General features: G+C 75.0%; 55 protein-coding genes, 2 tRNA genes and 2 pseudogenes (2 of these 59 running past the window's edge). 24 read left to right on the plus strand and 35 right to left on the minus strand.

Annotated elements, in window-relative coordinates; translation table 11 throughout:
• A protein-coding gene (zwf, locus tag AC0GKK_RS11515) for a glucose-6-phosphate dehydrogenase (RefSeq protein WP_489883788.1) crosses the window boundary here: on the minus strand, positions 1–992 show its 5' portion. The gene continues 418 nt to the left of window position 1, outside the view; only the first 992 of its 1,410 coding nucleotides appear in the window; it begins with the start codon at positions 990–992; its stop codon lies off the left edge, out of view.
• A 95-nt stretch (positions 993–1,087) separates the two neighbouring features.
• Here zwf and AC0GKK_RS11520 point away from each other — a divergent pair, with 95 nt between their 5' ends.
• Positions 1,088–1,570, plus strand: coding sequence for a cation:proton antiporter regulatory subunit (locus tag AC0GKK_RS11520; RefSeq protein WP_073577611.1), 483 nt, complete (start codon positions 1,088–1,090; stop codon positions 1,568–1,570).
• A 16-nt stretch (positions 1,571–1,586) separates the two neighbouring features.
• Positions 1,587–2,762: a cation:proton antiporter gene (locus AC0GKK_RS11525; RefSeq protein ID WP_405419431.1), complete on the plus strand. Its 1,176-nt coding sequence runs from the start codon at positions 1,587–1,589 to the stop codon at positions 2,760–2,762.
• A gap of 94 nt (positions 2,763–2,856) precedes the next feature.
• Here the strand turns inward: AC0GKK_RS11525 and rsmI are convergent, their stop codons facing one another.
• A complete protein-coding gene (gene rsmI / locus AC0GKK_RS11530; protein ID WP_405419434.1) occupies positions 2,857–3,732 on the minus strand; it encodes a 16S rRNA (cytidine(1402)-2'-O)-methyltransferase in 876 nt (291 codons plus the stop codon).
• Between the two features lie 25 nt (positions 3,733–3,757).
• Between rsmI and AC0GKK_RS11535 the strand changes: the two genes are divergently transcribed.
• Genes AC0GKK_RS11535 through AC0GKK_RS11545 form a run of 3 tightly spaced genes read left to right on the plus strand, consistent with a single transcriptional unit; the run spans position 3,758 to position 6,952 of the window.
• Complete coding sequence (locus AC0GKK_RS11535) at positions 3,758–5,353, plus strand: dolichyl-phosphate-mannose--protein mannosyltransferase (RefSeq protein WP_465878560.1); 1,596 nt, start codon at positions 3,758–3,760, stop codon at positions 5,351–5,353.
• Positions 5,354–5,411: 58 nt separating this feature from the next.
• Positions 5,412–5,978: a copper resistance CopC family protein gene (locus tag AC0GKK_RS11540; RefSeq protein ID WP_251787055.1), complete on the plus strand. Its 567-nt coding sequence runs from the start codon at positions 5,412–5,414 to the stop codon at positions 5,976–5,978.
• Positions 5,909–6,952: a CopD family protein gene (locus AC0GKK_RS11545; protein WP_489883789.1), complete on the plus strand. Its 1,044-nt coding sequence runs from the start codon at positions 5,909–5,911 to the stop codon at positions 6,950–6,952. Before AC0GKK_RS11540 ends, AC0GKK_RS11545 begins: the two co-directional genes overlap by 70 nt.
• A gap of 4 nt (positions 6,953–6,956) precedes the next feature.
• Here the strand turns inward: AC0GKK_RS11545 and AC0GKK_RS11550 are convergent, their stop codons facing one another.
• The 7 genes from AC0GKK_RS11550 to AC0GKK_RS11580 all read right to left on the minus strand — a co-directional run bounded on the left by AC0GKK_RS11550 (position 6,957) and on the right by AC0GKK_RS11580 (position 13,045).
• The gene (locus tag AC0GKK_RS11550; RefSeq protein WP_405419444.1) at positions 6,957–7,625 is read right to left on the minus strand and encodes an ABC transporter substrate-binding protein; all 669 of its coding nucleotides are present in this window, start codon (positions 7,623–7,625) and stop codon (positions 6,957–6,959) included.
• Positions 7,626–7,665: 40 nt separating this feature from the next.
• Positions 7,666–8,112: a hypothetical protein gene (locus AC0GKK_RS11555; RefSeq protein ID WP_405419447.1), complete on the minus strand. Its 447-nt coding sequence runs from the start codon at positions 8,110–8,112 to the stop codon at positions 7,666–7,668.
• A gap of 632 nt (positions 8,113–8,744) precedes the next feature.
• A tRNA-Ala gene (locus tag AC0GKK_RS11560) sits at positions 8,745–8,820 on the minus strand.
• A gap of 52 nt (positions 8,821–8,872) precedes the next feature.
• Positions 8,873–10,045, minus strand: a complete 1,173-nt coding sequence (gene sepX / locus AC0GKK_RS11565; protein ID WP_489883790.1) for a divisome protein SepX/GlpR — start codon at positions 10,043–10,045, stop codon at positions 8,873–8,875.
• Positions 10,046–10,248: 203 nt separating this feature from the next.
• Positions 10,249–10,914 carry a GNAT family N-acetyltransferase gene (locus AC0GKK_RS11570; RefSeq protein WP_301549105.1) on the minus strand — a complete coding sequence of 222 codons (666 nt, stop codon included), beginning with the start codon at positions 10,912–10,914 and terminating at the stop codon, positions 10,249–10,251.
• Positions 10,915–10,919: 5 nt separating this feature from the next.
• Entirely contained in the window at positions 10,920–12,140 is a 1,221-nt protein-coding gene (gene glp / locus AC0GKK_RS11575; protein ID WP_100879581.1) for a molybdotransferase-like divisome protein Glp, read from the minus strand.
• 2 nt (positions 12,141–12,142) lie between these two features.
• Positions 12,143–13,045, minus strand: coding sequence for a UTP--glucose-1-phosphate uridylyltransferase (locus AC0GKK_RS11580; RefSeq protein WP_489883791.1), 903 nt, complete (start codon positions 13,043–13,045; stop codon positions 12,143–12,145).
• Between the two features lie 36 nt (positions 13,046–13,081).
• Between AC0GKK_RS11580 and AC0GKK_RS11585 the strand changes: the two genes are divergently transcribed.
• The 3 genes and pseudogenes from AC0GKK_RS11585 to AC0GKK_RS11595 all read left to right on the plus strand — a co-directional run.
• Entirely contained in the window at positions 13,082–13,729 is a 648-nt protein-coding gene (locus AC0GKK_RS11585; protein WP_489883792.1) for a 5-formyltetrahydrofolate cyclo-ligase, read from the plus strand.
• A 107-nt stretch (positions 13,730–13,836) separates the two neighbouring features.
• Positions 13,837–14,199 carry an FmdB family zinc ribbon protein gene (locus tag AC0GKK_RS11590; protein ID WP_251787048.1) on the plus strand — a complete coding sequence of 121 codons (363 nt, stop codon included), beginning with the start codon at positions 13,837–13,839 and terminating at the stop codon, positions 14,197–14,199.
• Between the two features lie 100 nt (positions 14,200–14,299).
• Positions 14,300–14,569 (plus strand): annotated as a pseudogene (locus AC0GKK_RS11595) (SAF domain-containing protein); the annotation flags it as partial.
• A 438-nt stretch (positions 14,570–15,007) separates the two neighbouring features.
• On the opposite strand, the gene AC0GKK_RS11600 reads toward AC0GKK_RS11595, so the two are convergent.
• Positions 15,008–15,175 (minus strand): hypothetical protein, encoded by a 168-nt coding sequence (locus AC0GKK_RS11600; RefSeq protein WP_167379102.1) that lies wholly within the window; start codon positions 15,173–15,175, stop codon positions 15,008–15,010.
• Between the two features lie 166 nt (positions 15,176–15,341).
• Here AC0GKK_RS11600 and AC0GKK_RS11605 point away from each other — a divergent pair, with 166 nt between their 5' ends.
• Positions 15,342–15,761 (plus strand): antitoxin, encoded by a 420-nt coding sequence (locus AC0GKK_RS11605; RefSeq protein ID WP_208823188.1) that lies wholly within the window; start codon positions 15,342–15,344, stop codon positions 15,759–15,761.
• A gap of 57 nt (positions 15,762–15,818) precedes the next feature.
• Here AC0GKK_RS11605 and AC0GKK_RS11610 read toward each other — a convergent pair whose 3' ends face one another.
• The 5 genes from AC0GKK_RS11610 to AC0GKK_RS11630 form a co-directional block, all read right to left on the minus strand.
• Positions 15,819–16,310 carry a MogA/MoaB family molybdenum cofactor biosynthesis protein gene (locus AC0GKK_RS11610; protein WP_373324192.1) on the minus strand — a complete coding sequence of 164 codons (492 nt, stop codon included), beginning with the start codon at positions 16,308–16,310 and terminating at the stop codon, positions 15,819–15,821.
• Between the two features lie 225 nt (positions 16,311–16,535).
• Positions 16,536–18,296: a S1C family serine protease gene (locus AC0GKK_RS11615; protein ID WP_489883793.1), complete on the minus strand. Its 1,761-nt coding sequence runs from the start codon at positions 18,294–18,296 to the stop codon at positions 16,536–16,538.
• Positions 18,297–18,359: 63 nt separating this feature from the next.
• On the minus strand, positions 18,360–19,808 hold the full coding sequence (locus AC0GKK_RS11620; RefSeq protein WP_235975300.1) for a sensor histidine kinase: 1,449 nt from the start codon (positions 19,806–19,808) through the stop codon (positions 18,360–18,362).
• A gap of 5 nt (positions 19,809–19,813) precedes the next feature.
• Positions 19,814–20,509 (minus strand): response regulator transcription factor, encoded by a 696-nt coding sequence (locus AC0GKK_RS11625; protein ID WP_062400160.1) that lies wholly within the window; start codon positions 20,507–20,509, stop codon positions 19,814–19,816.
• Positions 20,510–20,586: 77 nt separating this feature from the next.
• Positions 20,587–21,444, minus strand: a complete 858-nt coding sequence (locus tag AC0GKK_RS11630; RefSeq protein WP_226364516.1) for an NAD(P)-dependent oxidoreductase — start codon at positions 21,442–21,444, stop codon at positions 20,587–20,589.
• 133 nt (positions 21,445–21,577) lie between these two features.
• On the opposite strand from AC0GKK_RS11630, the gene AC0GKK_RS11635 reads away from it, so the two are divergent.
• Both AC0GKK_RS11635 and AC0GKK_RS11640 read left to right on the plus strand, forming a co-directional pair.
• Positions 21,578–22,282 (plus strand): mycothiol-dependent nitroreductase Rv2466c family protein, encoded by a 705-nt coding sequence (locus AC0GKK_RS11635; RefSeq protein WP_489883794.1) that lies wholly within the window; start codon positions 21,578–21,580, stop codon positions 22,280–22,282.
• Between the two features lie 22 nt (positions 22,283–22,304).
• Positions 22,305–22,991, plus strand: a complete 687-nt coding sequence (locus AC0GKK_RS11640) for an SGNH/GDSL hydrolase family protein (protein WP_253068904.1) — start codon at positions 22,305–22,307, stop codon at positions 22,989–22,991.
• Positions 22,992–22,997: 6 nt separating this feature from the next.
• Here the strand turns inward: AC0GKK_RS11640 and AC0GKK_RS11645 are convergent, their stop codons facing one another.
• A complete protein-coding gene (locus AC0GKK_RS11645; protein ID WP_489883795.1) occupies positions 22,998–24,194 on the minus strand; it encodes an MFS transporter in 1,197 nt (398 codons plus the stop codon).
• Between the two features lie 139 nt (positions 24,195–24,333).
• Between AC0GKK_RS11645 and ppk2 the strand changes: the two genes are divergently transcribed.
• The 5 genes from ppk2 (at position 24,334) to AC0GKK_RS11670 (ending at position 30,086) form a co-directional block, all read left to right on the plus strand.
• Positions 24,334–25,131 (plus strand): polyphosphate kinase 2, encoded by a 798-nt coding sequence (gene ppk2, locus AC0GKK_RS11650; protein ID WP_253068906.1) that lies wholly within the window; start codon positions 24,334–24,336, stop codon positions 25,129–25,131.
• A gap of 91 nt (positions 25,132–25,222) precedes the next feature.
• Complete coding sequence (locus AC0GKK_RS11655) at positions 25,223–26,317, plus strand: SDR family oxidoreductase (protein WP_489883796.1); 1,095 nt, start codon at positions 25,223–25,225, stop codon at positions 26,315–26,317.
• Positions 26,318–26,342: 25 nt separating this feature from the next.
• Positions 26,343–26,900 (plus strand): TetR/AcrR family transcriptional regulator, encoded by a 558-nt coding sequence (locus tag AC0GKK_RS11660; protein WP_179761107.1) that lies wholly within the window; start codon positions 26,343–26,345, stop codon positions 26,898–26,900.
• Between the two features lie 44 nt (positions 26,901–26,944).
• Positions 26,945–27,697, plus strand: coding sequence for an FkbM family methyltransferase (locus AC0GKK_RS11665; RefSeq protein WP_161151229.1), 753 nt, complete (start codon positions 26,945–26,947; stop codon positions 27,695–27,697).
• Positions 27,698–27,746: 49 nt separating this feature from the next.
• Positions 27,747–30,086, plus strand: a complete 2,340-nt coding sequence (locus AC0GKK_RS11670; RefSeq protein WP_489883797.1) for a CDP-alcohol phosphatidyltransferase family protein — start codon at positions 27,747–27,749, stop codon at positions 30,084–30,086.
• Positions 30,087–30,094: 8 nt separating this feature from the next.
• On the opposite strand, the gene AC0GKK_RS11675 is transcribed toward AC0GKK_RS11670, so the two are convergent.
• Positions 30,095–30,763, minus strand: coding sequence for a RibD family protein (locus tag AC0GKK_RS11675; RefSeq protein ID WP_489883798.1), 669 nt, complete (start codon positions 30,761–30,763; stop codon positions 30,095–30,097).
• Positions 30,764–30,855: 92 nt separating this feature from the next.
• On the opposite strand from AC0GKK_RS11675, the gene AC0GKK_RS11680 reads away from it, so the two are divergent.
• Positions 30,856–31,836, plus strand: coding sequence for a zinc-dependent alcohol dehydrogenase (locus AC0GKK_RS11680; protein ID WP_489883799.1), 981 nt, complete (start codon positions 30,856–30,858; stop codon positions 31,834–31,836).
• Here AC0GKK_RS11680 and AC0GKK_RS11685 read toward each other — a convergent pair.
• A complete protein-coding gene (locus AC0GKK_RS11685; RefSeq protein ID WP_253069563.1) occupies positions 31,830–32,480 on the minus strand; it encodes a GTP cyclohydrolase II in 651 nt (216 codons plus the stop codon). The genes AC0GKK_RS11680 and AC0GKK_RS11685 overlap by 7 nt on opposite strands.
• Positions 32,481–32,492: 12 nt before the next feature.
• Here AC0GKK_RS11685 and AC0GKK_RS11690 point away from each other — a divergent pair, with 12 nt between their 5' ends.
• Positions 32,493–33,236, plus strand: coding sequence for a creatininase family protein (locus AC0GKK_RS11690; protein WP_253069564.1), 744 nt, complete (start codon positions 32,493–32,495; stop codon positions 33,234–33,236).
• A 111-nt stretch (positions 33,237–33,347) separates the two neighbouring features.
• On the opposite strand, the pseudogene AC0GKK_RS11695 reads toward AC0GKK_RS11690, so the two are convergent.
• The 3 genes and pseudogenes from AC0GKK_RS11695 to AC0GKK_RS11705 form a co-directional block, all read right to left on the minus strand.
• A pseudogene (locus AC0GKK_RS11695) lies at positions 33,348–34,229 on the minus strand (lysylphosphatidylglycerol synthase domain-containing protein); the annotation flags it as partial.
• A 774-nt stretch (positions 34,230–35,003) separates the two neighbouring features.
• Positions 35,004–36,068 carry a glycosyltransferase family 4 protein gene (locus tag AC0GKK_RS11700; protein WP_489883800.1) on the minus strand — a complete coding sequence of 355 codons (1,065 nt, stop codon included), beginning with the start codon at positions 36,066–36,068 and terminating at the stop codon, positions 35,004–35,006.
• Positions 36,065–36,463, minus strand: coding sequence for a 6-pyruvoyl trahydropterin synthase family protein (locus AC0GKK_RS11705; protein WP_073577581.1), 399 nt, complete (start codon positions 36,461–36,463; stop codon positions 36,065–36,067). The genes AC0GKK_RS11700 and AC0GKK_RS11705 overlap by 4 nt, the downstream gene beginning before the upstream one ends.
• A gap of 288 nt (positions 36,464–36,751) precedes the next feature.
• Here AC0GKK_RS11705 and AC0GKK_RS11710 point away from each other — a divergent pair, with 288 nt between their 5' ends.
• Positions 36,752–36,898 carry a hypothetical protein gene (locus AC0GKK_RS11710; RefSeq protein WP_157818460.1) on the plus strand — a complete coding sequence of 49 codons (147 nt, stop codon included), beginning with the start codon at positions 36,752–36,754 and terminating at the stop codon, positions 36,896–36,898.
• Here AC0GKK_RS11710 and AC0GKK_RS11715 read toward each other — a convergent pair.
• Complete coding sequence (locus AC0GKK_RS11715; RefSeq protein ID WP_489883801.1) at positions 36,867–38,114, minus strand: YbfB/YjiJ family MFS transporter; 1,248 nt, start codon at positions 38,112–38,114, stop codon at positions 36,867–36,869. The two genes, AC0GKK_RS11710 and AC0GKK_RS11715, sit on opposite strands and share 32 nt — an antisense overlap.
• Positions 38,115–38,230: 116 nt before the next feature.
• On the opposite strand from AC0GKK_RS11715, the gene AC0GKK_RS11720 reads away from it, so the two are divergent.
• On the plus strand, positions 38,231–38,800 hold the full coding sequence (locus AC0GKK_RS11720) for a TetR/AcrR family transcriptional regulator (RefSeq protein WP_489883802.1): 570 nt from the start codon (positions 38,231–38,233) through the stop codon (positions 38,798–38,800).
• Between the two features lie 4 nt (positions 38,801–38,804).
• Here the strand turns inward: AC0GKK_RS11720 and AC0GKK_RS11725 are convergent, their stop codons facing one another.
• On the minus strand, positions 38,805–40,097 hold the full coding sequence (locus AC0GKK_RS11725; protein ID WP_405419512.1) for an MFS transporter: 1,293 nt from the start codon (positions 40,095–40,097) through the stop codon (positions 38,805–38,807).
• A 375-nt stretch (positions 40,098–40,472) separates the two neighbouring features.
• On the opposite strand from AC0GKK_RS11725, the gene AC0GKK_RS11730 reads away from it, so the two are divergent.
• The 3 genes from AC0GKK_RS11730 (at position 40,473) to AC0GKK_RS11740 (ending at position 42,875) form a co-directional block, all read left to right on the plus strand.
• Positions 40,473–40,545 (plus strand) — tRNA-Arg (locus AC0GKK_RS11730).
• Positions 40,546–40,638: 93 nt separating this feature from the next.
• Positions 40,639–42,087 (plus strand): tyrosine-type recombinase/integrase, encoded by a 1,449-nt coding sequence (locus tag AC0GKK_RS11735; protein ID WP_489883803.1) that lies wholly within the window; start codon positions 40,639–40,641, stop codon positions 42,085–42,087.
• A gap of 152 nt (positions 42,088–42,239) precedes the next feature.
• Positions 42,240–42,875 carry a hypothetical protein gene (locus AC0GKK_RS11740; protein ID WP_489883804.1) on the plus strand — a complete coding sequence of 212 codons (636 nt, stop codon included), beginning with the start codon at positions 42,240–42,242 and terminating at the stop codon, positions 42,873–42,875.
• Positions 42,876–43,412: 537 nt separating this feature from the next.
• Here the strand turns inward: AC0GKK_RS11740 and mobF are convergent.
• The 12 genes from mobF to AC0GKK_RS11800 form a co-directional block, all read right to left on the minus strand.
• On the minus strand, positions 43,413–47,813 hold the full coding sequence (gene mobF, locus AC0GKK_RS11745; RefSeq protein ID WP_489883805.1) for a MobF family relaxase: 4,401 nt from the start codon (positions 47,811–47,813) through the stop codon (positions 43,413–43,415).
• The gene (locus tag AC0GKK_RS11750) at positions 47,798–48,070 is read right to left on the minus strand and encodes a hypothetical protein (RefSeq protein ID WP_489883806.1); all 273 of its coding nucleotides are present in this window, start codon (positions 48,068–48,070) and stop codon (positions 47,798–47,800) included. Before AC0GKK_RS11750 ends, mobF begins: the two co-directional genes overlap by 16 nt.
• On the minus strand, positions 48,067–48,954 hold the full coding sequence (locus tag AC0GKK_RS11755) for a hypothetical protein (protein ID WP_489883807.1): 888 nt from the start codon (positions 48,952–48,954) through the stop codon (positions 48,067–48,069). Before AC0GKK_RS11755 ends, AC0GKK_RS11750 begins: the two co-directional genes overlap by 4 nt.
• On the minus strand, positions 48,951–49,610 hold the full coding sequence (locus tag AC0GKK_RS11760; RefSeq protein WP_489883808.1) for a hypothetical protein: 660 nt from the start codon (positions 49,608–49,610) through the stop codon (positions 48,951–48,953). Before AC0GKK_RS11760 ends, AC0GKK_RS11755 begins: the two co-directional genes overlap by 4 nt.
• Entirely contained in the window at positions 49,610–50,491 is an 882-nt protein-coding gene (locus tag AC0GKK_RS11765; protein ID WP_489883809.1) for a hypothetical protein, read from the minus strand. Before AC0GKK_RS11765 ends, AC0GKK_RS11760 begins: the two co-directional genes overlap by 1 nt.
• On the minus strand, positions 50,479–52,422 hold the full coding sequence (locus AC0GKK_RS11770) for a type IV secretory system conjugative DNA transfer family protein (RefSeq protein WP_489883810.1): 1,944 nt from the start codon (positions 52,420–52,422) through the stop codon (positions 50,479–50,481). Before AC0GKK_RS11770 ends, AC0GKK_RS11765 begins: the two co-directional genes overlap by 13 nt.
• Entirely contained in the window at positions 52,422–52,958 is a 537-nt protein-coding gene (locus AC0GKK_RS11775) for a hypothetical protein (RefSeq protein ID WP_489883811.1), read from the minus strand. The genes AC0GKK_RS11770 and AC0GKK_RS11775 overlap by 1 nt, the downstream gene beginning before the upstream one ends.
• Complete coding sequence (locus tag AC0GKK_RS11780) at positions 52,958–53,428, minus strand: WhiB family transcriptional regulator (protein ID WP_489883812.1); 471 nt, start codon at positions 53,426–53,428, stop codon at positions 52,958–52,960. The genes AC0GKK_RS11775 and AC0GKK_RS11780 overlap by 1 nt, the downstream gene beginning before the upstream one ends.
• A 95-nt stretch (positions 53,429–53,523) precedes the next feature.
• Positions 53,524–53,907 carry a hypothetical protein gene (locus AC0GKK_RS11785; RefSeq protein ID WP_489883813.1) on the minus strand — a complete coding sequence of 128 codons (384 nt, stop codon included), beginning with the start codon at positions 53,905–53,907 and terminating at the stop codon, positions 53,524–53,526.
• Entirely contained in the window at positions 53,904–54,200 is a 297-nt protein-coding gene (locus tag AC0GKK_RS11790) for a hypothetical protein (protein ID WP_489883814.1), read from the minus strand. The genes AC0GKK_RS11785 and AC0GKK_RS11790 overlap by 4 nt, the downstream gene beginning before the upstream one ends.
• A gap of 293 nt (positions 54,201–54,493) precedes the next feature.
• Positions 54,494–54,724, minus strand: coding sequence for a hypothetical protein (locus AC0GKK_RS11795; protein ID WP_489883815.1), 231 nt, complete (start codon positions 54,722–54,724; stop codon positions 54,494–54,496).
• Positions 54,724–54,996, minus strand: coding sequence for a helix-turn-helix domain-containing protein (locus AC0GKK_RS11800; RefSeq protein WP_489883816.1), 273 nt, complete (start codon positions 54,994–54,996; stop codon positions 54,724–54,726). Before AC0GKK_RS11800 ends, AC0GKK_RS11795 begins: the two co-directional genes overlap by 1 nt.
• A gap of 145 nt (positions 54,997–55,141) precedes the next feature.
• Here AC0GKK_RS11800 and AC0GKK_RS11805 point away from each other — a divergent pair, with 145 nt between their 5' ends.
• Positions 55,142–55,931 carry the 5' portion of a helix-turn-helix domain-containing protein gene (locus tag AC0GKK_RS11805; protein ID WP_489883817.1) on the plus strand. The gene runs 419 nt beyond the window's last position, so 790 of the gene's 1,209 nt are visible here — the first part of the coding sequence; its start codon is at positions 55,142–55,144; its stop codon lies beyond the right edge, outside the window.

Consider the following 55,931-nt stretch of genomic DNA (forward strand, 5'->3'; position numbering starts at 1 on the left):
ATCGTCACGGTGCGCCGGGTCGCGCCCATCGCCTTGCCGGTGCGCAGGAAGAACGGGACGCCGAACCAGCGCCAGTTGTCGACGTAGGTCTCCAGCGCGACGAACGTCTCGGACTCCGAGTCGTCGGCGACGCCCTCCTCGTCGCGGTAGGAGGCGTACTGGCCGAACACCACCCGCGACGGGTCGAGCGGCCGGATCGATCCGAACACCTTCGCCTTCTCCGCGTGCAGCGCGTCCGGCGCGATCTCGTGCGGCGGCTCCAGCGCGACGAACCCGAGGATCTGGAACAGGTGCGTGGAGATCATGTCGCGGAACGTGCCGGTGGACTCCATGAACGACGCCCGGCCCTCGATCCCGATCTCCTCGGGGACGTCGATCTGCACGTAGCGGATGTTCTGGCGGTTCCACACCGGCTCGAACAGACCGTTGGCGAAGCGCAGCGCGAGGATGTTCTGCACCGACTCCTTGCCGAGGAAATGGTCGATGCGGAAGATGTCGGCCTCGTCGTAGACGTCCTTCAGGCCCGCGTTCAGCTCCTTCGCGGACTCCAGGTCGGTGCCGAACGGCTTCTCCAGCACCAGCCGGGAACGCTCGGCGATGCCGGTCTCCCCCAGCATCGCGACCATCGGGGTCATCGCGGTCGGCGGCACGGAGAGATAGACGAGCCGGCGCACGTCGTCGGAGCCGAGGTCCTTCTCCGCGCGCTGCACCGCGTCGGCGAGGTCGGCGCCGTCGTCGGCGTCGGAGACGACGAAGCTCAGCCGCGGCGCGAAGTCGTCCCAGCCGGTGTCGTCGGACAGGGCACCGCGGATGCGGTCGCGGAACTCGTCGTCGGAGCCGGGCGAGTGCCGGCCGGACCCGATGACCCGGAAGTCCTCGGGGAGCAGCCCCTCGTTCTGCAGGTGGAGCAGACCCGGGAAGAGCTTGCGCTTCGCCAGGTCGCCGGTGGCGCCGAACAGCACGATCACGTGCGGGGGCAGGTCCGAAGGCATGACCCTCGGCTACCCCCGGGCGGGCCCGGTCATTCGGCGGCGCCGGTCACGAGCGTGTTTCCGACGGCCGGCGTGCGCGGCGTACCGTTGCGGGGGTGAACGTCGACGTGACGCCGCTGCCCGGGATCGGGGTGCGGAAGGAGATCGAGCTGCGCAGCGGCCGCCGGGTCGGGGTCATCGCGCACCGCGACGGGAAGATCGACCTGATCCTCTCCCGTGCCGACGACCCGGACGCCTGCGTCGCGGAGCTGCCGCTGACCACCGAGGAGGCGGGCGCCCTGGCGAACCTGCTCGGCGCCCCGCAGCTGGTCAACCAGCTGAAGGACGAGCACGCGGACCTCCCGGGCATCACCACCCGCAAGATGCCGATCAAGCTCAACAGCCCGTTCGACGGCCGCCCGCTCGGCGACACCGCGCTGCGCACCCGCACCCAGGTGTCGGTGGTCGCGATCATGCGCGCGGGCCAGGTGATCCCGTCGCCGACGCCGGACCACGTGCTGGCGGCCGGGGACATCGTGATCGCCGTCGGGACGGCCGAGAAGCTGGAGCAGGCCGCCGACATCCTCGCGCGCGGCTGAGGCCGCCCCGGTAGTCGTGGACCACACCGCACTCGAACTGCTCGAACTCGGCGCCGTCTTCTTCGGGCTCGGCCTGCTCGGCAGGCTCGCCCAGCGGATCGGCCTGTCCCCCATCCCGCTCTACCTGCTCGGCGGCCTCGCGTTCGGGGCGGGCGGCGTCATCCCGCTGGGCGACATCGGCGACTTCACCTCGCTGGCCGGCGAGGTCGGCGTCGTCCTGCTGCTCCTGCTGCTCGGGCTCGAGTACTCCGCGGTCGAGCTGGTCACGGGGCTGCGCCGGTCCTGGGCGGCCGGGATCGTGGACATCGTGCTCAACGCCGCGCCCGGCGTCGCCGTCGCGCTGGTCCTGGGCTGGGGCGCGGTCGGGGCGATGGTGCTGGGCGGGGTCACCTACATCTCCTCCTCCGGGATCGTCGCGAAGGTGCTGTCGGACCTGGGCCGGCTCGGCAACCGGGAGACGCCGGTGGTGCTGTCGGTGCTGGTCTTCGAGGACCTGGTGATGGCGCTCTACCTGCCGATCCTCACGGCGCTGCTGCTCGGCGTGACGCTGTGGGGCGGGATCAGTGCGGTCGCGGTGTCGCTCGCGGTCATCTCGGTGGTGCTGGTCGTGGCCCTGCGCTACGGCCGCTACGTCTCGGCCGTCGTCGACTCCGACGACCGCGAGGTGTTCCTGCTCAAGGTGCTCGGCGCCGCGCTGCTGGTCGCCGGGTTCGCCCAGGCCATGCAGGTGTCCGCCGCGGTGGGCGCGTTCCTGCTGGGCATCGCGATCTCCGGCTCGACCGCGGAGAACGCGACGAAGCTGCTGGAGCCGCTGCGGGACCTGTTCGCCGCGGTGTTCTTCGTGGTGTTCGGGCTGTCGACCGACCCGCGGGCCATCCCGCCGGTGCTCGGCTGGGCGCTCGTGCTCGCCGTGTCGACGGCCGCGACCAAGTACGCGACGGGCTGGTGGGCGGCGAAGCGCGCACGGATCGGGCGGATGGGCCGGGCCCGCGCCGGGGCCGCGCTGATCGCCCGCGGGGAGTTCTCGATCGTCATCGCCGGGCTGGCCGTCGGCTACGCCGCCGTGCCCGCCGAGCTGTCCGCGCTGGCCACGGCGTACGTGCTGATCATGGCGGTGCTCGGCCCGATCGCCGCCCGCTACGTCGAGCCCGTCATGCGGGCGATCCCGACGCGCACCCCTGCGACGGCCTGACCGCTCGCTCGCCCCGCCCTGCCCGCCGTCGCACCCCACCGGGGGCCGTCGCCCCCGCAGCGACGGGTGCGGCGACAGCGCGCGGGGTGCGGTGTCAGTCCCGGGCGGCGAGGGTCGCGTTGTAGAGGTCCCGCTTCGGCACGCCCGCGGCCTCGGCGACGGCGGCGACGGCGTCCTTGAGACGCTCGCCGTCGTCGGTGCGTTCCCGGACGGCGTCGACCAGCGACTCGACCGGCGGTGCCTCCCGGGCCTCGGCGCCGGCCAGCACCACGGTCACCTCCCCGAGCACGTCGCCGGAGGTGGCCCAGGAGTGCAGCTCGGCCAGGGTGCCGCGCACGACCTGCTCGTGGGTCTTGGTCAGCTCCCGGCACACCGCGGCACGCCGGGTCTCGCCCAGTACCGCGACGGCGTCGGCGAGGGTGTCCGCGGTCCGCCGCGGCGACTCGAAGAACACCACGGCGCGGCGCTCGTCGCGCAGGGTCTCCAGCCACCGGCTGCGCTCGCCGGAGCGGCGCGGCGGGAAGCCGTCGAAGCAGAACCGCTCGCACGGCAGCCCGGACAGGACCAGTGCCGTGGTCACCGCGGACGGGCCGGGCGCGCAGGTGACCGGGAGGTCCTCCGCGGCGGCCGCGGCGACGAGCCGGTAGCCCGGGTCGGAGACGGCGGGCATGCCGGCGTCGGACACGACCAGCACGGTCGCGCCGTCGCGGACCGCGGACAGCAGGCCGGGCAGCCGCTCGGCCTCGACGGCGTCGTAGTGGCTGACGATGCGGCCGGTGTAGGTGACCGGCAGCGCCGCGGCGAGGGTCCGGAACCGGCGGGTGTCCTCGGCGGCGATGACGTCGGCGGTGGCGATCAGCTCCCGCAGCCGCGGCGACGCGTCCCGCGGGTCGCCCAGCGGGGTCGCGGCCAGGACCAGGCGACCGGTCGTCGTCGCCGTGTCGGGCGTGGAGTCGGGGGCGGGAGTCACGTCGGCCAGCCTACGATCGGACGCGATGGCCACCACGAGCGCCGATGCCGGGAGCCGGGTCGCCGGAGCGGCACCCGAGCCCGGTCTGACCCCGCGGGGCACCCCGCCACCGCTGCGTCGCGCCGATCCCGGCCCGGCCGCGCGGCTCGGCGCGCCGCCACCGTCGGACCGGCTGACGGGCTGGCTGGTCACCGCGGGCGTGGTGCTGGTCGCGGCGCTGCTGCGGTTCTACGACCTGGGCGAGCCCACCGACCGCGGCACCCCCGTGTTCGACGAGAAGCACTACGTCCCGCAGGCCTGGGACATGGTCCGCAACGGCGGGGTGGAGAGCAACCCCGGTTACGAGAAGATCGTCCACCCGCCGCTGGCGAAACAGCTGATCGCGCTGGGCCAGATGGTCTTCGGCTACGACGGCGTCGGCTGGCGGGTCTCGGCCGCGCTGGCCGGGGTGCTCACCGTGCTGCTCGTCGTCCGGGCCGGACGGCGCCTGACCCGCTCGACGGCGCTGGGCGGGCTCGCCGGGCTGCTGCTGTGCGCCGACGGGCTGTCGCACGTGCAGTCGCGGATGGGGATGCTCGACGTCTTCTCCGCGCTGTTCGTGGTGGCCGCGTTCGCCGCGCTGCTCGCCGACCGCGACGACGTCCGCGCCCGGATGGCACGCGTCGTCGCCCAGGGGCGGGTCGGCGACACCGTGTGGGGCCCGCGCTGGGGGGTGCGCTGGTGGCGGCTGACCGCGGGCGTCTCGCTCGGACTGGCGTGTGCGGTGAAGTGGAACGGCGTCTACTACATCGCCGCGTTCGGACTGCTGTGCGTGCTGTGGGACGTCTCGGTGCGCCGCCGCGCCGGGGTCGTCCGGCCGTGGGTGGGGACGATGGTGCGCGACGTCGCCCCCGCGCTGTGGGCGCTCGTCCTGATCCCGGCGCTGACCTACGTCGGGTCCTGGTGGGCGTGGTTCGGCAGCGAGACCGGCATCGACCGCCACGAGGTGGGCCGGGAGATCGGCACCGGCGGGGCGTTCGCCTGGGTGCCCGACGCGCTGCGGTCGCTCTGGTACTACCACGGCCAGGTCCTCGCCTTCCACGAGAACCTGACGACCCAGTCCGCCGGGGCGCACCCGTGGGAGTCCAAGCCCTGGACCTGGCCGATGGGGCTGCGGCCGATGCTCTACCGCTACGCCGACGACGCGACCGGCTGCGGGGAGACCGACTGCGTCTCCGCGGTGATGCTGATCGGCACCCCGGCGCTGTGGTGGCCGGCGATCCCGGTGCTGCTCTGGGGGCTGTGGCGGGCGGTGACCCGGGTCGACTGGCGGTGGACGGCGGTGCTCGTCGGCTACGCGGCCGGGTTCGTCCCGTGGTTCTTCAACATCGACCGGCAGATGTACTTCTTCTACATGATGCCGGTGGTGCCCTTCCTGGTCCTGGGCGTCGTGCTGGCGATGGGGCAGATGCTGGGCCACTCGCGGATGAGCGCGCGCCGTCGCCGCAACGGGCTGCTCGTCGTCGCGACGTGGGTGGCGCTGATCGGGGTCAACTTCGTGTGGCTGTGGCCGATCCTGGTCGGCGACCCGATCACCGCGGCGCACTGGCAGGCCGAGCTGTGGCTGCCGTCCTGGCGCTGATCTGCTCCGTCCGGGTGACGCCCGGAACTCCGGCGGGCGGTGCGACGACCAACCCGGCGTGAGCCCCGTTCTCCGCCGCCTCGCGGTCGCCCTCCCCGCCGTGCTCCTCGCCCTCGTCGCCGGGGCCGCACCGGCCTGGGCGCACACCGAGCTCGAGTCCAGCAGCCCCGCCGCGAACGCGCAGGTCGGCACCGCGCCGACATCGGTGTCGCTGACGTTCTCCGAGGACATCGCGGCCGCCGACGCCACCGTCTCGGTGGCCGGCCCCGGCGGCACCGACTACGCGGCGGGCCCCGCCACCGGCGACGGCGACACCCTCACCGTGCCGCTGCGCCCGCTCGGTGCGGCCGGCGCCTACACGGTCACCTACCGGGTGGTCTCCGACGACGGCCACCCCGTCTCGGGCACGGTGCCGTTCACCCTGACCTCCCCCGGGCCGGGTGCGGCCGCCACCACCCCGGCGCCCGCCTCCGGGGCCCCGACGGCCGCCGCACCGGAGACCGCGCCCCGGACCGTCCCCACCGCGGCCGACGACGGCGGCGCCCCGGTCTGGCCGTGGGTGGTGCTCGCCGTCGTCGTGATCGGGGCCGGGGCCGTGTTCGCGCTGCGCCGGTCGCGGGCCTGACCATCGACGGGACCTTCCCCGGCGGCGGCGTCCTGGGCGACCCGGTCCGCGAGCCCGCGCCTGCGGTCGCCGGGTGGGTCGCGGTGCTGGTGGGGGCCGCGGTCGTCGTCGCCGGGGTCACCGGTGGCATCGGGCCGGACGGCGTCGCGCTCGACCTGGCCCAGACCGTCGCACGGCCCGCGGCGGACCTGGCCGCGGTGGTCGCGGCGGGTGCGGCGCTGGTCGCGCTGCTCGCCCCCGACCGGGTTCCCGGCGCCGACCGGGTCCTGACGACCGTCGCGCCGCTCTGGCTCGGGGTGCTGCTGGTCGAGACGTTCGTCCGGGGCGCGGTCGTGTCCGGGCGCGGGCTCGCCGACGTGCGCGGCACGGACCTGCTGCAGTTCCTGGCCGGTCCGCGTGCCGGGACCGGCCAGGTGGTGGCGCTGGCCGCGGTGCTCGCGCTGGTCGGCGTCGCCGGGTCGCGGCCTGCCCGGCCGGGCGCCGGTCCGGGGCCCGCGGTGCTGGCGCTGGTGGTGGTCGTCGTCGCGGCGGCGGCGCCCGCGGCGACCGGACACACCGCGGCGTCGACGGTCGCGGCGTACGCGGTGCCGGCGGTCGTCGCCCACGTCGCGGCGGCGCTGCTGTGGGTGGGCGGGCTCGGCGCGCTGCTGGTCACCGCCCGCGACGCCGACGTGCGCACCGTCGCGGTGCCCCGGTTCTCCCGGCTCGCGCTCGCCGCCGTCGTCGTGCTGGGGGTGACCGGGCTGCTCGCCGCCACCGCGCGGCTGTCCTCCCCCGCCGACCTGGTCACGACGGCCTACGGCGCGGTCGTCCTCACCAAGGTCGTGCTGCTGGCCTGCGCCGCCGCGCTGGGCGGCGCGACGCGGGCCCGGCTGCGCGCCGGGCGGCTGCCGGTGCTGGTGTGGGCGGCGGTGGAGGTGCTGGTGCTGGTCGCGGCGACCGGGGTCGCCGCGACCCTGACCCACACCGCCTGAGCGGTCAGCGGGTCGTCGCGGCGGCGAGCTGCGGTTCCAGCCGGTCGATCGCGTGGAGCAGCGCGTCCGGGCCGCCGTAGGACAGCGCGCCGCCCAGGGGGTCGGAGAACGTCGTGTAGAGCGTGCGGCCCTCGCGGACGACGCCGAGGCGGGCGAACGGCACCGACGCCGTCATCTGCTGCTCGGTCGCGCCGTTGACGAACAGCACGTCGCGGTCGAGCAGGTCCAGCCGTTCCTCGCTCACGTCGCCGGAGTGCTCCTGCGTCGCGAACCCGAGCGCGTCGAACAGCGCGCGCCGCGGGTCGCCCGCGGGGATCAGGTAGTGCCCGCCGTTCTCCGGACCGAAGTCCTCGACGAGCACCTTCCCGGCGAACGACGGGTGGGCGGCGCGGACCGCGGCGATCCGGTCCCGGACCTGGGCGGCGCGCTGCTCGGCGAGGTCCTCCCGGCCGATGGCCCTCCCCGTGGTGAGCAGCTGCACGTCCCACGGGGTCTTCTCCGGCGGGTACGCCGCCGACTGTACGACGGTCGGCGCGATCGCGGACAACGTGCGGTACATGTCCTCGTCGATGTCCTCGTAGATCGCGATGATCACGTCCGGCCTGCTCGCGGCGACGGCCTCCAGGTCGATGCCGTCCTCGCCGGACCGCGGTACCTCGGCGCCCTTCGTCACGGCCCGTACCCACGGGAAGGTCCAGGCCGTGAGGGTGACGTCAACCGCAGGCCGGGAGTCCGAGCCCGCCACGGGACCCCGGATCCAGGTACACCTCCGAGAGGTAGCCGGAGCGCCCGTCCGGCCAGGTCACGCGGTACCAGAGCGCGGACTCGACCCGGTGCGGGTTGTGCGCGGCGGGCGAGTCGAGGTTGTAGTTCCACATCCGCTCGCCGACGACCGTGCAGGTCGCGGGCAGCAGCGCCCCGCTGACGACGTCGGTGCCGTCCTCCTTGCAGCCCCGGGAGCCGCAGAACGCGATCGCCCGTGACGACAGGTAGGCGGGCCCGGAGTCCTCGACGAGGTCCTCCGCGCCGAGCGCGACCTTGTTCTGCACCGTGACGACGGCCGGCCCCGCCGACGCCGCGGCCGGCGCTCCGAGGGCCCGGGCGGCGAGCCAGCCGGCACCGCCCGCGACCAGGGCCGTGGCCAGGACGGCGACGACCACCGCCCGCGCCGTACGCCCCCTCGGGTCCTCGGCGCCCGTCGATTCCGTCCCCCGGCGGCCGCGCCCGTCGGTTCCGTCCCGCCTGTTCGCGGGGTCTCCGTCGCGTCCCGGGCCGCGGGCGCTCTCGTCGCCGGTGCCGCGACGTCCGCGGAGACGGTCGCCGAGAGCGTCGCCGGAGCCGTGGTGGGCGACGAGGGGGCCGCAGGGGCCGCGGCCAGCGCCGCGTGCCGGCGCGCCCACTCCCGCACCTCCGGCGCGGGAACGCCCACGGCGGCGAGCACCGTCGTCACCAGGTCGGCGCGGGGCAGGCGGGGTCCGGTGCGGGCGTTCCCGATCGCGCTCTTGCTCCAGTTCGAGCGTTCGGCGGCCTCACGGACGGACACGCCGCGCGCGTCGAGCACGGCGGCGAAGTCGCGGCAGAACAGTTCCGGGGAGTCGAGGGGACGACCGTCGGGGGATTCGGTCACCCGGACGAGTATGCGGTTCGCGATCACGCGGAGCCAGGCGGGACGGCCGCCGTTCCACGAAGATCGTCACGATTGACGAGAGGATCTCGCGATATCCCGGTGCATCCGCAGCGACCGGGACCCCGCAACGACGAACGGCCGGACCCGTCGGGTCCGGCCGTGTGGTGGTGGAGCTGAGGGGAATCGAACCCCTGACCTTCTCGATGCGAACGAGACGCGCTACCAACTGCGCTACAGCCCCAGGTGTCTCAGGCCCGCCCTCGCGGGCTGACCTGAAGAACCCTAACAGACCCCTATTCGCCCACCGCACGCCGGTGGGGGGTGCCCGTGTCGAACTCGTCGGGCTCCTCCTCGGCGTCCACGTCGACCAGCGACGTCCCGGCCGGGACCGGCGGCGGCGGGGCCGCGGCGAGACGCGGGAGCGACGACTCGTGCTCGGTCCCGACGGGCCCCTCGACGGTGCGTCCGCGGGCCGGGAGCACACCCAGCGGCTCGCCGGTGCCGCGGACCCGGGTGGGCTCGCCGTCGTCGGCGGTCCAGTCGTCGTCCTCGTCGGTGCCCGTGGTGACGGTGGCGGCGGTCGCGCGGATCTCGTCGTCGGCCCGCTCCTCCGCGGAGGCGTCGCGGCCGCGGTGGGCCCACTCGTCGAGCTCGGGGTCGTCGGCGGCCGGGGACTGCCGGGTGCCGGCCAGGCGTGCGGCGCGGCGGGCCCGGATGCCCTCCTCGATGCGGACCTGGCGGCGCAGATAGGTCAGGTAGCCGACCAGGCCGGCGCCGACGACACCGGTGACCCACCAGAACACCGTCGAGACCAGCAGCGCGGCCGCGCCGGCGGCGAGCAGCAGGACCAGCAGACCGAGCACGACGCGCTGGCGGAACGCGTACTTGGCGTGCGCGGCCGCGGCGGCGGCCTCGGGGTCGAAGCCCCCGCGGCCGGGGCGGTAGCGGGCCGGCGGGCGGGACCAGCCCTCCTCGTCGAGGCCGTCGGCGCCGGTCCCGTGCTCGTCGTCGGCGTCGACGGGCCCGGCGGGCTCGTGGTCGTCGTCGGGCCGGGGGTCGCGCTCCCGGTCCGACCGGACCCGCTCGTCGGGATCGGCGTCGTCGTGGCCGACGAGGTGGTCGTCGTGGTCGACGTCTCCGGGGCCGCGGACCCGGCCCTCGTCGTCGATCTCGGTGTCCTCGACGTCGTCGACGTCGTCGTAGGCGTACTGGTCGGCCTCGTCGGAGCGCTCACGGGGAGCGGGGACGTCGTCCCGCGCCTCCGCCAGCTCGCCGACCGTGGTCGGACCGGATCGCTGTGTCACAAGAACCTCCGGGTGTCGATGCCGCGCGGGACGTTCCAGCACCCGCCCGGACAGCAGCGCCGGGCTGAGCCGGGCCACTTCCTGCTGGCGCCGGGCGACGGTCGGAACGAGGATCAGCAGCCAGAGCACGACCAGACCCACGAAGATCAGAGAGCTGGGCACGGCTGCCTCCTCCCCCGACCGGCGCAGTCCACCCGGTGGAACGGCCCCGATCCGCGCCACCACCGATCACCGTAATCGGGCGGACCTCCGCACCCGGGTCGCGACGCGCCGTGGTCCCTCGGACGGAGGGTGCGAAACCAGGGACGTGCGGTACACGTGTGACTCCGGTGAGTGATCAGGCGAGGTATGGGCGCTGCGCAGGGTCAGGCCCGCGAGGCGCGTCCGTCCCGCACCAGCCGGGCCGCGAAACCACCCGGCGGGACCTCCTCGGCGGTCACCGCGTAGGCGTAGTGGTCGCGCCAGGCGCCGTCGACGTCGAGGTAGCGCTGCAGCAGTCCCTCGCGGCGCAGCCCGAGCCGGGCGAGCACCGCGATGCTGGCCACGTTCTCCGGGCGGACCGTGGCCTCGACGCGGTGCAGCCGCACCGGGCCGAAACAGTGGTCGAGGACGAGAGCGACGGCCGCGGTGGTGATCCCGCGCCCGCCCAGGGTCGAGTCGAGCCAGTAGCCGACGTAGCCCGACAGCAGCGGCTCCCGCACGACGTTGCCGACCATGACGTGGCCGGCCATCGCTCCGTCGACGGTGATCGCGAACGGCAGCGACAGCCCGCGCCGGGCGGCCCCGCGCAGCAGCCACCAGCGGCCGGGCCACTCCACCCCGGAGTTGCGGCGGGACCACCCGCCGTGGGTCGTCGGCTCCCAGGGACGCAGGAAGTGCTCGTCGCGCACCCGGATCCGGGCCCAGTCACCGCCGTCGCGCAGCCGCACCGGGCGCAGCCCCACCTCGTGCCCGCGCACCCGCAGCGGTCCGAGGACGGCGGGCCAGCCGGGGTGACCGCCGGGCGGTTCGGGGACGGCGGACGGCGGCACGCGGCTCAGTTCCGCCCGCGGGGAACCAGCTCGACGTGCTCACCGACGGTCATCTCGGTCACGTCCTCGTCGATGACCGCCAGCGCGTTGACCTCGGACAGCACCGCCAGCAGGTGGGTGCCCGACACACCGAGCGGCTGGGCGAGCAGCTCGCCGCCGTCGTCGGAGCGCAGCAGCCGCGCCGGGATGTAGGACCGGCGCCCGGCCGGGGAGACGATCGGGGAGGTCAGCCGGGCGGTCCAGGTGCGCCGCATCGGCTCCTGGCCCAGCGCCAGCCGGATCAGCGGCCGGACGAACACCTCGAACAGCACCAGCGCGGTCGCCGGGTGCGACGGGAACAGGAACACCGGCACGGCGTCCGGGCCGAGCCGGCCGTAGCCCTGCGCGGAACCGGGGTGCATCGCGACGCGGGTGTCGTCGATGCCACCGAGGTCGGCCAGCCCGCTCTTGGCCTCGGCCGCGGTCGTCCCACCGCCCGCGCCGCAGACCACGACGATCTCCGACGCCGGCAGCAGGTCCTCCACGGCGCCACGGATCTCCGCGGCGCTGCCGCCGACGGTACGGGGCCGGTTGGTCTCCGCGCCCGCCTCGCGGGCGGCGGCGACCACGGCGTGCGAGCAGACGTCGGCGACCTGCCCGGACGACGCCGAGCGGCTCACCTCCACCAGCTCGTCGCCGACCGAGACGACCGAGACCCGTGGCCGCGGGTGCACCAGCAGCTTGTCCCGGCCCGCGGCGGCGAGCATCGCGACCTGGGCCGAGCCGACGACGTCGCCCTCGCGGACGGCGACGTCACCGGACTGGACGTCCTCCCCCACCCGGCGCACGAAGCCGGCCGACGGCACGCCGCGGCGGATCGTGAGGCGCGCGGTGCCGCCGTCGGTCCACCCCAGCGGTGCGACGGCGTCGGCGAGGGTCGGCAGCGGCGCCCCCGCCGCGACGCGGACGGCCTGGCCGGGCTGCAGCCGCAGCGGCTGACGCGACCCGGCGGCGATCTCGCCCACCACCGGGACGGTGACCGGGGAGGCGTCGGTCGCCCCGGCCACGTCGACGCTGCGCACCGCGTAGCCGTCGATCGCGGCCTGGTCGAAGACCGGCAGCGGACGCGCCGCGACGACCTCCTCGGCGCTGCGCAGCCCCTGCGCGTCGGTGATCGCGACGCGCACCGGGGCCGGGCGCACCGCCACGTCCAGGATGCGGGACAGGTGATCGGTGACCGTGCGCACTCTCAGTCCTTCAGTCGCTCGTTCAGCCAGGTCCGCAGGTCCTCGCCGTACTCCGGGTGCTGCAGCATGAAGTCGACGTAGGCTCGCGCGTACCCGGCGGGGTTGCCCAGGTCGTGGCGCCCGCCGCGGTGCACGACGACGTGCACCGGGTGCCCCTCGGAGATCAGCAGAGCGACGGCGTCGGTCAGCTGGAGCTCACCGCCCGCGCCGGGGGTGATCCGGTCCAGCGCGTCGAAGATCGCACGGTCGAGCAGGTAGCGACCGGCCGCGGCGAAGGTCGAGGGGGCCTCGTCCGGGGCGGGCTTCTCGACCATCCCGTGGACCTGCTTGACGTCGTCGTCGCCGGTGTCGGAGACCTCGAAGACGCCGTAGGCCGAGATCTGCTCGCGCGGTACGTCGAAGGCGCAGAGGACGCTGCCGCCGTGCTCCTCGCGGACCTGCGCCATGCGGGCGAGGACCCCGGTCGGGAGGACCAGGTCGTCGGGCAGCAGGACGGCGACGGCCTTCTCGTCGTCGGCCAGTGCCGGGCCGGCCTGGGCGACGGCGTGGCCGAGGCCCTTGGGCTCGTACTGGTACACCGAGTCGACCTCGAGCAGGCCGGGGGCGCGGCGGACCTTGTCCGCCAGCTCGCCCTTGCCGCGGCCCTCGAGGGTCTTCACCAGCTCGTCGTCGGTGCGGAAGTAGGCCGCGACCGAGTCCTTGCCCGGCGAGGTCACGACCAGCAGCCGCTCTGCCCCGGCCTCGGCGGCCTCCGCGGCGACCAGCTCGATCCCGGGCGTGTCGACGACGGGGAGCAGTTCCTTCGGCACGGCCTTGGTCGTCGGCAGGAACCGGGTGCCCAGACCCGCCGCCGGGACGACGGCGGTGCGGAAGGCCCCGGTGCCGCTGGACGTCTGCACGCTCATGGTCGGCGAGCCTAGCCACAGCTCTAGCCTGGAGCCGTGACGGCTCGCGCGGAGGACAGGGGTGGATCGTCGCCTGATCAGGGTGGACGAGCCGCTGACGCCAAGCGGTCGCTGCGGCGCACGCTGCTGGCGGCCCGTCGCGGGCGCCCGGTCGCCGACCGGGCCGCGACGACCGCCGCGCTGTCGGAGCACCTGTGCGCGCTCGCCACCGCGACACCCGGCCCGGTGGCCTGCTACCTGCCGATCGGCACCGAACCCGGCGGTGCGGGACCGGGTGTGCCGTCGCTGCCCGACGCGCTGGTCGCCGCCGGTCACGAGGTCCTCGCCCCGGTGGTCCCGGACGCGCCGGGCCCGCTGGACTGGACGGTCTACCGCGGCCCGGACGACCTGACCCCCGGGCCGCTCGGGGTCGTCGAGCCGACCGGTCCCCGGCTCGGGCCCGCCGCGCTCACGTCGGCCGGCCTGGTGGTGGTGCCCGCGCTGGCCGTCGACCGGCGCGGGCGACGGCTGGGTCGCGGCGGCGGCTTCTACGACCGGACGCTCGCGCTCGCCGCGCCCGGCGCCCTGCTGGTCGTCCCGCTGCACGACGGCGAGCTGCTCGACGACGTCCCGGCCGAGGACCACGACGTCGCGGTGGGGGCGGTCGTCCTCTCCCGGGACGGGGTGGTGCATCTCTCGCCCTGACCGTGTGGACGGGTCGGAGCGACCGTCGCCTCGGAGTATGCTGGCACTCGCTCTCGCCGAGTGCCAGCCCGCGGGCGGGCACCGCCCCAGTTCGTCCGGAGGATGTTGTGCCGACCTACCAGTACGCATGCACCGCGTGTGACCACCGCTTCGAGGCGGTGCAGTCGTTCTCCGACGACGCCCTCAGCACCTGCCCGAACTGCGGCGGGAAGCTGCGCAAGGTCTTCTCCTCGGTGGGCATCGTGTTCAAGGGCAGCGGCTTCTACCGCACCGACTCCCGCTCGGGCTCGGTGAGCAGCGGGTCCGGGTCCTCGTCGGAGTCGGCGAAATCCGACAGCTCCTCGTCGAGCTCGTCGTCCTCGGACTCCTCGTCCTCGTCCTCGTCGAGCTCCTCCTCCTCGGACTCCTCGTCGTCGAGCTCCTCGTCGAGCTCGGCCGGCACCTCGTCCTCGAAGGCCGCCGCTTCCTGATCCGTCCACAACCGGCCGGGTTGTCCACAGGCCGGTGGATCGGCCCGTCACCGGCCGTGTCCCGCCCTAGCGTCGGAACGACGACGGCGGAGGGGCGGCCATGGCGGAGCAGACACAGCGGGCGGACCGCCCGTGGGACCGGCTGCTGCGGCGGCCCTCCTGGTCACGGGCGTTGCTGGCCCGCCGGGTGCTGGCCGGCGCCCTCGCGGTCGCGGCCGTGGTCGTGGCGCTGCTCCCCGCCCCGGGTGACGAGCGGGTCCCGGTACTGGTCGCGGCCCGTGACCTCGCCCCCGGCACGGCGCTGGGCCCGGCCGACGTCGTCGTGGCCTCCTGGCCACCTGACCTCGCCCCCGCCGGTGCCCTGACCGTGCCCGACGCCGTGGCCGGGCGGCTGCTCGCCGGACCGGTGACCGCGGGCGAGCCGATCGGCGAGCTGCGGCTGGTCGGGTCCGCGCTCGCCGTCGTCACCGGTGGGCCGGGCGCCTCGGCGGTGCCGCTGCGCCCGGCCGATCCGGCGGTGGCCGCGCTGCTGTCCCCCGGTTCCCGGGTGGACGTCGTGGCGGGCGGCCCGGACGGCGCCCGTGTGCTGGCCGCGCGGGCCGGGGTGGTGGCGGTGCTGCCACCCGCCCCGGGGCCGCCGGGGCGCGGGCGGACCCGGGACCGCTGGTGCTGGTCGCGCTGCCCGAGGCGGAGGCGACCGCGGTGGCCGCGGCGACGCTGGCCGGCGAGGTCACGGTCACCCTGCGCTGAGCCCCGCGCCGTCCCCGCGGTGCGGGCCGCCCTCGGTCTCCGCGCGCGCTCCGGCCGGTCAGCCGCCGTGGTGCGGGGGACGGTTCTCGGTGAACCAGCGGTCGGGGTCCGCGGTGTCGCGCTCGTCGGCGGCGCCGTAGTCGGCCCGCTCGTCGGCGGTGGTCGAGGGGTCGTCGCCGAAGATCTCCTCGATCCGTCGGCGCATCCGGTCCGCGGGCTCGCTCATGGCCCCATGGTGCCGTGCGCGGGCGGCGCGGGTGGACACCGATCCCGCGTCACCGTGCCGTGCCGTGCCCGTGACGCCCCACGACGACGCGTCCGGGTGACACCATGGGGTCAGCCGTACGCATCCGCCCGGGCGACCGGGCGACGACAGGAGAGGTGGACCGCTCATGGGGTTCCTGGACAAGGCACGCGAGGCGGCCGAGAACGCGATCGAGAAGGCGAAGCCGCACCTGGACAAGGCGATGGAGCAGGCCGGCCCGCACCTGGAGAAGGCCAAGGAGAAGGCGGGCCCGCTCGTCGAGAAGGCCGCCGAGAAGGTCGACCAGGCCACCGGCGGCAAGTACTCCGAGCAGATCGACGGGGTGAAGGGCAAGGTCGAGGGCGCACTCGGGCACACCGGCCCGGCCGCCCCCGGCGCCGGCACGCACGGCGACGCCGTCCCGCCGGTGCCGCCCGCCCCGCCCGGGGGCGACGCATTGGCGCCGCAGGGCAACCCGGCCGCGTCGCAGCAGCCGCCCGCCGTCCCGCCGGTGCCGCCGGAGCGCAAGGACGACGGCGGCGTCCCGCCGGTGCCCCCGGCGAACTGAGCCCACGCGCACGGACGGGCCCCGGCGATCCGCCGGGGCCCGTCCGTCGTGCAGGGGTCAGTCGTCGAGGCCGGACAGCTCCGAGATGACGTGCGGGACCAGCGGGGTCAGCGTCGCCATGCCGTCGCGGACGGCGGCGCGGGACGCCGCCAGGTTGACCACCAGCGTGCTGCCCGAGACGCCGACGACCCCACGGGACACCCCGGCGTCGACCGCACCGGCGGCGAGGCCGGAGGCGCGGATGGCCTCGGCGATCCCCGGCACCGGCCGGTCGAGGACACCGGTGGTGGCGTCCGGGGTGACGTCACGGGGCGACACGCCCGTGCCGCCGACGGTCACCACCAGGTCGACGCCGCCGATCACGGCGGTGTTCAGCGCGCTGCGGATGGCCACCACGTCGCCGGGGGCCGAGACCACGCCGTCGACGAGGAAGTGGGCCTCCTCCAGCAGCTCGGTGACCAGCGGCCCGGTGCCGTCGGACCGCTCACCCGCACTGACCCGGTCGTCGACGATCACCACGAGGGCACGGCCGATCTGCGGACCCGACATCTCCATGGCGGTCACCCTAGCGTCGGCCGGGACACGGCCCCGGGGGAGGCCGTGCCGGTGCGGGGAGGGGGGACCGGCACCGACACGACGCTCCGGGCGTATTCGGTGGGGCACCACCGAATACGGGGACACCCCATCACGCCGGTTGTTCACCCGTCAACGACGTGCGGTGCGCGCCACCCACCCGGCCCCGTCCGGTCGGACGGACTGCACCCGGGCAGGCCCTCACTGCTCGCCCAGTGTCACCTCGACGGTCCGGGTCGCCCCGCCGGCGTCGACGACCTCCAGCTGGACGACGCTGCCCGGCGGCTGCGACCGCACCGCGGCCTGCAGATCGGTGCCGGTGGTGATCCGCTGGTCGCCGAGCCGGGCGACGATCTCCTGCAGGCGCAGCCCGGCCTTCGCGGCCGCGCCGTCCGGGGTGACCTCCTGGATCACCGCGCCGCGCAGCTGCGGGTCGTTGCCGACGGTCACGCCGAGCACGGCGTGCGTGGCCTTGCCGCCGCCGCGCAGCTGGTCGGCGATCCGGCGGGCCTGGTTGATCGGGATGGAGAAGCCGACGCCGATCGAGCCGCCGCCCGGCCCGGCCGTCGCGATGGCGGAGTTGATGCCGACGACCCGGCCGTCGGAGTCCACCAGCGGGCCCCCGGAGTTGCCGGGGTTGATCGCGGCGTCGGTCTGGATCGCGTTCAGCACGGTGTCGCTCGCCCCGGGCGCGCCCGACTCGGCGGGGATGCCGACGGCCCGGTCGACGGCCGAGACGATGCCGGTGGTGACCGACCCGCCGAGCCCGAGCGGCGACCCGAACGCGGTGACCTGCTGACCGACCCGGACGCGGTCGGAGTCGCCGAGCTCGACCGTGCTCAGGCCCGGCAGGTCCGTGCGCACGAGCGCGATGTCGGACTGCGGGTCCTGCCCGACGATCGTCCCGATGGCGGTGCGGCCGTCCTGCAGGACCGCGCGCAGCGTGCCGCCCTGGGCCGCCGGGGCGACGACGTGGTTGTTGGTGAGGATCAGGCCGTCGTTGCCGACGATCATGCCGGAGCCCTCGCCGCGGTCACCGACGTTGCCCGCGCCGCCGTCGACGCGGATCTGCACGACGGCGGGCAGCACCTTCTCGGCGACGGCCTCGACCGAGCCGGACGGCGCCGCGCCCCCCGGCCCGCCTGCGAGGCGCGCGCCGATCAGGCCGCCGAGGGCACCCGCGACCAGCGCGACGAGCAGCCCGGCCGCGACCAGGACGACACCCCGGCGGCCGCGGCCGGGCGGGCGCCGCGGTGCGGGCGGCGCACCGACCGCCCACGGGGGCGGGGCAGGCTCGCCGGGGGCGGCCGCGCCGGTCGCGTCCGGGTGCGCCGGGAGCTCCCGGGTGCCGTCCGCAGGCACCGGCGTCGTGTCGGTCGGGGTGTCCGGGGCGGCCGCGTCGGGCGCGGCACCGTCGGAGCCCGCGACGGGCGCGTCCGCGGCGGTGGAACCGGGGCGGGCCCACGGGTTGGCGGGCACGGCCCAGCGGTCGGTGGGCGGGTCCTGGGTGGAGACGGCCTCGGTGTCGGGGCCGTGGTCGTGGTGCGGGGTGGCGTCCTCGTCCGCCGGGACGGCGGGCGACGCCCCGGCCGCGGTCGTCGCGGCGGTCGTGCCGGACCGGGTGGACGCGTCGCCGTTGGCGGTCGCGGGGGTCGTCGCGGACTCGCCGCCCGCGCCGGCCGCGGCGGTGTCGCCGGCCGGGCCCGCTCCGGCGCCGTCCCCGGCGGCGCCCGGCGAGCCGGTGGCCGGAGCGTCGGTGACCCCGTCCGACGCGGACCCGTCGGCGGAGGACCCCGACGACGACCGTGGCCCGTCCTGCTCGGGGGCGGCGTCGCCGGAGGACCCGGCCGCTCCCGCGGTGGCGGAGGGCCCGCCCTCGCGGCCGGCCGCGTCCCCGGAGGCCCCGCCGGACGTCCCCGCTCCGGTGCGGGTCGGCTCGTCGGGCGGGTTGTCCTGGGTCATGCGTCCACCGTCCGTCGTCTCCGTCCGTCGTGTCACCGGTGTGTCACGTCGTGTCACACCAGGCTATGGGCTGTCCGGCTCCGCCACGTACCGGCCCGGCAGGGCCATCGAGAGCAGCGCACCGCCCTCCGGGGCGCGCCCGGCCCGCACCTCCCCCCCGTGCCGTGCCGCCGCCTGCGCGACGATCGACAGTCCCAGCCCGGAGCCGGGCATGGTCCGCGAGGTGTCGGCCCGGTAGAAGCGGTCGAACACGTGCGGCAGGTCCTCCGCGGCGATCCCGTCACCCGCGTCCGCCACCTCGATGACCAGCCACTCCGGCGAGATCGGCACCATCGACAGCCGCACCGTGCCGCCGGGCGGGCTCCACTTCACGGCGTTGTCGAGCAGGTTCAGCACGGCCCGTTCGAGGGCGCTGGCGTCGCCGTCGAGGATCCACGGGGTGCGGTGGACGTCGAACTCGACCTCCCCCGCGCGTCGCTTCACCCGGTCCAGGGCGCGGTCGACGATCTCGGTGAGCTCCAGTGCCTCGCTGGTCATGGTCGGGGCGTCGTCGCGGGCGAGCTCGACGAGGTCCCCGACGAGGTGGGACAGCTCCTCGACCTGGGCGCGGACGTCGTCGAGCAGCTCGGTGCGGTCCTGGGCGGGCAGGTCGGGGGTGTCCGGCCGGTCGGCGGAGGCGAGCAGCTCCAGGTTGGTGCGCAGCGAGGTCAGCGGAGTGCGCAGCTCGTGCCCGGCGTCGGCGACGAGCCGGCGCTGCTGTTCCCGCGACGCGGCCAGCGCGCCGAGCATCGTGTTGAACGACTGGGTGAGCCGGGCGAGCTCGTCGGACCCGGAGACGGGGATCGGGCGCAGGTCACCGGTCTTGGCCACGCGTTCGGTCGCCGCGGTCAGCCGCAGCACCGGCCGCAGCCCGGTCCGGGCGACGGCGACCCCGGCGAGCGCGGCCAGCACGACCCCACCCAGCCCGACGATCGGCAGCGCGGTGCCCATCCGGGTCACCACCCGGGTCATCGTGTCGAGCCGCTGGGCCAGCACCAGCGCGCGGCCGTCCCCGGCCCGGACGGCGACGATCCGGTACGGCACGCCGTCGAGCTCGGCGGTGCGGCCCGGCTGGGTCGGCCCGCCCTGGGCGACCTCGATCTCCGGCTCGCCCAGCGGCGGCCGTGACGACTCGTCCGCCGAGGTCGCGACGCCCGAGGAGTAGACGAGCGCGATGTGCAGGTCGGCCGCGCCGAGCACGTCGGGCGGGAGCGCGGCGAGCAGCCGCGGGTCGATCAGGTCGCTCTGCGCCGCGGCGTAGGCGCGCTGGCGCAGCGTCTCGTCCAGCGAGCTGGTGAGGTTCTGGCGCACGACGAGGAACGCGGCGGCGGACACGAGCAGCACCATCGCGGCGGCGACGAGTGCGGCGAGCACCCCGATCCGGGCGCGCAGCGTGAACCGCTCGCGGTCCGGCTCGGCCGCGGGCCCGCGGCGCCACCAGCGCTCGGCCCGCTCCTCGTCGGGCGGGAGCAGCTGGGTCACGGCGGGGTGTCCCGCAGGACGTAGCCGACCCCGCGCACGGTGTGGATCAGCCGGGGCTCGCCCTCGGCCTCGGTCTTGCGGCGCAGGTAGCCGACGTAGACCTCCAGGGCGTTGCCGCTGGTCGGGAAGTCGTAGCCCCACACCTGCTCGAGGATCTGGGCGCGGGTCAGGACCCGGCGCGGGTGCGCGAGCAACAGCTCCAGCAGGGAGAACTCGGTGCGGGTGAGGCTGATCGGCCGTCCGCCCCGGGACACCTCGCGGGTGTCGGGGTCCAGCGACAGGTCGCCGAAGGTGAGCGCGGGGCTGGTGCCCGCGTCGCCGTCGGCGTCGGGGGTGCGGCGGCGCAGCAGCGCCCGCAGCCGGGCGAGCAGCTCCTCCAGCGCGAACGGCTTGGGCAGGTAGTCGTCGGCGCCGGCGTCGAGCCCGGCGACCCGGTCCGACACCGCGTCGCGGGCGGTCAGTACGAGGATCGGGAGCGCGTCGCCGGCGCTGCGCAACCGCCGGCACACCTCCAGCCCGTCGACGCGCGGCATCATCACGTCCAGGACGAGCGCGTCGGGCCGGTCGGTGAGCATCTTGTCCAGCGCGACCTGGCCGTCCTCGGCGAGGTCGACCTGGTAGCCGTTGAAGGCCAGCGAACGACGCAGCGAGTCACGGACCGCCTTGTCGTCGTCGACCACCAGAATGCGCATGGGCGCCAGTCTCGCCGACGGCTCTGAGAGGAACCTGAGCAGGCCCTGATCAGCGGATGGTGATCAGCGCCCGCTGATCAGGACGCCTTGTAGGCGGCCGCCATGTCGTCGCCGCCGTGCCCGCGCTCCGACGCCCGCCGCAACCGGTCCCGCACCGCGGGCGCGACGTCGAGCCGGGTGCCCGAGGCCTCCGCCGCGGCGACGATCAGGCCCGCGTCCTTGGCCGCGTTGTCGACGGTGAAGCTGGGCGTGAAGTCGTCGTCGAGGATCGCCTTCGCCTTGTTCTGCAGGTAGGGCAGGTCCAGCGGACCGCCGGCGACGGCGTCGAGGAAGGCCTGCGGGTCCACGCCGAGTCCCTGGGCCAGCGCGACGGACTCCCCCGTCGCTGCGGTGATCGCCAGCACCCAGCTGTTGGCGACGAGCTTGAGCCGGCTCGCCTGGGCGGTCGTGTTGTCCTCGGCGACCCAGACGGTCTGCCTGCCGACGGCGTCGAGCACCGGGTCGACGACCGGACGCGCCGCGGGGTCGCCGGCGACGAACACGACGAGCTGCCCGGACTCGGCGGGCGCTCGGGTGCCGAGCACCGGCGCGTCGAGCAGGGTCAGGCCGTGGCGCCCGGCGATCGCGCGGAGCCCGTCGAACGGCTCGACGCCGACGGTGGTCGTCTGCAGCCACACCTGGCCCGGCGCGAGACCGCCGGCGGCCTGCTCCAGGACGGCGGTGACGTCGTCGGCGTCCCCCAGCATCGTCACGACCACGTCGGCGCCGCGCACGGCGTCGGCCGGATCGGTGTGCAGGGCCGCGCCCGCGTCCGCGAGCGGCTGCGCCTTCGCCGCGGTCCGGTTCCAGACCCGCAGGTCCAGCCCGGCCGCGAGGATGTTGTGCCCCATCCCGGCGCCCATGATCCCGGTTCCCAGCAGTGCCACGGTCGTCATGGACCCACCGTAGGTCGATCTCCGTGGGAGCGCCGACGCACGCCGGGCCGTGTGGTCCGGAGCGGTCCGTCGCGGGTCGGGCCCCGTCGCGCCTGCGCGGCACTGCAGGCACCCCGAACGGGTACCCGGTGGGATGAGCGACGACATCGAGTTCTTCTTCGACCCGATCTGCCCGTTCTGCTGGGTCACGTCCCGCTGGGTGGTGGAGGTGGGCCGTCGTCGCGAGCTGGCGGTGCACTGGCGCCCGTTGCCGCTGGCGATGCTGAACGAGGGCATCTCCTACGAGGAGCGGCGGAAGGTCTCGGAGTCCTACCCGGACTCCCACCTCCGCGGCCTGGAGATGCTGCGGGTGATCGCCGCGGCCGAGGCGGTGGCGGGCCCCGGGGTCGTCGGGGACCTCTACACCCGGTTCGGCGAGCTGGTGTGGGACTCCCCCGCACCCGACGGCGAGGGCTTCGACCCGGTCGTGCGCGTCATGGCGCAGCAGCGGGACCTGCGTCCGGTGCTGGAGGACCTCGGCCTGGACCCTGCCCTGGCCGACGCCGCGACGGGCACCGACCTCGACGAGGGCCTCGCCGCGAACGTGGCGGAGGCCCGGCGGCGGTGCGGCGACGACGTCGGCACCCCGATCCTGTCGTTCTCTCCGCCGGACGGGCCGGCCCTGTTCGGGCCGGTGATCGACTCCGTGCCGTTCGGCGAGGACGCGCTGCGGCTGTGGGACGCGACGTACACCCTCGCCACCTGGCCCGGGTTCGCCGAGCTCAAGCGGAGCCTGCGGTCGTTCCCCGACACCCCGCTGACCGCGCGGATCGCGCACGGGGAGACGACGGTGCGATGACGGTCTCTGCTTCACTGGGGACGTGACCGACGCGGGCGATCTCGGCTTCTCCAACCGGACCGGGCGCCCGCCGGGCCGGGTGATCACCGCGGTGTCCCGGTTCGTGCCCGCGATCCGCCGGGTGCAGCAGCAGATCGAGCCCTACGCCGCGTACTGGGAGCAGCGCAACCGCACCGAGCTCGCCCGGACCGGGCCGCTGTGCGTCGCGCTGGGCGACTCGATGGCCCAGGGCGTCGGCGCGTCGGCCCCGGAGTGCGGCTGGTTCGGGCAGCTGGTCGGGCTGCTGCCGGGCTGGCGCACGGTCAACCTGTCCCAGTACGGCGCCCGCGTCGACGACGTCCTCGACGCGCAGCTCCCGGCGGCGCTGCGGCTGCACCCGGACCTGCTGCTGTGCCTGATCGGGTCGAACGACCTGATGCAGCCCAAGCACCAGGAGGGCGTCGGGAGCCGGTACGCGGCCCTGCTCGACCGGCTCCCGCGCGGCACGGTCGTCGGCAACCAGCCGGGCACCTTCGCCGCGGCGGTGCAGGTCAACGGCCTGATCGACGACGCCGTGCGGCGCCGCGGGCTGGTGCTGGCCGAGCTGCGGGACCCGCGGACGCGGCACTGGCGCGGCAAGCTCGCCTCCGACCGGTTCCACCCCAACGACCGCGGCTACGCCGCCATCACCGAGGTGTTCGCCGAGGCGCTGCGTCGCGCCGGGCACTGAACCCCGTCACACCGCCGCGGCGACCGCTCGCGCCCGGGACGCCGCCGTCCGGTCCCCACGCCCGGCCGGCACCGCGACGACCAGCCCGACCACGGCCAGCCCGGCCGCGACGACGTTCGGCGAGGCGTAGCCGAACCCGGCCGCGATCACGATGCCGCCCAGCGCGGCCCCGATCGCGTTGGCGACGTTGAAGGCGGCCTGGTCGGCCGCCGAGGCCAGGTTCGGCGCGTCACCGGCGCCGCTGATGATCCGCAGCTGCACCGCCGGGACCAGCGCGAACGTCGTCACGGCGAAGGCGAACAGGGCGACGACCGCGGTCGCCTGGTTCTGCAGGGCAGGCACGAACAGCAACGCGACGACGGCGTCGGCGACGAGTGCGCCGTAGATCGTCGGCATGGTCGCGATGTCGGCCAGGCGGGCGCCGACCAGGTTCCCGGTCATGCCGACGCCGAACAACGCGAGCAGCAGCGTGACCTCGGTCGGGGTGAACCCGGCGACCTCGACCAGCATCGGGGTGATGTAGCTGTAGGTGCTGAACAGCGCGGCCCCGCCGACCGTCGCGACCAGCAGCGCCGTCCACACCGGACGGTGGGTGAGGGCGCGCAGCTCGGCGCGCAGGCGCACCGGGGTGGAGTCGCGGACGTCGGGGACGCAGGCGGCGACGGCCAGCGCGGCGACCGCGGCGATCACCCCGACGACGCCGAACACCGGCCGCCACCCGAGCTGCTGGCCGAGCAGGGTCCCGACCGGGACGCCCGCGACGTTGGCCAGGGTCAGCCCGGCGAACATCGTCGCCATCGCGCGGGCCCGGCGGTCGGCGCTCACGAGCCCGCCCGCGACGACGGCGCCGATCCCGAAGAAGGCGCCGTGCGGGAGCCCGGCGAGGAACCGGGCGGCGAGCACCGGCAGGTAGCCGGGCACGACGGCGGACAGCACGTTGAACGCGGCGTAGCCGGCCATGAGTCCGATGAGGACGTGCTTGCGCGGGAACCGGTTCGCCGCCGCGACCAGCAGCGGGGCCCCCACGACGACGCCGACCGCGTACGCCGAGATCAGCCGGCCCGCGCCGGGGATGTCGACGGCGAGCCCGCCGGCGACGTCGGGAAGCAGGCCCATGATCACGAACTCGCCGGTGCCGATGGCGAAGGCGCCGACGGCGAGTGCGGCGAGCGCGAAGGCGGCACGGGTGGTGACGGCACGCATCGGGTGCCTCCTCCGGGACGTGGCGGGACAGGGAGGCGGCGTCGTCGTCGCAAATAAACACGCTAGACGAGTAAATAGGCGACGCGCCAGCCCACCGCGCTGTCCGCCACGTCACCCCGCCTTCTGGTTGGCTGGGCCGGTGAGCACCCCGAAGCTGCCGCGCAAGGTCTACGACGCCGAGCTGCTCCGCCTGCAGGGCGAGCTGCTGCAGATGCAGGAGTGGGTCCGGGCGTCGGGCGCACGGGTGGTCGTGGTCTTCGAGGGACGCGACGCCGCGGGCAAGGGCGGGGCGATCCAGCGGGTCACCCAGTACCTCAACCCGCGGTTCACCCGGATCGTCGCACTGCCCGCGCCGACCGAGCGCCAGAAGGGGCAGTGGTACTTCCAGCGCTACATCGAGCAGCTGCCCGCGGCCGGCGAGATCGTGCTGATGGACCGGTCCTGGTACAACCGCGCCGGCGTCGAGCGGGTGATGGGGTTCTGCACCGAGACCGAGTACCGCCGCTTCCTGCGCCAGGCGCCGGTGTTCGAGAACATGCTCGTCGAGGACGGCATCCACCTGCGCAAGTACTGGTTCTCGGTCAGCGCCGAGGAGCAGGCGCGGCGGTTCGCCGAGCGGCTGGAGAACCCGCTCAAGCAGTGGAAGCTCTCGCCGATGGACCTCGAGTCGATGACCCGCTGGGACGACTACTCCCGCGCCCGCGACGACATGCTGATCCACACCGACACCGAGTACGCACCGTGGTGGATCGTCGAGGCCGAGCAGAAGCGCAACGCGCGGATCAACATGATCCACCACCTGCTCGGGTCGATCCCCTGGGAGCCGGTGGCGCGACAGGTGCTGACGCTGCCGGACCGGAAGCCGTCGACGGGCTACGAGCGCCCGCCGCGCGAGGTGCAGCGCGACGTGCCCGACCACGCGTCGACGCTGATCTAGGTCACACCCACCCGGACGGTACGGCCGGTACCGGATACCGTCCCGACGAGCGACGATGCGGCACGGACGCCGCGCGAGAGGCGGTGCACCCGTGGGTGTCGTGCTGTTCACCGGGTTCCCGGGGTTCCTCGGGTCGGCCCTGCTGCCGCGGACGCTGCGCCGCGCGCCCGACGCGCGCGCGGTCGCACTGGTGCAGGCGAAGTTCCTCGACCAGGCCCGCACGACGCTGGCCCGGATCGAGCGCGAGGCGCCGGAGATCGCCGGGCGCACCGACCTCGTCGTCGGGGACATCACCGTCGACGGACTGGGACTGGAACGGGCCGAGCGCGAGCGCCTGCTCGGCGGACCGCTGGAGATCTTCCACCTGGCCGCGGTCTACGACCTCTCGGTGCCGGCGGACGTCGCCTGGCGGGTGAACGTCGAGAGCACCCGGCACGTCGTGCGGTTCGCCGAGGCCGCGTCGCAGCTGGCCCGGCTGCAGTACGTGTCGACCTGCTACGTCTCGGGCCGCTACGACGGCATCTTCTCCGAGACCGACCTGGAGCTCGGCCAGCCCTTCGCCAACCACTACGACCACACCAAGCACGAGGCCGAGCGCGTCGTGGCGAAGGCCCGCGACGCCGGCCTGCCGGTGTCGGTCTACCGGCCCTCGGTCGTCGTCGGGGACTCGGTGACCGGCGCGACGCAGAAGTTCGACGGCCCCTACTACCTGCTCCAGCTGCTGGCCCGGCAGGGCCGGACGGCGTTCGCGCCGCTCCCCCGCGCCGCGTCGCGGACCCGGTTCAACCTGGTGCCCTCGGACTACGTCGTCGACGGGATCGCCGCGCTGGCCGGGCACGGCCCGGCGGTGAACCGGACGTTCGCGCTGGCCCAGCCGGCCCCGCCGACGGTGACCGAGATGTGCGAGGTCTTCGCCGACCGGCTCGGCAAGCAGCTGCGCGTGGTGCCGATGCCGGTCGGGCTCGCCGCGTTCTCCATCGACCACGTACCCGGCGTCGGACGGCTGTTCCAGGTCCCGTCGAGCACGCTGGAGTACCTGACCCACCCGTCGCACTACGACACCGACGCGACGACGGCGATGCTCGGCGGGCTCGGCGTCCACTGCCCGCCGTTCACCGGGCACGTCGACGCGATGGTCCGCTTCTTCAGCGCGAATCCGCAGGTCGGAACGGCTGCGATGGTCTGACGCCGAGAAGTCTACCGTCTCCGGCGTGGCCATCGAGCGGAACGACGTGCTCCTCGCGGCCGCGACCGTGCTCGTGCAGAACCCGGCCGCGTCGATGTCGGAGATCGCGACCGGCGCCGGCATCAGCCGGGCGACCCTGCACCGGCTCGTCGACGGCCGGGAGGCCCTGCTCTCCGAGCTCAGCGAGATGGGCGTGGAGCGCGGGATCGCCGCGATCCGGGAGGCCCGGACCGACGAGGGCGACCCGATCGAGGCGGTGCGCCGGGTCATCGTCGGCCTGCTGCCCTCGGTGGACCTGTGGGTGCTCGCCGAGCGCATCCAGTCCAGCGACGAGGTCCTGGCCCGCTACGCCGAGATGGACACCCTGCTCGTCGAGCTGTTCCGGCGCGGCCAGCGGAGCGGGGCCTTCTGCGTGACCCAGTCCGCGACGTGGATGACCGAGGCGCTCTACGCCCTGCTGACCCGGGCGGTGCTCGCCGCGCACGACGGCAGGCTCGGCCGGCAGGAGATCGTCGGGGTCACCGAGCGGACGCTGCTGGCCGGGGTCGTGGAGACCGCCGGCCGCAGCCCGGCCACCCCCTGACCGTCGAGTCCGTTTCCTCCTCGTTCGTCCACTACGCTCGGGGCGTGCTCACCCGTGCCTCCGGCATCGCCCGCTCGCTCGCGACCTACCACGGGATCCCGGGCCGGCAGCGCCGGATGCGCCGCTTCTACTCCGCGTTCCTGCGTCCCGGCGACCTCGCCTTCGACGTCGGCGCGCACGCCGGCAACCGGGTGCGTGCCTGGCGGGCCCTGGGGGCGCGGGTGGTCGCCGTCGAGCCGCAGCCGGACTTCACCCGGCTGCTGCGCCTGTTCTTCGGCCGCGACGACGCCGTGACCGTCCTGCCCCTCGCGCTCGGCGCCGCGGCGGGCACCGCCCGCCTCGGGGTCTCCCGCGCCACCCCCACCGTCTCGACGCTGTCGCAGCGCTGGCGCGACACCGTCGCCGACGACGCCGGGTTCAGCCGGGTGACCTGGGACTCCTCGATCGAGGTGCCGGTCAGCACGCTCGACGCGCTCATCGCCGAGCACGGCGTCCCGGCCTTCTGCAAGATCGACGTCGAGGGCTTCGAGGCCGACGTCCTCGACGGGCTGTCGCGCCCGCTGCCCGCGCTGTCGGTGGAGTACCTGCCCGCCGCGCACGACGCGACCCTGGAGTCGCTCGCCCGCATCGAGGCCCTGGGCCGCTACGTCTACCGCTACTCCCCCGTCGAGACGATGACCTGGGACACCTCGGCCGGTGACCGCTGGGTCGACGCCGCCGAGCTCCGCGCCCTGCTCGACCGGCGCCGCCCGCTGGGCCGCTCGGGCGACGTCTACGCCCGCCACGTGCCCGCCTGACCGCACCGCCGGGTCGCTCACCGGACAAGTCGGGCATGCTGGACACCTGATGCTCCGGAAGACCCACGGCACCGCCGCCACCGCCCCCGTCGCCCTCCAGATCGCGGCGGGCGCGGCGCTGCTCGCGGCCGTCCTCACCGTGCTCGTACCGACCACCGGCGCCGGCGCCCTGCGGGTCACCGGCGCGGCCGTCGTCGGCGCCGTCGCCGCGGCGCTGCTGCTGCGGGCCGCGCGCCGCGCCGGGGAGCGCACGCTCGGCCCGGCCGGGGTGGTCACGGTGGCCCGCGGGGCGCTCGCCGTGGCCGTCGTCGCGCTGGTCGGGCTGGACGGCGCCGGGACCGTGGCGCTCGTGGCGCTCGTCGGCGTCGCGCTCGTCCTCGACGGCGTCGACGGCCCGGTCGCGCGCCGCACCGGCACGGAGACCGCGCTGGGCGCCCGGTTCGACATGGAGACCGACGCCTTCCTGCTGATGGTGCTGTCGGCGCACGTCGCGGCGACGACCGGGCAGTGGTGGGTCACCGCGCTGGGCCTGCTGCGCTACGCCTTCGTCGCCGCCGGGCGGGTCGCGCCGTGGCTGCGCGGCGAGCTCCCGCCGCGCTACTCGGCCAAGGTCGTCGCCGCCCTGCAGGGGATCGTGCTCGTGGTGACCGCGGCCGGGGTGCTGCCCGACGCCGTCGCGCTCACCGCGGTCGGGATGGCGCTGGCTGCGCTGGTGTGGTCGTTCGGGGTGTCGGTGGTGCAGCTGTGGCGGGCCGCCGAACGGCACCCGTTCCACGCCCGCCGGGCCGGTGCCGCGCTGCTCACCACGCTCTGCCTCGCGCTCGTCGGTGGGATCCTGGTACTGCCCGCCGACCCGGCCGCCCTCGACCCGGCCGGGCTGCTGCGGCTGCCGATCGAGGCGGTCCTCGGGGCGGCGGTGCTCGCGCTGCTGCCCGGCCGGGCCCGGTGGGTCGCCGCCGCCCTGGCCGGGGCGCTGCTGGCCGCCCTCGGGCTGCTCAAGCTGGCCGACATCGGGTTCCTCGCCTTCCAGGGCCGCCGGTTCGACGCCGTGTCCGACTGGTCGCTGCTGGGCAACGCACACGACTTCCTGCAGGGCACCGCCGGCGCGGCCGGGACGGCGGTCGTGGTGCTCGCCGCCGTCGTCGCGGTGGGCCTGGTCGTGGCGACGGCCGCCGCGGCCGTCCGGCTCGGACAGCTCGCGGCCCGGCACCGGCGGGCCACCGTCGGCGTCGCCGCGCTGCTGGCCGCGGCCTGGCTGCTGGTGGGCCCCCTCGCCGACGCCCGGTTCGTCCCCGGGGTGCCGGTGGCCGCCGCCGACGGCGTCGCCGAGGTCGCCCACCGCGCCCAGCAGGTCCCGCGCACGCTGGCCGAGCGCCGGGAGCTCACCGAGTCCCTGGCCCGCGACGCATGGGCCGGCCGCCCTCCCGAGTCGCTGCTCACGGCGCTGGACGGCACGGACGTCGTCGTCGTCTTCGTGGAGAGCTACGGCCGCAACGCCCAGCACGCCCCGGAGATGGCGCCGCGGATCCGGCCGGTGCTCGCCGGGGCCGACGCCCGGCTTGCCGCGGCCGGGTACGGCGCGCGCAGCGGCGTGCTCACCGCACCGGTCAACGGCGGCGGCAGCTGGCTCGCCCATGCGACGCTGTTCTCCGGGGTCTCGATCGCCGACCAGGGCGCGCACGACCGGCTCACCGCGTCGGACCGGCTGACGCTGCCCCGCGCGTTCCGCGACGCCGGGTGGGAGACCGCCGTGGTCACCCCGGCGACGACGCGGGAGTGGCCCGAGGCCGCGTTCTTCGGTCACCAGCGGGTGTACGCCGGCGCCGACCTCGGCTACGCCGGCCCGCCGTTCAGCTGGTCCCCGATGCCCGACCAGTACACCCTCGACGCCTTCTCCCGGCTCGAGCTCGACCGCCCCGACCGCGGCCCGGTGCTCGGCACCGTGGTGCTGACCTCCAGCCACGCGCCGTGGTCACCGGTGCCGCCCCTGCTCGACCCGGCCGGGATCGGCGACGGTGCCGTCTACGGCCCGTACGCCGACGGCCAGCAGTCCTACGACACGATCTTCTCCCTGGACCGGGAGACGCTGCGCGGGGACTACCTGACCTCGCTGGAGTACGCGCTGCGCAGCGCCACCGGCTGGGTGGCCGACCGCCCGGAGGGCGACCGGGACCTCGTCGTGCTGATGCTGGGCGACCACGAGCCCGGCGCGACGGTGTCCGGGCCCGGCGCGGGCTCCGACGTCCCCGTCTCGGTCATCACCCGCGACACCGAGGTGCTGGACCGGATCGACGGCTGGGGCTGGACGCCCGGGCTGCTCCCGCCGCCGGACGCGCCGCCGTGGCTGATGGCCGAGTTCCGGGACCGCTTCCTGGCCGCGTTCTCCTGACCGGTGGCTCAGGACGCGCGGTAGCGCAGCAGCACCAGGTCGCCCATCGGGCGGGCCTCGACCAGGGACATGCTGCGCTGCGGGCACTGGGGGAACCGGCCGTCGTGCACGAAGCGGGGGGCCCGGGCGTCGCCGACGAAGAACGGCGCGACGACCACGTGGAGCTCGTCGACCGCCCCGGCGGTGAGGAACGCGGTGTGCACACCGCCCCCGCCCTCGACCAGCAGCCGTCGCACGCCGCGGGCGGCCAGGTCGTCGAGCACCGCGCACGGGTCCGGCGGATCCCCCGCGGCGACGACCTCGGCGGCGTCGCCGAGCAGGTCCCGCAGCGCGGGGGCCGCGTGGCCCGCGGTGAACACCAGCGGCGCGTCCCCGCCCGCGAACACCCGCGCCGCCGGGTCCAGCGAGGACCCGGTGGTCAGCACGACCCGCCGCGGCGACGGCGGGCGGCCGTCGGCGACCCGCCCGGCCCGGCGCTCCGCGCAGCGCACCAGCAGCCGCGGGTCGTCGGCGCGCACGGTCCCCGCGCCGACCAGGATCGCGTCCACCCCGGCGCGTACGGCGTCGACGCGGTCGAGGTCGCCCGCGTCGGAGAGCACCAGCGTGTCGGGACCGGCGTCGTCGATGTAGCCGTCCAGCGACATCGCGACCGACGCCAGCACGTGCGGCCGGTCCATCAGATCACCTCCGTGTACCGGGCAGGCGCCCGATACGTCCGGATACTGTCGGGACCGTCGGCGCGCCGCGCGCCGGGATCGGGGACGGTGGAGTGGGGCACGAGGCACGGGCGTTCTGGCTGGCCTCGCCGGGGCACGGCGAGATCCGGACGGTGCCGGTGCCCGACCCCGGGCCGGACGAGGTGCTCGTGCGCACCCGGTACACCGCGGTCAGCCGGGGCACCGAGACGCTGGTGTTCCGCGGCGAGGTCCCGGAGTCCGAATACGAACGGATGCGCGCCCCGTTCCAGGACGGCGGCTTCCCCGCCCCGGTGAAGTACGGCTACCTGGCGGTGGGCGAGGTCGAGCAGGGCCCGCCCGGCCTCGCCGGGCGCACCGTGTTCTGCCTGTACCCGCACCAGAGCCTGTTCGTGGTGCCCGCCGACGCGGTCACCGTCGTCCCCGACGACGTGCCCGCCGCGCGCGCGGTGCTCGCCGGCACCGTCGAGACCGCCGTGAACGCGGTGTGGGACGCCGCCCCGCTGGTCGGCGACCGGATCGCCGTCGTCGGGGCGGGGATGGTCGGGGCGTCGGTGGCCGCGGTCCTGGCCGGGCTGCCCGGCGCGCGGGTGCAGCTCGTCGACCCCGACCCGGACCGGGCCGCCGTCGCCGCGGCGCTCGGCGTCGGGTTCGCCTCTCCCGACGACGCCGAGGGCGACCGGGACCTCGTCGTGCACGCCAGCGCCACCCCGGCCGGCCTGGCCCGCTCGCTGGAGCTGCTCGCACCGGAGGGCGAGGTGGTCGAGCTCAGCTGGTACGGGACCCGCTCGGTGCCGCTGCCGCTGGGCGGGGCGTTCCACAGCCGCCGGCTCACCATCCGCGCCAGCCAGGTCGGCACGGTGTCCCCGCGCCGGGCGCGCCGCGGCTACGGCGACCGGATGGCGCTGGCGCTGCGGCTGCTCGCCGACCCCCGGTTCGACGCCCTGGTCGGCGGCGACTGCACGCTCGACCAGCTGCCCACCGTGCTCGCCACGATGGCGGCGGACGGGCCGCCGTCGCTGTGCCTTCGGGTGTCGCACCACGGGGGTCAGTAGCCGGTCGCGGTGTGGCCGCGCGGCGCGTCCGGCGCGGCGTCGACCTGCGGCAGGACGTGCCCGAGCCGGTCGCGCTTGGCGGTCAGGTACCGCACGTTGTGCTCGTCGGCGGGCTCCAGCACCGGCACCAGCTCGGTGACGACGATGCCGTACCCGGTCAGCGCCTCGACCTTCGCCGGGCTGTTGGACAACAGCCGCACCCGGCCGATCCCGAGGTGGCGCAGCACGACCGCAGCGGCCCCGAAGTCGCGCACGTCCACCGGCAGGCCCAGCGCGACGGCCGAGTCGATGGTGTCCAGGCCGTCCTCGTCCTGCAGCACGTGTGTGCGGATCTTCGCGAGCAGGCCGATGCCGCGGCCCTCGTGCCCGCGCAGGTAGACGATCACGCCACGGCCCGCGCGGACGACAGCGTCGATCGCGATCGACAGCTGCGCCCCGCACTCGCAGCGGCGCGCGCCGAAGACGTCGCCGGTGAGGCACTCGGAGTGCATCCGTACCAGCGGCGCCTCCACGTCCGTGGGGTCGCCGTGCACCAGCGCGAGGTGCTCGGGACCGCCCTCGTACTCGCGGAAGGCGATCGCACGGAACTCCCCGTGCCGTGTGGTCAACCGGGACTCGGCGAACTCGTGTCGGTCGTCGTGCACCGTTGCTCCTCCATGATCGGGCGGGGCCGTGAGAGCCTCGCCTGCGTGAATCCCCTCCCGGTCGACACCACCGAGGACGTCCGGGAGCGAGGTGCCTCCGTGGCCCTGCTCCCGGTCGGGAGCCTCGAGCAGCACGGACCGCACCTGCCCCTGACCACCGACACCCTCGTGGCGTCCGCGGTGGCCGCCCGGATCGCGCAGGCCCACCCCGTGCGCGTCCTTCCACCACTGACGATCTCCTGCTCCCACGAGCACGCCGCGTGGGCGGGCACCGTGAGCATCTCCGCGGCGACGCTCGGCGCGGTCGTCTCCGACGTCGCCGCCTCGCTGCGCGCCTCCGGCACGACCGCGCTCGTCCTGGTCAACGCGCACGGCGGGAACCACGTCCTGCGCAACGTCGTCCAGGAGGCCTCGGTCGGACCGCTGCCCATGGCCCTGTTCCCCGTCTCCGAGGACTGGACCGCCGCCCGCCGGACCGCCGGGTGCGAGACCTCGAACACCGCCGACATGCACGCCGGAGAGCTGGAGACCTCGATCCTGCTGCACACCGTCCCCGACCAGGTCCGGCCGTCGTACCGCACCGCCGACCACGTCGCCGACGAGCGGCCGTACCTGCTCACCACCGGGCTCGCCGCCTACTCCGCCGGCGGTGTGGTAGGGCGGCCGTCGCTCGCCACCGCCGACAAGGGCCGGGGCCTGCTCGACGCGCTCGTGGTCGCCTTCGAGGGGCACCTGCGGGCGCTCGCCGGGCGCTGACGGCGCGGTCTCCCGGGCCGCCCGGCGGCGCCGCAGCACCACGAGTGCGCCCGGTGCGACCCCGACGAGCGCCAGCACCCCGTAGGCGACGGCGGCGGCGAGCCCCTCGGCCGCGGGCAGTCCGACCGCGGCGAACCCGGCCGCCGCGGCCGCCTCGCGCGGCCCCCACCCGCCGACGGTCAGCGGGATCGTCATCGCCAGCAACGCGACCAGCAGCAGCGGCAGCAGGACGGTGAGCGGTGCGGTCGCGCCGGCCGCCCGCGCGGCCAGCACGAACAGCGTGAGGTGGCAGGCCAGCGCTCCGGCCGAGGTCAGCACCACCCCGGCCGCGGTGCGCGGGCGCAGCACGGTGCGCGCGTCGGCCCACACGCGGCCGAGCCGGGTGCGCAGCAGCCACCCGGCCCCGGCGAGCGCGGCCACGACGACGACCGCGGGCAGCACCGCGCCGCCCGGGACCGCCCCGGCCGCGGCCCGCAGCAGGTCCGGCTGCAGCGCCAGGACGAGGGCGACGGCCGCCACCGCGACCAGGTGCCCCGCGACGCGTTCGAACACCACGGCCCGGACCCCGGCGCCGAGATTCCCCTCGCTGCGCCCGTGGCTGACCGCGCGGTGGACGTCGCCGAGGACCCCGGCAGGCAACAGCGAGTTGAGAAAGGTGGCGCCGTAGCAGTCGGCCACGGCGCGTCCCGCAGTCAGGCCGAGCCCGATCGAGCGGGCGACCATCCGCCACCGCCAGGCGCTGAGCACGGTCGCGACCGCGCCGAGCAGCAGCGCGGCGACGACCGCTGCCGGCCCCACGCCGCGCAGCCGCTCCAGCACCGGCCCGACACCGACCTGCACGACCAGCGCGGCCAGCAACCCGGCCCCGGCGAGCAGCCGCAGGGCCGGACCCACCCGGCGTCTCACGGCCGCTCCCCGGGACCACCAGCAGGTCGATGTGGCCGACCGACACGGTGAGCTTGCCCGCGTCGAGGGCGCGCTCGCGCCGGTCACGGTAGGCGCCTGCGTGTGCGGCGAGGCCGGGACGCTGCGCGCACGCCGCGTCGAGCCGTCCGGCCAGCCACTCGCGGAGCAGCGCGGGCCGGTCGGGGCCGAGCCGCCACGGCGAGTCGGCGGTGCGGACCCGCGCGCCGTGCCGGGCGAACGCGGCCGCCGCGGCGGCGGGGGCGTCCGGCCCGAGCATCCGCCGGCCGTTCTCGTCGCGGCGCTGGTGGTCGTCGAAGGCGGCGCCGATCTCGGCGTCGAGCGGGTCCTCGGGGTGCAGCCGGACCCGGCCGGACACGGTCAGGGTGAACAGCACGGGGCAGCCGGCGGCCGTGCAGACAGCGGCCAGGGCGTCCATCTCGTCCGCGGTGAGCAGGTCGAGCAGCGCGGAGGCGGTGATCAGCGACGTCCCGGCCAGCAGGTCGGCGCCGAACCCGGTGAGGTCGCCGGGCCCGGCTTCACCGGTCACCCCGCCGGGGAGCGACGCGACGGCGTGGGAGAGCACGACGGGGTCGCGATCGTGCAGGACCCAGTGCTGGCCACCGGGCCGGGCGAGGCGCGGGGCGAGCCAGCGGCCCATCGACCCGGTGCCGCAGCCGAGGTCGCGCACCAGCAGCGGGCCCGGCGGCAGGAGGTCGCGGACGGCGTCGGCGAGCACGGTCGAGCGCGCGTCGGCGTCGGCGGGCTCGCGCAGGGCGAGCCACTCCGGCGGGCAGACCGGGTTGCCCGCCGCACCCTGGATCGGGACGGCGGTGTGGTCGGCGGCGCGGTGGTCGGCGGCACTCACGGCAGCACCGCGCAGAGGGCGCGGGCGGTGTCGGCCCAGCCGTCGAGCCGGTCCCGGCGGGCCCGGGCGGCGGCGCGCAGGTCCGCGCGCATTCCCGGGTCGGTCAGCCAGGACCGCAGCGCGGCGGCCAGCGCCTCCTGGTCGCCGGGCTCGACGAGCAGCCCACCGTCGCCGAGCGCCTCGGGCACCCCGCCGACCGCAGCGGCGATCACCGGGACGGCCCGGGCCAGCGCCTCGGTGACGACCATCCCGTAGCTCTCGGTGCGCGAGGGCAGCACGAGCAGGTCCGCGGAGGCGTAGGCGGCGTCGAGGGCGGGGCCGGTCAGCGGGCCGGTGAGGGTGATCTGCCCGGCCAGGCCGTGCCGGTCCACCGCCGCGCGCACGGCCGCGGTGTGCGCGGGGACGCGGTCGAGCGGCCCGGCCAGGCGCAACGTCCACTCCCGGTCGGCGACGCGGGCGAGGGCCTCGACCAACAGGTCGTGGCCCTTGGTCGGGGTGAGCGCCCCGACCGCGAGCAGCCGGGTACCGGCCGGGTGCGCGGACGTCATCGGGGCAGCGTCCACCCCCGGCGACGCGACGTGCACGCGGGCGACGGACAGCTGGTGCAGACGGACCACCCGCCGTGCCGTCCATCGGCTGGTGGTGACGACGGCGGCTGCCGCGTGCAGCGCCGCGCGCTCCCGGGCCCGGCGGTCCGCGACGACCGCCGCGGCGAGCCCGTGCTCGTCGCCCAGCGGCAGGTGCACCAGGACGACCACGCGTACCCGGCCGGTGTGACGGGCGAGGACCCCCGGCGCGGCGCAGGCGACGAGCCCGTCGAGCAGCACCGACCCGCCGTCCGGGACGCCCGTGAGCGCCGCGTCGAGCCGCTCGAGGGCGGCCCGGTCCGGGTCCGGCCAGCCGCCCACGACGGCGATCTCCCGCACGGGACGGTCGAACGCGGCGCAGACACCGCGGTCGTAGCGGTTCCCGCCGCTCGGCGAACGCGGGTCGTCGATCCCGGCAGGGACGACGACGTGCACCGCACGCCCCGTGGTGCGGGGCGGTGCGGGAGCCGTCACAGGTCCCGCTCGTAGCTCGCCCACGCGACGTGCGACTCGTGCAGCGTCACCGTCACGCCGGTCAGCCCGCCGGCGTTGCCGCCGAGCTTCCCCGCGCCGATGCGGTCGGCGAGCCGGTCCGCGATCGCCCGGGCCAGGAACTCGGTGGTCGTGTTGACGCCCGCGAACTCGGGGTGGTCGTCGAGGTCGCGGTGGTTGAGGTCGGCGAGCGTCTCCGCGAGCTGCGCGGTGGCCAGCCCGATGTCGACGACGATCCCGTCCGGGTCCAGCTCAGGGCGCCGGAAGGTGGCGTCGACGAGGAAGGTCGCGCCGTGTCGCTGCTGCGCCGGTCCGAAGACCTCGCCGCGCAGGCTGTGCGCCACCATGACGTGGTCCCGGACGGTGATGCTGAACAATCGGTCCTCCTGCGTGCGGCGCCCCCTGAACCGGATGTCCAGATCAAAAGCGGGCAATGTTCATGAAACCACCATGCGGGCGACGCGGCGACCGAGCCGCGTCACGGGGTGGCCCGCGCTGGTCACGCGTATGCGCCCGGCTGCTGCGACCTGTCACCGGTGCTGCTCCGAGCGGATGAGGCGTGACACACCATCGTCACCTTTGAGGCAACTGTGTCTCAAGGGCTACTCTCGTGGCGCGATGCGGACACAGCAGCGTCCGAGTCGACCACTACGAGGAGGTAGCCGATGACCACCCACGAGACCCCGATGCCGTCCTGGTCCGAGACCCTGCGGGACGCCGGCCGGCGCACCGGGAACGTGCTCCGCGCGATCTGGGTGGGCATCGACACCTGGAGCGCCGTCACGCACGGCCGCGCCCCGGCCCGTCGCTGACGCCCGTCCCCCGGTGCGGCACGTCCGCGCCGGGGGACGCCGTCGTCCAGGACCGGTCCGCGTCCGGCGGCGCCAGCCGCGGGTGCAGCTGAGCCCAGGCCAGCAGCCCCAGCGCGGCGGCGACGGCGAACGTCCCCGCCGTCCCGATCCGGCCGGCCAGCCCCCCGGCGAGCGGTGAGCCCACCGTCTGGCCGACGCCCAGGGCGAGGCACGCCCACGTGACCGCGCGTGCGGGAGCGCCCGGGAGGATGTGTGCGGCCCACAGGATGCACAGCCCGGTCAGCCCGATGTAGCCGGCACCGAACAGGCCCGCCGAGACGACCGCACCGGCCAGGCCCGGCTCCGGCAGGGCGAGCAGGGCGATCCCGGCCGAGAACAGGGTCCAGACGACGAGCCCGACCGTTCGCAGCCCGTACCGCTGCGCCGCCCGTCCCACCGCGCCGCCGACCACACCGACCACACCGACCACACACCAGGCGACGGTGCCGACGACCGGCCCGGCGCCGAGCTCGTCGAGCCGCGCGGTCGAGAAGGTCCAGTACGGCGCGCTGACCAGCCCCAGCAGCCCGGCGACGGCCAGCAGCGGCAGCACCCGGTCGTGCCCGCGCTGCGCGGGCGCCGCCTCGGGGACCCCCCGCGGCAGCGACCACGCGGCGGCAGCAGTGACGACGACCGCGACCAGACCGAACCCGAGCCAGACGGCCCGCCAGTCCCCCGGCAGCAGCGGCGTGAACGCGGTCAGCGCGAGCCCCGCCCCGGTGCCGGTGTTCGCCCAGGCCTGTGCCCGGGTGCGCGCGGCCGCACCGACCGTCTCGACGACGAGCTGCGCCACCCCGGGCGTCGCGATGCCGGCCCCGGCCCCCGCCACCACGATCGCGGCACCGAACACCACCACGCCGGGTGCGAGGGCCATGAGCAGCAGCCCCACCGTCGCGGAGACGGCGGCCGCGATCGTGGCGCCGCGCGCCGACCGCGCCGACAGCGCCGGAGCGGCGAGCAGCCCGAGGACGTAGCCGGCCGTGGAGAGCCCGCCGAGCACGCCGACCGCGGCCGGGGTCAGGCCGAACGTCTCGGTGAAGCGAGGCACGAACAGTCCGTAGGCGTAGCGGGCGACGCCGTAGCAGAGCGCGATCACCCCGGCGCCGAGCAGCGCGGTGGTCCACCAGGGCCGGTCGGTGGCGGGTGCAGGTCCGGGCCGTTCGCAGGTCGCCGTCATGCCGGTAGTGAACAGACCTGTCTGTTTGTTTGCAACTCGTGCCGACGGACAGCATCGTCTCTGCTGCTAGAGTCGCCTTCTCGGAACAGACCGTTCGGTTCACTCCAGGAGAACGCATGGCACGCACACGGCGCGGCGACGCCGGGGCGAAGGTGCTCGACGCCGCGTCCCGGCTCTTCTACCGGGACGGCATCAACGCGGTCGGGGTGGACACCGTCGCCGCCGAGGCGGGCGTCACCAAGACGGCGCTGTACACGAACTTCGGCTCGAAGGACCGGCTCGTCGTCGCCTACCTGCGGGACCGCGACCGCCGGTGGCAGGACGACGTCGACCGGATCACCGCCGACCACGCGTCGCCGCGGGACCGGATCCTCGCCGTCTTCGAAGCCTACGAGACCTGGCAGTCCCGGGAGGGCTTCCGCGGCTGCGCGTTCCTCAACGCGACCTCCGAGCTGCCGCGCCTCGACCACCCGGCCCGCGAGGTCGTCCGGCACCACAAGACCGCGCTGCGCAGCTACCTGCAGACCCAGGTCGAGCGGCTGGGGACGGCCGAGCCGGCCGCGGCGATCGCCGGGACCCTGATGATCCTCCTGGAGGGGGCGGCCGCGATGGCGGTGGTCGAGCACGGGGCGGGGCCGATCCGCGCGGCCCGGGAGGTCGCCGACGGGCTGCTCCCGGCGGCCTGAACGGTCACACCGGGACGGGTCCGTGCGGGTGCTGGTCGTCGACGACGAGCCGGTGCGCGTGGGTCCAGCCGTGCACCGAGGGGCTGGCGGTGACGACGTGGGCGTGGTCGGCGTCGTGGTCGTGGCGGTGCCGCACGAGGTCGGCGCCGGCCGTCGGCCAGACCGTGACCGCCACCCCGAGCGCGACGACGGCGAGCGCGGCGAGGACCGACCAGGTGACCGTCCAGCCGGCCGAGACCGCCAGCCAGCCGGTGAGCGGGTAGGTGAGCAGCCAGCAGGCGTGCGAGAGCGAGAACTGCGCGCTGAACAGGGCGGGCCGCTGGCCGGGCCCGGCCGAGGTGCGCAGCAGGCGACCGGTGTTGACCATGATCCACCCCGGGCCGAAGCCGACCAGCGCCCAGGCGAACGCCGCGGTCGTCCACGACGGTGCGGCCGCCAGCAGCAGGGTCGCGCCGGCCGCCAGGCAGGAGACCGCCGCACCGGCCAGCATCACCGTCCGGACCGGGAGCCGCCGGGCGACCCACGGGGAGGCCAGCGCCGCCGCGGCCGTGCCCGCGCCGGACACCGCGAGCAGCAGCCCGACATCGGCCTCGGTGCCGCCGAGCAGGTCGCGGACGACGTTCACCGTCGTCACCAGCGACACCACCCCCACCGCGGCGACGACGACGTTCAGCGCCAGCAGCCCCCGCAACTGCGGGACCGCCCGGAACAGCCGGACCCCGAGCAGCAGCCGGGTCGCGAAGCCGCCCTGGGCGCGGCCCGCGACCGGCGGGACGGCCGTCGACGCCACGACGACCGCGGAGAACACGAACCCGGCACAGGTGCCGACGAACAGCGTCGAGTAGCTCGTCACCGCGACGGCCGCCGCGGCCAGCAGCGGGCTCAGCACCGTCTCCGCGCTGCTCGCGAGCTGCGAGGCCGACAGCGCCCCGGCGTAGTCCCGCTCGTCGGGGACGACGTCGGGGATGACCGACTGGAACACGGGGGTGAACGTCGCCGAGGCGACCTGGAGCACCGCGACCAGGACGAACACCTGCCAGATCCCGGTCACCCAGGGCAGGACGAGCACGACCGCCGCGCGGACGACGTCCGCGCCGACCATCAGCATCCGTCGCGGGACCCGGTCGGCGACCGCGCCGACGACCGGCCCGACGACGACGTAGGCCGCCATCTTGATCGTCAGTGCCGAGCCGAGGACGAGCGCGGCCCGCTCGCCGGCCAGGTCGTAGGCGAGCAGCCCGAGCGCGACCGTCGTGAGACCGGTCCCGACCAGAGCGACGACCTGGGCCGTGAACAACCGGCGGAACCGCGTGTTCCGGAACAACGATCGCACTGGCCCTCCCCGTCGCCTGCGGGGACCGTAGAACGATTTCCCGATCGCCCCAACGGATCAGTTGCCAGCGGGGAGCAGCAGCCTCCCGGCGTGAACTGCGAGGTGGCGGCGACATCGTCCCCGAACCACGAATCCGCAGGTCGACGCGGCTCGTGGCACCGTTCCGGCTGCGAGGAGGTCGCTGTCGCCGTGCACTCGCAGAAGCCTTCCGGTGTCGTAGTGGGCGACGTCACGGCGACGATTCCCGAATTCCGCGCGGAACGGCGGATCCGCCGTTCCGCGGCGCGGCGGGCGGCACCGGCGGTCCGGCGGGGAGGCGTCCGGGTAGGCTCCCGTCAGGCCCTCGTAGCTCAGGGGATAGAGCACCGCTCTCCTAAAGCGGGTGCCGCAGGTTCGAATCCTGCCGGGGGCACTACACCGTGACCAGCGGAAACGCTGTTCGCGATCGCGAACGACAGACGCCCGTGGGGCCATTTGTGGGGCCAAACTTGGCTACGGTCCGCCCATGCCCCCGCAGAAGCGCACGTCGCGCGGCTACATCGAGGAGCTGCCGAGCGGTTCGTTCCGCGCCGAGGTGTTCGCCGGCATCGACCCGCTGACGGGCAAGAAGCGCAAGCTCCGGGAGACCTGCAAGACCCACGCCGAGGCTAAGAAGGCGCTGACCAAGCTCCAGCGCCAGGTCGACGAGAACAAGCAGCCGAAGTCCTCGATCAGCGTCGGACAGGCCGTCTCGCAGTGGCTGGAGGTCGCCGACCTCCAACCCACCACGCAGGAACGCTACGACGACCTGATCCGGCTCTACGTGCTGCCCACCTTCGGCCACCTCCAGGCGGGCAAGCTCGACGCCGAGCTGCTGGAGCGCTTCTACGCCCGCCTCCAGCGCTGCCGGACCCTCTGTACCGGTCGCCCCCGCGCCGGACACGAGTGCCGACCGCTGAGCGCCAGCACGACCCGCAAAGTGCACTACATCCTCCGCGCCGCGCTCGACCGGGCCGTGCGCTGGCGCCACCTCGGCGTCAACCCCGCCGCCATCGCCCAGGCCCCCGCACCGAGCAAGGCCGAGCCCGACCCGCCCAGCGCCGACGAAGCAGCGGCAATCCTCAACGAGGCATGGCGCGACCCGGAGTGGGGCCTCCTGCTCTGGCTGACCATGCTCATCGGCCCCCGCCGCGGCGAGATCTCCGCGCTGCGCTGGCACGACGTCGACCTCGACCGCGCGACCGTCTGGGTCCAGCGCAGCAACACCCAATCCAAAGCCGGCGTCGTGGAGAAGTCGACCAAGACCGACCGCAAGCGCCGGGTCGCGCTCGACCCGCACACCGTCGAGCTGCTGCGCACGCAACGGGACCTCTGGGTCAGCAGACTGTCCGCGCTCGGCGTCGAGTTCGAGTCCGACGGGTTCGTGTTCTCGCCGTCGCCCGACGGACGGACGCCCTACGCGCCCCGCGCGATCAGCCAGCGCTACCGACGGCTCGCCGTCCGGTTGAAGCTGCGCAGCACCCGGCTCCACTCGCTCCGCCACTACTCCGCGACCGAGCTGGTCGCGGCCGGAGTCGACATCCGGACCGTCGCCGGTCGACTCGGGCACGGCAGCGGCGGCGCGACGACCCTGCGGGTGTACGCGGCGTGGGTCGAGGAGGCCGACCGGCGCGCCGCCGCGACGATCGCCACGATGCTCCCCCAGCCGAAGCCCGCAGTGCGACGAGCAGGGCCATACGAGCTGCTCGCCGCCGCACTCCGTCAGCAGATTCAGGACGGCACCCTCCCGGCAGGCTCCCTCCTGCCGACGATGGCCGAACTCGCCGTCGCCAACTCCTGCGCCGTCGGGACCGCACATCGCGCCGTCTCGCTCCTACGCGAGGAGGGGCTGGTCGAGGTCTCTCGCGGGCGACGGGCGACAGTGCTCGGACCCGACGTCCGCGCAACACCGCCCGCGCCGGAGGTCACTGCCTGACGTCGATCGCGAGCATCGCCCCGGCCGACCAGGCACGCAGACGCTCTATAATTAGATACCCGAGAAACCAAGCAGTTGCGCTTACTGAGTACCGGTGAGACTCTGTACTCACTAGCCCGAAACACGGGCTCTCACGAGTATGAGGCTATCGGATGATCCACATCACTCTTCGCAAGACCAGCCTGACCAACGACCCGACCGACCCGCTGCGTCGGGAGTACTCGGGATGGGACGAGACGGCCTCGATCGAGGACAACTGGAAGATGAACCACGGCTACTTTTCGATCGGCGAGCGTGGAGACCGCCAGCAGTACGTCGCGTTCTCCTACGGCGGCGAGGTGGTGATGGTCGGCCGGATCGATCGGATCGTTCCTGCTCGGGGGAAGCCCGGCAAGCGGATCATCGAGGGTGCTCCGCTCGGACCTGGCGAGCCGATCTGGGACGCCTTCGTCGGGAAGCCCACCCCGGAGAAGGCGGTCGGCGTCCGGAACCCGATCACCTACGTCGAGGAGGGCCAGGCGTTCGGGCGGCAGTGCCGCTGCGGCTGTGGCGAGGTCGTATTCGAGTCCGACTTCGTTCGTGGACACGACCAGACCGCGCTGCACCAGCGCGTCGCACGGATCGGGACGATCCGTGAGTTCCTCGACTGGTTCGACGCCATTGAAGACGACCCGCGTCCTACGATCCCGACGGCGTCGGCCACCCTCACCGCGACCGGGACGATCGATCTGACCGTCACGGGCGGCGAGGTGCAGATGTCGTTCACCCCGGCCGGAGCACCCTCGTAGAACGCTCTCCTGGAGACATGAGCGCATTACTTCGGCCGTCTCGCGCGAGGTTAATGGTCGTTGTCGGTGGCTGGTGTCACCCTGGGGAGCATGGCGGCGACTGCTGAACAGGTAGCGCGGATCCCGGCGGGGAACCTCCGGGTCCCGCGCGAGGGTCTCGCGGCGGTCTGGGACGCGGCAGAGAGCCGGTCGGCGGAGCAAGCCGAGCAGGGGGTTCTGGACTGGTACGCCGCGGCAGTGGTCGCGACGTGCGCCTGGATGGCCTGCGCGATCTACCGCCCTCCGTGGGGCCGGCCGCATCCTGCGGAAGCGCCGGTGACCCGGACCCGGGCGTCGGCGTACGAGGAGCTGATCGAGGCGGAGTACCTGGCATCGGAGCGCTTCGAGGAACTGTACCCCCATCGGGCGGAACGGTCGCCGGGATGGGGGGACGGAGTCCGAGCGACGCTGCGGTGGGCCTGGCGCCGGGAGGGCCCGCCGCCGATCGAGGTCGAAGGATGGTCGGCGGCGGAGTAGGTCCCCCGCCGCCGACCACGGTCACCACCGGCTGTCGGCCAGCCCCGGCTCATCGACCCCGTCGGCGTCGTCCTTGACGTAGCTGGCCTGTTCGGTGTGCCAGCGGGCGAGTTCGGCGGCTCGTTCCTCGTGGTCGTCCTCGGCGGTGCCGCGGTAGCGGATCTCGTCGAGGATTCGGCCGGCGTGGTCGAGGTGGTCGGTCGTCTCAGCCGCTTCGGGTACCCGCACCGCGTCCTCCAGCACCGGGGCCGGTCGGTTCGCGGCGATCTCGCGGACGTCGTCTCGGCGGCTGTCCGCCGCCTCGGTGTCGTGTTGCTCGATCGTGACGGCGTCGCGGTCGTCGGGGGCTTGATCGTGGATGTCGTCCTCGGTGATCTCCCGGTACTGCTCGTCCTCGGCGACCGCCGCGTCGTGGGCGGCCCTCCACTCCGCGGCGGTCACCCGGTCGTCGGGGTCGTCGGCGGCATCCCGTGCGGACAGCTCGGCCTTGGACAACTCAGCTTGCACCCGGGTCTGTGCGGTGTGGGCGAGCCATGTACTGCGGGCGTCGTCGATCTCCTGGAGCTGCCCGGCTTGCTGCTCCAACAGCGCGGCCATCGCCTCCGCCCCGGCCGCCCGCTCGGCCAGCCGCTCCCGCTCCGCCTCATCAGATGCGTTGTCGAGGGCTGCGCGGGTGACCGCGGCGTCCTGACGCTGGGCCTCGGCGGCCTGGCGGGTTCCGGCGAGTTCGTTGGCGACGTAGCGGGGTGCGGCGGCGAGTTCGCGTTCGTAGGCGCGGACTCGGATGCGAAGCTGGCCGTTGGACAGCTCCAAGTGCTCGCGGTTGATCTCCGGCCGTCCGAGCGCCCGCCACGCCGCGCGGTGCGCGGCGAACTCCTCCACCTGCCCGGGCTTCGGAGCCGGGCCGAGCGCATCGGTCGGGTCGTCGTGACCGCGGACCTCGCGGTAGGCGGCAACGCGCCCGACGTCGTCGCACCACCGCTGCCGGGCCAGCGGCTCGGTGGGGACGTCGCCGAACGCCTCGACCGCCCACGCGGGCGGCTCGACAGCCGCGGCAGCACCGAGGTCGTCTGCGCGCTGGTCGGCGGCGTCGGCGAGCCGGTGGAGGTAACTGCTCCACTGGAGGTTGTCGGTCTGGGGAATCCAGTCCGTCCAGCGCTCCCCGAGCGGGTCGAGGCGGTGCTGGTCGCGGATGCGGGAGTAGACGACGTTGCTGACGTTGCGCGCCCTGGCCAGGGGGCCGCGCTCGACGGCCTCGGCGAGCACGGCGTGCGGCTCGAGTCCGGCGAGTTCGGCGCGGCGCAAGACCCGGGTCAGAGCGGCGGTGCCGTCCTCGGCCGCGATCCGCGCCCGCTGCTCGGTCGTTAGCGTGCCGTCGTGGACGAGGCGGTCCAGCGAGGCGGCGGTGCGCTCGGTCGCGGCGAGCTGCGCGGCGTCGGCGAGCAGCTCGGCCACCGTCCGCGCACTCCCGGCCTCGTGGGCGGACTCGATCGCGATCGCCACCGCGGACCGGTCGAGGACCTGGTCAGCGGTGGCGAGGATGGAGGCGAGGACGGCGACGGGGTCGCGGTGCAGCTCGTGGCGGGCTGCGGTGCCGTCGGCCGGATCCGCCGGCGCGACCCGCGTGGTGACGTGGGCGGTGTTGCGGCCACGGCCGCGGGACATCCCGACGTAGAGCGAGTTCGCGCGGGTCGTGGGGGTGACCACGGTGTGGGTGGTGTCGACGGTGGCACCCTGCCCGGCATGGGTGGTCCCGGCGTAGCCGAGGGCCAGGTGCTGGCCCACGTATGTCGCGGGCAGCACGAGGCGGGCCCCGACGGCCGGCCCGTGATCCGGGCCGTGGGTGTCGGTGGTGACCTCCAGGGTGCCGTCGTCGCGGACGGCGGTGATCCGGTAGAGGTCGCGGTTGTGCGGGCCGCGCCGGTTCCCTTCGAACCCGGCCAGGTGGTGGGCGTTGTGGCGAGCCTCGACCAGGTCCCCGACCCCGGCGGTGGTCTCGTCGAACCCCAGCCGCACCCCGGCTTCCTGCACTCGTCCGAGGCGCACCAGCTCGGTCCGGATCGAGCTGGAGAGGCGGGCGGCCTGCTCGTTGGTGTCGACCAGCAGCAGCGATCGCCGCCCGGCGAGGTGGTCGGCCAGCCAGCCCCGCGCCGCCGAGGTCTCGGCGTCCTCGCGAGTGCCGGAGTCCAGCAGGCGACCCTGCTGGTGGTAGGTGCGGAGCACGGTCTGGTCGCCCTCGCGCAGCCGCAAGCTGGCGTCGCGTTCCCACTCGGCGCTGAACCGGCGGGCGTCGGTGAGTTCGTAGCGGGACCCGGCCGTGGCGAGCAGGTCCATGCCGCCGCCGGCGCCGACCGCGGCGAGCTGGCGGTGGTCCCCGACCAGCAGCAGCTTCGCCCCCGCCTCGTCAGCCCGCTGATGGATGGCGGCGAGGGCGGCGGTGTCGGTCATCCCCGACTCGTCGATCACCAGCAGGTCCCCCTCCCGCAGCCGCCACACCTCGTCACCGGCCACCGTCCGACGGTCGGCCGGAGCGGCGGCGAGGCGGTCCTGGGTCGCGAGCCAGCGGGCGGTATTCGACGCCGTCAGCCCCTCAGCGGTCAGGACCTCGGTGGCGCGCTGGCTGGTCGCCAAACCGAACACCCGCCCCGGACCACCGCCCGGCCCGCCGGGCGGTCGTAGCTCGGGGTCGGTCCAGGCGCGGGCCAGGTTCCCCACGACGTAGGACTTCCCGGTCCCGGCGGGACCGACGAGGGTCTCGACCCGGGCGCCGGAGGTGAGGATCCCCCGCACCGCGGCGGCCTGGTCGACACCCAGTTCGAGGCCCTCGCTGCGCAGGGTGCGCAGGAATCGCTCCGCCTGCGCCCCGGTCAGGGCGGCGCCGTCGCAGGCGCTGGTGGCGGCGAGCAGGATCCGCTCCGAGCGGACCTGATCGGGGGTGCAGTAGACCCGCCCACCCGGGGCGAGGTAGGCGGACTCGCCGTTCGCCACGCGCAGCTCGTCGGGCAGCAGCCCCGACCCGGGCCGCTCGGACTCCAGCGCGATCGCGTAGACGAGCGCGTGGTCGGTGAGCTGGTCGAGCAGCACCGCGACGTCGCCGCCGTCGGGGACCCCGAGGTAGTCCGGCAGCGCCGCGTTGACCGCCCGCACCAGATCCGAGCGGGTCCACCCCGACTTGCGCGACGCCACGTCCTCCAGGGCTATCTCGATCACCGCCTGGGGGTTGAACGTCTGCGGGGTCACGCCCTCGCGGCGGGCGGCCAGGGCGGCGTCGGCGATCCCCGCCAGCCCACCGGCGATGTCGGCCTGCAACCGAGCGGCGACCCGGTCCAGCATGTCCCCACGGGTCTCCCCGTCGTGCGACTTCGCGGCCCGCGTGGCGAGGGTGGCCTGCTGGGCCAGTCGGTCGCGCTCGACGCTGTTCGGGGCGCGGCCGTAGCGGGTCTCGAACGCCTCGATCAGCTCCGCCGCCTTGGCCGTCACCGCATGCCGGCGGTTCGACACCAGCGACATCGCCTCGGCCGAGACGCCGACGACCTCGCGGGACTTCCCGTCCGGGCGGGTCGCGACCAGCGTCCCGATCGTCGCCGCCAGCCGCTCCTCGGTGGTGCGCTCCCCCACCGCACCCGCCCCGGCGCGCCAGCGGTGGATCGCCCGCGAGTCCAGGGTCCGCCACACCCCGTCCGGGCCCTGGATCCGGTTCAGGATCGCGTTGTGGATGTGCAGCTGCGGGTCCCGGTCCCGGGAGTCGTGCTGGAAGAACGACGCCACGGTGAACGCGTGCGCGTCCACCCACCGACCCGCGGCGCCGCCGTGGTGCCCGACCCGGGCATACCCGGCCTTGTCCTCCAGGTACGCGAGGGCGGCGTTGTTGCCCGCCCAGATCGCGTCCTCCACGGCCTGGCGGAACTCGCCCCACGCCGCGGCGGTCTCCTCGTCCCCGGCGTTGCGGGCGGCGACTTCGCGGGCCTCGAACGCGGTGTGCAGCAGCGTCACCGACTTCTGCACCGAGAACGTCGCGTCCAAGAAGGCGACGTTGTGCCGGGCCGCCTTCCCAGCCTCGGTACGCAGCTCGGCGCGACGTTCCGCCGCCGCGTCCGGCTCCCGTTCCAACGCCGCCGCATACAGGTCGTCCTCGGACAGGTACTTGCGTCCGGTGTGTCCCAGCGTCGGGACGCTGTCCCACTGGGACACATCCTGGAACCCGCCGTCCCGCGGGTCGAGGAACCGCTCGTACAGGGCGCGCATGTCCTGGGCATCGACCAGCCCGGCCAAACCGAGCTTCTCGGCCCCCGCACCCCACCAGCGGCCCGGGGGCTCGCCCTCGGCGACCGCCCCGGTGTAGTAGTTCTCTCGCCCGGTCGCGACCTCCTTCAACAGGTAGTCCGGCGAGTAGCCGGTGGCGATCCTCAGCACCCCGACCACACCCAAACGATCATGAAACCGGTGGTCGACCGGTCGGAGGCGGCCGCCGGGCAGGCGGAGGCGGCGAGGGTGCGGCGTGGCCGGCCGGAGGCCGGCCCGCCCCATCGGATCGTGATGCCTCGGTGTGAGTCTTTTGATCTTGGGGTGCTCTTGCTCTGTTCGGTGTAGTGGTTCTCGGTTCTGGTCTTCTGCTCGCTCTCGCTGCCGGTGCTGCTCGTCTCGGTGTGGGTGCTGCTGGTCTGGGTGCTCGGGTTCATGGCTGTGTCCTGTTCTGAGGCTCGTCGGGGACGAGGTGCAGGCCGCTCGGGGCCTGCGGTGGGGTGTCGCGGAGCTGCTGGAGGGCTCGGGCGGCGGTGCCCCGGCCGACTTGGGCGAGGTCTTCCAGCTCGCGGACCGTCGGGAGGGCGCCATGGTTCTGGCGGTAGGTGAGGGCGGTGGTGCGGGCGCGCTCCTGCGCGCCCGGATGCGCCCCGCCCGTCCCCCCAGCCGCCGACCCGTCCGGGCGGACGGCTGGGCGGGGTGCCGGGTGGGACACCGGCCGCGGCGGGCCCGGGATCACAGGCCCGTCCAGGGCGGGCGGGACACCCGATCCGCGTTCCACGGTGTCCGGGTGTTCCACCGGTGTCCGGCCGGGCAGTGGGACGGCGATGGTCGCCCGAACTCGCGGCCCGGGCCCGGTGTCGGTCTCCGGCCGGACCCGGCCATCCGCGGGCTCGTCACTGGGCGTCTCGGCCAGGAGGTAGAGCAGGTGCGCGACGACGGCGGCGGCGATCGCGGGCCACGCCCCGACCCCGAACCGAAGACCGGCGCTGACTTCCAGCTCCTCGCCCGCGGTGACCGTGTCGGCGGCGAGGTACACCGCCTGCGCGAGCCCAGAGAGGCCGGCGGAGACGACGACCACGGTCCAGGCGTAGCGGGCCGCCGACCCCGACAACCGCGCAGTGGCCGTGTAGGCGACCAGGGCGAGGCCGTCGGTGATCAGTGGGTAGATCCACGCCACCCCGACCGGGACCCGGGCGGCTACGGCGACCTCGAACAGGCCGTGCGCGGTCGCGACCGCGGCGCCGATCGCGACGGCCAGACCTGGGAGCCACACCGCGGCCCGACCCCACCGACCCGCACCACCGCTGCTGGTGGTCATCCGAGGGCACCCCCGATCGGGCTCGTGGCGTTCGGGGCGGGCTCGGGTGGGGCCTGGTCGCGGTGCTGCGCCCACCACCCGGTGATCACGGGCGCGTGCGCCAGCCCGGGCACCGACACCGGCGCCCCGCCCGGGGCCGCCCAGCCAGGGCGGGTCTGGTGGGCCTCGATCGAGCACGACCCCGCGCTCTTGCGAATCCGGGCGGTCACCCCGGGGCGCTGGCGGTCGTGCCAGTCCCCCGCCTCGGCGACCGACGCGTCGGGGCCCTGGTAGGCCGCGCACCATGCGTGCATCAGCCACAGCAGTTCCTCGACCACGTCGGGGTGCCACAGCCAGCACTCCGGCAGCACCGAGGCGCCGTCGGGGTAGCGCAGGAACACCGCGCCGAGCCACGCAATCAGCTCGTCGACCATGTCGGCGACCTCGCCGGGGTCGGTGGGGGCGAGCAGCCACGACGGCGCCGGCGGCTTCGCCTTCCTACCGATCACGGTCTTCAAGGTGTCCGCGGTCCGGGCGGCCATCTCGTCGAGCCGATCCACCCGGGCGGTGAGCGGATCCAGCCCGTCGACCCGGCGGCGCAGCACGTCGACCTCACGGGCCAGACCGGCCACGACGACCTCAGTCCCGGCGCCGTCGGGGGTCTGCGGCGGCGGCATCACCGCTCCCACCCCGCCCCGTCCCCATCCGCCGCAGGGGCCCGCCCCGCGGGCGGCTCCTCGGCCTCGGCGTAGTCTGTGGCCTCGGCCTGGGTCTGGCGGACCAGCTCGCAGACCCGTGCCATCTCGGCCTCGGTAAGCGGCCGGACCCCGCCCTCGACCGCAGGGTCGGGGGTGAACCACAGCCCGCCCGCGAACGACCCCGGTCCCTCGTCGAGCACCCGGTCCCGGTCACTGCGCTCGTCGGTGCTCACGTCCTCGCGGGGATGGCCGTCGTCGGGGGTGCTCACTCGGTCCTCCTCGTCGTCCAGGTGCTCGGTGGTGGCGGGGTCGTGATCGGGACGGGGGCCCAGCGCGGCGGCCGCGGCCGCCGCCTCGGCAGCCAAGGCCCGGGCGTCGTGCGCGGCGGTGGCCTCGCGGTGCGACCGCTCCCGCCCCTCCCGAGCGACGGTCACCAACCGGGGCTGCGGATCACACGCGGTGGTGTTGGTCAGCTCGTCGAGGCCGACCTGGTGGGCCCGAAAGCCCCACATCTCCACATCCGAGTGCAGCTCCGCCAGCCGGGCCCGCTCCGTGACCGCCGACGTCCCACGCGCCTCCCGAATCGCCGCGATCGCGGCGGCATCGGCCCGGCGCCGGGCGGCGGCGACCGTCTCCCCGCGGGCGAAGTCGACCCAGCCGAACCGGGCGCGCGCGTCGTCGAGATCGAACTCATCCAGCCGCCACCCCGACGACGGACGACCGTGCACACCGGTCGCGTCCCGCAGGTAGGAGGCGACGACCTGCTCGGCGTCGTCCCGCCCGCCGGGCAGCTCGGCTGCGAGGCGGTCGACGGCCTGGGCCGGAGTCCACCATTCGTAGCGCTCGTTCATCGCTGCCACTGCCCGTCACCTGCGCCGCCGGCGACCGGTCCGGCCGGGCCCGTCGTCCCACCGGGACCGTCGCCGGGCGACGGTTCGACCAGGGCCCGCGGCGCGGGGTCGTCGTCACCGCCGCGGATGGCGCGCAGCTCGGCGAACATCCGGTTCGACGACCGCACCCGCTCCGCCGCCTCCCCGAACCGCTCCGGCCACCGGACGGCAAGAACGACCAGGGCGCTTTCGAGCTGCCCGTCGACCCACACCCGGACCGCCTCGTTGCGCCGGTGACGACGCGACTCGGCGGCGACCCGCGCCATCAGCCGCGCCCGACGCCGCACGTCGGGCCGCTTCCACGCCATCCGCGCCCGGCCGATCACCGGCGCGATCCCCCGCCGGATCACCACCACCCGACCCGCGGGCAGGTTCGCGATCTGCGCCGGGGCCAGCACCGGCACCTTCCGCACCGACCGGGACGCGACCCGGCCGTGCTCATCCGTGGTCGAGACCTTCTCGTCCCGCTCGCCCGCGAGGGTGGACCAGAACTCCAAGTCCGCCTTATCCCGCGTCCCACCGAAGATCATCACCGCGGCGGTGTTGTTCAGGATCGTCGCGGCCTTGTGCTCACCCCACCGGGCCAGGAGCTGGGCGCGGGACTGGAACGCACAGAGGATCGTGACTCCCCGACCGCCCATGTCGGCGGTCCAGCTCTCCAGCGGGACAGGGCTGATGAGCGCGGCCTCGTCGAGGAAGAGTCCGAGCGGCGGGTCCAGCCGCCCGGCGGGTTTTCCGGCGGCGAGGCGTCGGGCTTCGCGGGCGATGTGCCCGGTCAGCGCGCAGACCAGGGGCGCGGTCTGGGCCTCCTCCGCGCCGAGCAGGAACACCGTCGCCCGCTCACCCAGGAGCCGGGCCACGTCGAACCCCTGCCCCGGCTCGGCCGCCGCGGCCGCCGCGGGGTGGGTCAGCCACCCGAGCGCGGGCATGACGCTGGAGGTGATCGAGGAACGGGTGCGCTCGTTGGTGGTGATGAACTGCATGACGTCCTGCTCGAACGCCGTCACACCCGACCGACGCAACAGAGCCGGGACCTCACGGCCGGCCGCGTCGGGGTCGGCGACCCACCCGAGGACGTCGGCCATCCGCTTCCCGCCGAGCGCGGCGGCATGCAGCAGGGCGGCGAGGACGCGGCGGGCCTGACCGTCCCAGAACTCCCGATCCCCACCCGAACCACTGGCGACGGCAGCGAGCATGTCCGTCGCACGCTCCGTCGCCGTCACCGGATCCGTGCAGCCGGTCAGCGGGTCGAACGTGATCGTGCTCGTGCGGTCGCCGAGACCGGCGGGGTTGAACACGAACACCTCACCCCGCGACTGGCGCCGCAAAGGTGCGCACAGGTCCAGCAGATCGGTCCGCGTGGAGGTCACCAGGGCGGCGCCGGGGGCGTCGAGGACGCGTCCGGCGAGCCAGCCGGTCTTGCCGGTGCGTGGCCCGCCGACGACGATCACGACGTCCTCGACCAGCGCCCACACCCGCAACGCACCCGTGCGGCACAGCTCGACCGCGGCCTCGGTGGTCGCGAGGCGCCACCGCTGGAGCCGGGGCAGCCCGGCCAGGGACGGGCGGACGGTGCCGGTCCGGCGCCGCACCGCGAGAGTCCCGGCGTGCCGGACGACGTCCAAGCTCGACGCCACCCCGACCTTGCGACGCGAGCGCGACGCCCACCGCGACACCGTCGCCGAGGAGCGGGTCCAGCGATGCCACACGATCACCACGGCCAGCCCGGCCACGGCGACCAGGGCGGGCCAGGACAGGGCGGTGACGAGCGTCGCGGCCGGGAGCAGCGCGACCGCGGCGAGCCCGGCGGCCAGACCGCGAGCCCCGCGCGACCACGCCAGCAGGGCGCCCCCGGCGAATACGGCCAGGACGAGACTGGTGGAGCTGAACAGGATGCTCATCAGTCGTCCCATCCCGTCCGCTGCGCCCACGCCGCGACGTCGGCCTGGTGACGGCTGCAGGTGTCGGTGTGGCCGGTCTCGTTGTCGGTCGGGTGGGACTCGAACGGGCCGTCGTCGGTGACCTGCTCGCCGCAGGTCGAGCACCGCCAGAACGCCGACGGCGTCCGGAACGACCGGATCCCGTCGCGTTCGGGATCGGGGGCTCGGCCACACACGAGCCCGTCGAAGGCCGTCTCCCCGACCGGCACCCCGCCGGTCGGCAAGCTGAGGACCGCGCCGATCTCGTCCCACGACCGCCCGGCCCCGCGGGCGGAGCGGGCGTAGTCGAACTGGGCCTCGGCGACGCTGCGCATCAGCAGCGCGGCCCGGACCCCGGCCAGCGGGTCGTCCAGCTTGCTATCGGTGAACACCGTGAACCCGGGGATCGGGACCTCGATCTCGATCGTGCCGAACACCTCGACCGCGACCCGGCGGACCAGCTCACGGATCCGGCCGGCGGCCTGCCCGGACTCGGTGACCCTGAACGTCTCGCTCATCACCGACCACCCCCGGCAGGGGTGGCGAGGGCGGCGGCCCAGCGATCGACGGTCCGGCGGGTGACGCCCAGCGTGCGGGCGATGTCTCCGCGGTCGGCTCCGGCGGTGAGCGCCGTCTGGCCCGCGGCGATGACCGGGGCCCGGTCGGTGCGCGGCGGCGGGCCGGGCACCACGGCCGGGCGCTCGACGCGACCGGCCCGGCGGGGCGTGGCTCGGCGGGCGCGGCGGAGCTCGTCCTCGGTCAGCCCACCGGCGATCCCGTGCGGCTGCTCGGCGATGGCCCAGGTCCGGCACGCGGCCAGGACCGGGCACCCCGCGCACACCGACAGCGCCCGCCGCTCCTCGGCAGCCAGGGCGAGCCCGGCGATCGCGGTCGGGAAGAACAGCTCCGGGTCGACATCGCGGCAGGCCGCGCGGGCCCGCCAGTCCAGCTCCTCGCCCATGCTGGGCGTCGGGTCTACAGTGAACATCTCTCCTACCTCCTGTTGGTTGGTGAGAGCGGCCCGGCGGTGTGCTTCCGCCAAGAACCCGTCGCCGGGCCGTCCCATCTCGTGTGTCTGCTGGTTCACGGCTGCCCCCGTTCCGGGGCCCGGACCGGGGCCTCGAACAACCCCGGCGACCCGTCCTCGACCCGGCGCCGCTCGTCCCGGTCGACCGCGGTGTCGCGGCCGGTGCGGGCGCCGGGGATCACCTCGGCCAGGTGCGCGAGCCGGACCGGCAGCGGCCGGTTGTCCAGCAGGCACACCGCGACCTGACGCGACGGGCACTCCTGGCTGCGCAGCACCGGCCACCCGCACCCCGGGCACCGGCCCGCACCCGGCACGTAGTGCTCGACCACCACCTGCAGGCGGTCCGTCCGCCCGGTCGGGCGCAGCAGACGGGCATCCAGGTCCTCGGGCCCGGCGACCCGGTCGGGGACCGTCCACTCCGGCGACGGGCGGGCGGTCACGCCGACCACCCGCGCGCCTCGTCCACGGCCGCGGCGGCGTCGGTGAGCCCGTAGCGCAGCCCGGCCGCCTCGACCGGCTCCGGCACCCGGCCGAACCCGTCCGGGCACAGCACCGAACCGTCCAGGTGCGAGAAGTCCGGGCAGCGGCCGGCGCGGGCGGGCCACCCCGAGGGCGGGGCGTCGACCACCGGGCAGGCGCAGCCCGGGCACACCAGCTCGGCGACGTCGACCAGGTCGACGGGGTCGTCAGCCAGGTCCACAACGGGCGGGCCGGGCAGGAAGATCGCGGTCATGCTGGCCTCCAAGAAGAGTGGGGAGGGTTGGCCGGTCCGGCCTCCCGGTGGCGGCGTCCCGTCCGCCACCGCGCCGTCAGGCGCGCACGGCCTCCGAGGCTCGGACTCAAGGGCCGGCCGAAGGTCGGTCGCGCAGCGACGCGCAGCGCCAGCGGAGCGCCCTTGAATCTGAGTGAGGCCGGGCCAAACTCGGGCCGGACGGCCCTCCGCCCCGCCGCAGGCGGGACCCTCCGGGTTCTCGGCCCGCCCGGCCGTGAGGGCGAGGTCTCCCGCTCCGGGACCGGCGGCCGCGGTCACGACCCCGCCCCGGTGGTCCCGGCGCCGTTCAGCGCGGGCGTCGCCGCCCGGTCGAACGCCGAGACGAGCGTGCTGATCGCGTCCGGTAGCCCGGCCCCGACGGGCGTGGCGATGAACAGCACCAGCGCGACCAGCGAGAAGGCGACCGCACCGATCGCGACCCGCGCCTTCGCGCAGATGAACGCCCCCAGCACTGCACCGAGGATGAGCACACCGACGCTGCCCATCAGGACGCGCTCCCCCGGGTCGCGGGGACCCACGCGGCGACATCGACGACGGCCTGCTGGCTGACGGCGGCGCTCACCATCTCGTCGAGAACCCGTGCCGGGATGATCAGTCGGCCGCGGACTCGGAGCGCGGGGAATTCACCATCGCGAATTGCGCGGTACAGCGTGACGGGCGAGGTTCCAATCAACTTCGCGGCGTCGGGAACGCTGTAGAAGGTCGGGCCGACCGCCGCGGCGGCGTCGACACCCTCCCTGGTAGACGGACTGTTCACTGGGCTTCTCCTCTCGAACTACTGCTCCCTGTCGGGCAGTGGAGATAGCCTGAGTCCTGTTCTGACGTAGAACCCGGAAGGAAATTCCGGGGTACGTCCGGACCAGTCGGGGAGGGTGGTTGCCATGCGCGGAATGACGGCGGCGATGACCATCGGCGAGCGGATTGCCTTCTACCGGCGGCGGCGTGGGCTCTCGCAGCTCGTGCTCGCCGGACTCATCGGTCGGACCGAGGACTGGCTCAGCAAGGTCGAGAACGGGCGGATCGATCTCGATCGGCTGTCGGTCATCCGGCGGATCGCCGAAGCTCTCGACGTCGCGATCGGCGATCTGGTCGGTGAGCCGACCCTCCTGGAGTGGACGGCGGACAGCGGGGTTCAGACCGTCCCCGCGCTCCGCTCCGCCCTTATGGACTACCGGCAGATCACTTCGCTACTCGCGGGCCCGGCAGCTCGGGGCGAGGCAGCCGACCTCGACTCGCTGGAGGCGGACGTCTCGGCGATCTTCGACGCGTACCAGGCGAGCCGCTACGGCTACGTCACCGGCCGGACTCCCCTGGTCCTCAGCGACGCGCTGACCGCTGTACGTAACGCGGAGCAGGCGGACCGTCGGAGGGCGCTCGCTCTGCTGGCGCTCACCTATCAAGTCGCGGTGTCGGTCCTGACGAAGCTGGGAGAGACCGACCTGGCGTGGATCGCGTCCGAGCGCGGTCTGGCTGCAGCACAGGAGTCGGAGAGCCCGGTCGTACTCGGCTCGCTGTTCCGGTCCGTCGCCTACGCCCTGCACTCGACCGGGAGGTTTGCGGCGGGCGTCGACCTCGTGCGGACCGCCGCGGGCGTCCTCGAAACACACCTGAGCAGCCGCACCGACGAGTCCTTCCTCTCGGTCTACGGCACGCTCTTCCTGACCGGGGCTGTCGCTGCGGCGAGGGCCGACG

It is taken from the genome of Pseudonocardia sp. P-1 (assembly GCF_058111925.1).

Excerpts from the sequence above, each read along its gene's own strand:
- AC0GKK_RS11535 (WP_465878560.1), top strand. The coding sequence starts at position 3,758 with ATGGCCACCACGAGCGCCGATGCCGGGAGCCGGGTCGCCGGAGCGGCA.
- AC0GKK_RS11580 (WP_489883791.1), bottom strand. The coding sequence starts at position 13,045 with ATGAGCGTGCAGACGTCCAGCGGCACCGGGGCCTTCCGCACCGCCGTC.
- AC0GKK_RS11600 (WP_167379102.1), bottom strand. The coding sequence starts at position 15,175 with ATGAGCGAGCCCGCGGACCGGATGCGCCGACGGATCGAGGAGATCTTC.
- AC0GKK_RS11605 (WP_208823188.1), top strand. The coding sequence starts at position 15,342 with ATGGGGTTCCTGGACAAGGCACGCGAGGCGGCCGAGAACGCGATCGAG.
- AC0GKK_RS11610 (WP_373324192.1), bottom strand. The coding sequence starts at position 16,310 with ATGTCGGGTCCGCAGATCGGCCGTGCCCTCGTGGTGATCGTCGACGAC.
- AC0GKK_RS11615 (WP_489883793.1), bottom strand. The coding sequence starts at position 18,296 with ATGACCCAGGACAACCCGCCCGACGAGCCGACCCGCACCGGAGCGGGG.
- AC0GKK_RS11625 (WP_062400160.1), bottom strand. The coding sequence starts at position 20,509 with ATGCGCATTCTGGTGGTCGACGACGACAAGGCGGTCCGTGACTCGCTG.
- AC0GKK_RS11630 (WP_226364516.1), bottom strand. The coding sequence starts at position 21,444 with ATGACGACCGTGGCACTGCTGGGAACCGGGATCATGGGCGCCGGGATG.
- AC0GKK_RS11635 (WP_489883794.1), top strand. The coding sequence starts at position 21,578 with ATGAGCGACGACATCGAGTTCTTCTTCGACCCGATCTGCCCGTTCTGC.
- AC0GKK_RS11645 (WP_489883795.1), bottom strand. The coding sequence starts at position 24,194 with ATGCGTGCCGTCACCACCCGTGCCGCCTTCGCGCTCGCCGCACTCGCC.
- AC0GKK_RS11670 (WP_489883797.1), top strand. The coding sequence starts at position 27,747 with ATGCTCCGGAAGACCCACGGCACCGCCGCCACCGCCCCCGTCGCCCTC.
- AC0GKK_RS11675 (WP_489883798.1), bottom strand. The coding sequence starts at position 30,763 with ATGGACCGGCCGCACGTGCTGGCGTCGGTCGCGATGTCGCTGGACGGC.
- AC0GKK_RS11690 (WP_253069564.1), top strand. The coding sequence starts at position 32,493 with ATGATCGGGCGGGGCCGTGAGAGCCTCGCCTGCGTGAATCCCCTCCCG.
- AC0GKK_RS11710 (WP_157818460.1), top strand. The coding sequence starts at position 36,752 with ATGACCACCCACGAGACCCCGATGCCGTCCTGGTCCGAGACCCTGCGG.
- AC0GKK_RS11715 (WP_489883801.1), bottom strand. The coding sequence starts at position 38,114 with ATGACGGCGACCTGCGAACGGCCCGGACCTGCACCCGCCACCGACCGG.
- AC0GKK_RS11720 (WP_489883802.1), top strand. The coding sequence starts at position 38,231 with ATGGCACGCACACGGCGCGGCGACGCCGGGGCGAAGGTGCTCGACGCC.
- AC0GKK_RS11735 (WP_489883803.1), top strand. The coding sequence starts at position 40,639 with ATGCCCCCGCAGAAGCGCACGTCGCGCGGCTACATCGAGGAGCTGCCG.
- AC0GKK_RS11740 (WP_489883804.1), top strand. The coding sequence starts at position 42,240 with ATGATCCACATCACTCTTCGCAAGACCAGCCTGACCAACGACCCGACC.
- AC0GKK_RS11750 (WP_489883806.1), bottom strand. The coding sequence starts at position 48,070 with ATGAACCCGAGCACCCAGACCAGCAGCACCCACACCGAGACGAGCAGC.
- AC0GKK_RS11755 (WP_489883807.1), bottom strand. The coding sequence starts at position 48,954 with ATGACCACCAGCAGCGGTGGTGCGGGTCGGTGGGGTCGGGCCGCGGTG.
- AC0GKK_RS11760 (WP_489883808.1), bottom strand. The coding sequence starts at position 49,610 with ATGCCGCCGCCGCAGACCCCCGACGGCGCCGGGACTGAGGTCGTCGTG.
- AC0GKK_RS11770 (WP_489883810.1), bottom strand. The coding sequence starts at position 52,422 with ATGAGCATCCTGTTCAGCTCCACCAGTCTCGTCCTGGCCGTATTCGCC.
- AC0GKK_RS11775 (WP_489883811.1), bottom strand. The coding sequence starts at position 52,958 with ATGAGCGAGACGTTCAGGGTCACCGAGTCCGGGCAGGCCGCCGGCCGG.
- AC0GKK_RS11780 (WP_489883812.1), bottom strand. The coding sequence starts at position 53,428 with ATGTTCACTGTAGACCCGACGCCCAGCATGGGCGAGGAGCTGGACTGG.
- AC0GKK_RS11790 (WP_489883814.1), bottom strand. The coding sequence starts at position 54,200 with ATGACCGCGATCTTCCTGCCCGGCCCGCCCGTTGTGGACCTGGCTGAC.
- AC0GKK_RS11795 (WP_489883815.1), bottom strand. The coding sequence starts at position 54,724 with ATGGGCAGCGTCGGTGTGCTCATCCTCGGTGCAGTGCTGGGGGCGTTC.